We start from the raw sequence: 56874 nt of genomic DNA, 5'->3' as shown, positions 1-56874 counted from the left end.
GGCGACCTGGCGGGTCAGCCCCACCCCGACGCCGGCGTCGATCAGCGCCTCGACCATCAGGAAGAAATACGCCGGCCCGGAACCGGACAGCGCGGTCACGGCATCCATCTGCGCCTCGGGGACGGTGAGCACGCCGCCGACGCAGTCGAACAGTGCGGCGACCTCCTTGAGCTGTTCCGGCGTGACGAAGCGGCCCTTGGCCAGCGCGCTGACTCCGGCACCGACCAGCGCGGGCGCGTTGGGCATCACCCGAACCACTGGAGTGCCGGCCGGCAGTTTCGATTCCAGATATCCGGTGGTGACCCCGGCGGCGACGGTGATGAACACCTGCTCGGGGCTGTCGCCGTCGGCCTGGGCGGCCGCATGCGCGATCTCGCTGATGACCGCCTCGACGTCGGAGGGCTTCACCGCGAGGATGACGAACGTCGCGTTCTCGGCCGCGTCGGTCATCGACGTCACCAGCACCGAATAGGTGTCGGCAAGGTAGCGGGCCCGCTCCGGCACCCGCTCGGCCACCACCAGGTCCTTGACCTGCCGCCCGGACCGCAGCAGGCCCGAAAGCAAGGCTTCGCCCATGCTGCCGCCGCCGATGATCGCGATTCTGGCCATGTGGGCAAGCATGGCAGACCCTCAACGGGCCTGTGGCACCATGGCCAGCTGGCGGCTTTGCACCACGATGCGGCCCTCGCAGTCGACGACGGTGTGGTCCTCGTCGAACCAGTCCTGCCCGATCTGCACGCAGGTGCACAGCACGCGCAGCCAGCCGTCGGCGGGCAGGCCGCGCAGGTAGGCGGTGAGCTGCACGGTGGGCGCCCAGCCCGTGCGCCCGACCGCGAAGCTCGCCGGCGCCGACACGTCACCGCACATCAGCGCGAACAGCACGTCGGGCGCCACCCCGCGCGGCCGCACCCACATCTGGATCAGCGGCGGCCGCCCATCGGTGGGCTCGAGCGTGGAGACGACCGGCCGCACGTCGCAGCCCTCCGCGAGGTGCACCAGCCCGGCCATCGGGTGGCCGGGACCGATCGGGGCGATGCCGGGCGGCGGTTCGGGGGCCATCAGCTCGGTCACCGGGTTGGCCGAAAGCAGCGGCGGCACATGGTGTTCGGGCTCGCCGAGGGTGACGACGGCGTGCACAGCGGTCCGCTGGCCCTGGTTGAGCTCCACGTCGACCACGCTGATCCGCCTGCCGCGCTTGCGGATTGACGTCGTCAGCTGCATCGGCCCGGGGTCCGGCGCCCACAGGTAGCTGCCGGACACCGCGACCGGCTCGACGCCGTCGCCGTGGGCGGTGCGGGCGGCGTTGGCGCACAACGCCAGCATCGCCCCGCCGTGCACTTTGGGTCCGATGGTCCAGTTCTTGTCGAGCTCACCCTCGAAGACACCGGTGTCGGTCTGGCGCAGTGCCATGGCTTCGGTGAATAGCGGGATGCTCACCGCAGCAGGTGCTTCCGGGCGAACTGCAGCGACTCGGCCAGCATCGCCTCGCGCTCGTGGATGGAACGCGCGCGCGAGGTCGACACCTCCAGCACGACGTGGCCGGCGAAGTCGCTGCTGGCCAGCATCTGGCACACCTCCACGACCGGCTGGGTGCCGCGGCCGGGGACGAGATGTTCGTCGGCCGGCAGCCCGCTGCCGTCGCACAGATGCAGGTGCACCAGGCCCGAACCCATCCGCTGGGCCATGTCCAGCGCGTCGCTGCCCGCCGTCGCGGTGTGCGACAGGTCCAGCGTGTAGTGCGCGTGGTTGCCGTCCAGCGGATCGTAGGACGGCGAGAACGCGGAGATCGCCGGGCCGGGCCCGCCGCCCCGCCTGCGCATCCGCTCCATCGACTGCCGGAAGAATCGGTCCGCCCGGAACGGGAACATGTTCTCCACCGCCACCAGCACGTCGCTCGACTCCTCCAGGGCGGCAACCTGTTCGCCGAACCCCTCGGCGTAACGCCGCTGCCAGCGGAACGGCGGATGTACGACGACGGTTTGGGCGCCGAGCTTTTCGGCGGCGCGCACGCTGCGTTCCAGCTTGGGTATCGGGTTGGACCCCCACACCCGCTGCGAGATCAGCAGGCACGGCGCGTGCACCGACAGCACCGGCACCCGGTAGCGCCGGGAAAGCTTTTCGACGGCGGCGATGTCCTGGCTGACCGACTCGCCCCACACCATCAGCTCGACGCCGTCGTAGCCGAGTTTGGCCGCATATTCGAAGGCGGCCTCGGTCCTCATCGGGTAGACCGAGGCCGTCGACAGGCCGACCTTGATGGCTGGGCGCACTGAGCAGCTAGCCGGACTGCAGCAATGCCAACGGCCCCAGCGTGACCAGCGCCCCCACCGCGACCGCGATCAACGTGCTGCCGATGTCCTCGGTCTTGCGGACCACCCGAACCCCGACGACCAGACCGAGGATGACGAGCACCGAAAGCACCAGCGCCACAATGTTGTTCCACCGCCACAGCTGGTCGAAGGCGATGAACAGCCCGGCGCCGAACGCGACCGCCAGAATCGACTGCAGCACAACCAACCCGCCGTGCAGCAGCGTTTCGGTGCGGTCCGGCCAGGCGTAGGCGTCCTCGGCATCGTCGGCGGCCAGGTCGTCGGCGACATCATCGATGTCGGAGTCGAGGTCCGCATCGTCGGCGTAGTCGTCGGCCTCGTCGAGGTCGGTGTCGTCCGGGTAATCCTCGTCGGCCTCGAGGTCATCGGCGGTCTTGTCGCGCAGGAACCGGCCGAGATACGAGCGCACGTACGCGGAGTCCTCGGTCGGCGGTTCGGCCTCGCGCACGTCGGTGTCCATCACGTCGACGGGCATGCCGGCGTAATCCTCCAGCGGGTCGGGGTTCATCCCCTCGGCGCCGGATTGCGCGACGGGCCGGACGGCATGCTCGTCGTCGTCGACGCGGGACTTGCGCGTCGGCAAGGGGTAGGGACTGCGCTCGGGGCGAGCTTCGCGCGGGGGCCGCTGCGGCGGGGACTCCGGCCAGCGCGGCGACGGCTCGGACCAGTACGGGGCTTCGGCCTCGTCGAGTTCCGGCTCCTCGACCCGGGTGGCGCCGTTGGGGCGGCGGGCGTGTGAGTGCGGGCCGGGACGCTCGGCCTCGTCGTGCTCGGCGTCCGCACCCACGACGGGGATCTCACCGGTCAACTCGGCGACGGTCACCGCATCGTCATTGCCACGACGGCGGCGACGGCGTCCGGCCGGCGGCGGCGCGCCGATGGTGCCGTTCTTGGCGAGCAACTCGGCCACCGAGATCGGCCGGGTGCCCGGGCTGTCGTTGGGTCCAGTCATGGTGTGTTGCCTCTCGATCGGCTAACCGCAGTCCGATCAGCTTGCTGGCTTCCAGCATCGCCCACGGAAGTCTCGACGAGGGCGGTTCCGTCAGCTTCACTGTCAAGTTTGCGCAAGATGAGACCTTCCCGCAGCGCCCACGGGCAGATGTCCACCGTTTCTATCGACAGCGCACGCATAGTCGCCTCCGCCACCAGAGCTCCCGCCACGATTTGCGGCGCCCGCTCGGCACTCACTCCTTCCAGTTCGGCTCGGTCAGCCGTCGTCATCCTAGAGATGAAAGATATGAGTTGTCTGAGGCCGCTAGTGGTCAATGTCCGCTTCACCCGCGGGCCCGCCGCGGACGGCGCCGCGCCGGTCAGCCGGGCGAGCGAGCGGAACGTTTTCGACGTTGCTACGGCAAGGTCTGGGCTGCCGGCGTCTAGCAGCGTCACGCTGGCTTCGGCCAGCTCGGAGTCCAGCCAATCCCGCAGCATGCCGACCCGTCGCCGGCCGGGCGGATCGTCTTGCAGCCATTCGCGGGTCAGCCGCCCGGCGCCCAGCGGCAGCGACATCGCGACCTCGGGTTCCTCGTCGACGCCGTTGGACAGCTCCAGCGAGCCGCCGCCGATGTCGAGGTTGATGATCCGCCCGGCGCTCCAGCCGTACCAGCGGCGCACCGCCAGGAAGGTCAGCCGCGACTCGTCGACCCCGCGCAGCACCTGCAGCTCCACCCCGGTCTCGGCCTTCACCCGGGCCAGCACGTCATCGGAGTTCTCCGCGTCGCGGACCGCGGAGGTGGCGAACGCCATCAGCTCGGCGCAGCCGGAGCTCACCGCGATCTTGCTGAACTCGTCGATCGTCGAGATCAGCTTGTCGGCGCCTTTTCGGGTGATCTTGCCCGAGCTGTCGGTGGCCTCGGCCAGCCGCAGCGCGGCCTTGGTCGAACTCATCGGCGTCGGGTGCCCGCCGCGTCGCGCGTCCACCACGAGCAGATGGACCGTGTTGCTGCCCACGTCGAGCACACCCAATCGCACGGAGACAACCTACTGCCTGGCGACGATGCAGACCGCGCAGCGGTCTGAGAAGGAGCCGGGCAATCGGGCCTGCGTGGCTCGTAGCTGGTTACCGGCGCAGCCACTACCGTGGACATACGTGACGTCCTCGCAACCCGACCACCCCGGCGAAGTCGAATTGGACTTCGCGCGTGAATGGGTGGAGTTCTACGACCCGGACAATCCCGAGCATCTGATCGCCGCGGACCTGACCTGGTTGCTGTCGCGCTGGACGTGCGTGTTCGGCACCCCCGCCTGCCAGGGCACCGTGGCCGGTCGCCCGGACGACGGATGTTGTTCGCACGGCGCGTTTTTGTCCGACGACGACGACCGTGCCCGCCTCGACGACGCCGTGGCCCAGCTGAACGACGACGACTGGCAGTTCCGCGAGAAAGGCTTGGGCCCCAAGGGTTATCTGGAGCGCGACGAGCATGACGGTGAGAAGGCCTGGCGGACCCGTAAGCACAAGGGCGCCTGCATCTTCCTGAACCGGCCCGGGTTCAAGGCCGGCGCCGGTTGCGCACTGCACACCGCCGCGCTGCGGCTGGGCGTGCACCCGCTGACCATGAAGCCCGACGTCTGCTGGCAGCTGCCGATCCGGCGCAGCCAGGAATGGGTGACCCGTCCCGACGGCAGCGAAATCCTCAAGACCACCGTCACCGAATACGACCGTCGCGGCTGGGGCGCCGGCGGCGCCGACCTGCACTGGTACTGCACCGGCGATCCGGCCGCCCATGTCGGCCGCGAGCCGGTGTGGCAGAGCCTGGCCGCCGAGCTCACCGAGCTGCTCGGCGAGAAGGCCTACGCCGAGCTGGCCGCAATGTGCAAGCGGCGCAGCGCTTTAGGGCTCATCGCGGTCCACCCGGCCACTCGGCTCGCCGAATAGCTTGTAGGACTCGACCATCCGCAGCGCGCTGGCCTGCAGGTAGGCCTCGACCGTCGCGGCGGCCGTCGACGCGTCGCGGGCCAGCACCGCCTCGGTGATCGTTTGCAGCTCGGCCGCCACGGTGTCGGCGTCGTCGTAGGCGGCGGTGAGTTCGTGTTCGCGACCGCCGAAGGCCTGCTCGACCCAGCGGTAGAGCAGCCCCAGCGCCCGGTTGCGGGTGGCGTGCACGAGCACGTGGAAGAACGCCAGATCGGCCTCTTGGCGGCCCTCGGAAGTCTCGGCGGTCCGCACCGCCGTCAGCGCTGCCCGCAGCGCCCGCGCATCGTCGGGTGTGCTGCGCTCGGCGGCTAACCGACCGATGAACGCGCCGAACGAGGTTCGCAGCTCCAGCAGTTCCACCAGAAAGTCCGGGCCCAGCTTTCGCACCAGTGCTTCGACCACTGCGGGATGGGTCAGCCCGCCCGGATCGCGGACCACGTTGCCGCTGCCCTGCCGGGCTTCGATCAGCCCCATGTGTTGCAGCCGGGCCAGCCCCTGCCGCAGCGACGTGCGGTTGACGCCGAACTGCTCGGCAAGTTCCCGCTCGGGCGGCAGTGTCGAACCGGGCGGGAAGGCGCCGTCGAGGATGGCGTCGGCGATCGACGCGGCGATTTGCTCGTCGAGGCGCTGGCGATCCGGCGGGCGAAACGGGCTTGACTGGTTCATTGGTCCAACCAATATAGTGGACGAACCATGGACGCCGAGCTCCGGTCCGCCGCTGTCCCGCGCTGGCGGGGCGAGCCCGGCCGCCTGGAGGTCTGGTACGCCACGCTCTCCGATCCGGTGACGCGCGCCGGGCTGTGGGTGCACTGCGAAACCGTGGCGCCGACCCCATCTGTGGGTGGGCCCGCGTACGGGCACGGGTGGGCGACGTGGTTTCCCGCCGAGGGGCCGCCGCGCACCGAGCGCTTCGGGCCGTGTCCGGTCGAGCCGGGTTCGGAACCTGCGTGGTTTCGCATCGCCGACGCGCACGTCGCCCTTCAGGAGTTGACCGGCCGCGCCGGCACGCTGGCCTGGGATCTGCACTGGAAGAACACCGGCAGACCGCTGTGGACGTTTCCGCGGGTGGCGTGGGAACGCGACCTGCTGCCCGGCGCGCAAGTGGTGCTGGCGCCCACCGCCGATTTCACCGGGTCAGTCACCGTCGGCGATGCCGCTCACCGGCTCGACGGTTGGCGCGGCGCGGTGGCGCACATCTACGGCCGCGGCAACGCCAAGCGGTGGGGCTGGATCCACGCCGACCTCGGTGACGGCGACGTGCTCGAAGTGGTCACCGCGGTGTCGCACACACCGGGCCTGCGCAGGCTGCCTCCGATCGCGTTCGTCCGGTTCCGGCTCGACGGAAAGGATTGGCCGCCAATGGGTTTGCCGTCACTGTGGATGAGGACCACGTTGGCGCGATCGCCAGCGCGGCAGAGCCGGCCGCAACGGGCCGAGCCGCCAGCCTTGGGTGTGCGGCATTGGCAGCTGGAGGGGCGTATCGGCGGTCGCAACGCCCTGATCCGCGTGGACCAGCCCGTGGACCGATGCGTGAGCCTGGGCTACACCGATCCCGACGGCGCCACCGCGGTGTGCACGAACACCGAGCAGGCCGACGTCCACGTCGAGCTGGGCGAGCGGCGCTGGTCGGTGCTGGGTCATGCAGAAGTCGGTCTGCGCGGCGCGGCGGCTCCTCCTGTCAGAGAAGGGATTTCGTCATGAGTTTTCTGCTCGACCCGCCCATGCTGGTGGCTTCCGGTGTGGTCATCGAACGCGGACTACCGCCCGAGCAGCGCGACGCCGCCGAGGCCGCCACGCTCGGTGTGTTCTTCGGCGGCTCGTTCGGGCTCTACAACAACGTGCCGGGACTCGGGGTACTCTGGCGTCCGTTCCGGGCCCGTAATGGACGCGACTTCATGTGGAACAGCGGGGTTTTCGGAGTGAAGACCGATGAGCTCCGTTGGCCGATGCACGCGCTGGCAGCCGGAATTTTCGCGACGTATCCGTTCTTCCTCAAGCTGGGCCGTGGGCTCGGGCGGCGCTTCGGGTGACCGCCCCGTTCGGCCAGGCGTTGCTGCCCGAGGAGTGCGGCGGCCCGTCGGCTGCGCAGCTGGTCGAACGCGTCGACCGGTATCTCGCCCGGCTGCCCACAGCGTCGCGGCTGGCGGTGCGAGCCGGATCGTTGACCGTCGCGGCCGCTAGCTATCTGAGCACCGGCCGGTCCTTATCACGGTTGACCCCGCAGGCCCGCGCCGCAGTGCTGCGCCGCATTGCCGGGCTCAGCCCAGACGTCGGTGCGGCTGTCGAGGGCTTGAAAGCAGTTGTGCTGCTTGCCAATGGCGCAGACACTTATGCCGCAGAGTTGCTCGACCGCGCACAGAAGCACGACGTTGCCCGCCCCGATGCGGCGCTGAACCTCACGTCGTCTGTCGACGTCGCCTCTGTACTGCGCGCCGATGCGGTGGTCGTCGGCTCCGGCGCAGGCGGAGCGATGGCGGCCCGCACGCTGGCCCGCGCCGGGATGGCGGTGGTCATCGTCGAGGAGGGGCGGCGCTGGACGGTCGACGAGTTCCGCAGCATGCATCCGATCGACCGCTACGCCGGGCTGTACCGCGGCGCAGGAGCCACCGTAGCGTTAGGACGCCCGGCGGTGGTGTTGCCGATCGGCCGTGCGGTCGGCGGCACCACCGTCGTTAACTCCGGCACCTGCTATCGCCCCCCGCTGCCGGTGCAGCAGCGCTGGCGCGACGAATTCGGTTGGGAATTGGCCGATCCGGACCGGCTGACCCGCTATCTCGACGACGTCGAGCAGACGCTGCAGGTGGCCCCGGTGCCGGTGGAGATCATGGGCCGCAACGGGCGGCTAATGCTCGACGGCGCGGCCGCGTTGGACTGGCGGGCGGCCCCGATCCCCCGCAACGCGCCGGGCTGCGACGCCTGCTGCCAGTGCGCAATCGGGTGCCCGCACAACGCCAAGTTCGGTGTACATCTCAACGCGTTGCCGCAGGCGTGTGCGGCCGGCGCGCGAATCGTGTCGGACGCTCGCGTCGAGCGGGTCTTGCATTCGGGCGGTCGCGCAGAAGGGGTTCGGGCGCGTCGGCCCGACGGCACCGCGGTCGATGTGCTCGCTGGCACCGTCGTGGTCGCGGCGGGCGCAACGGAAACGCCGGGGCTGTTGCGGCGCAGTGGCATTGGTGGGCATCCGCGCCTCGGCCGCAACCTGGCACTGCACCCGGCGGCGATGCTGGCCGGTCGCTTCGACCACGACATCACCGCGTGGCGAGGAGTGCTGCAGAGCGCGGCGGTCGACGAGCTGCACGAGTCGCACGGTGTGCTGATCGAGGCGACCTCGACGCCGCCGGGAATGGGATCGATGGTGTATCCCGGCTACGGCGCCGAGCTGCTCGACTGGCTCGACCGCGCCAGCCACATCGCGACCTTCGGCGCTATGGTGGCCGACCGGGGCGTCGGCCGGGTCTATTCGGTACGCGGGGAAACGCTGCTGCGCTACAGCATCACCCCTACCGACACGGGCAAGGTGATGACCGCCTTGCAGGCGATGGGCCGGCTACTGTTCGCCGCTGGTGCCGTCGAGGTGCTGACCGGGCTGCCCGCCGGCCCGACCGTAACGAGCATGCCAGAGCTGCAGGATGTGCTGGCAGGCACGAACCCGAAAAGCTTGCACCTGGCGGCTTTTCACCCGACCGGCACGGCGGCGGCCGGCGACGACGAGCTGCGCTGCCCGGTCGACCCGGGCGGCCGACTGCGCGGAATTGAGGGGGTGTGGGTGGCCGACGCGTCGATCCTGCCCAGCTGCCCTGAGGTCAATCCGCAGGTGTCGATCATGGCGCTGGCGTTGGCGGTGGCCGACGAGATCGTCGAAGAGACCGCCGCGGCATGAATTTACGAGAAGAACTCCTGCAGATGATCGCCGAGGACGATTCGGTTTGGGCTCGGCTTGCCGCCGATGGTTCGGTGTTCGACGGCTATCACCCGGCGATGGAGGAGGTCCATAACCGCAACGCCGATCGGCTCGAGCAATTGCTCGAAGGTGGTTGGCCCGCCGTTTCCCGCGTTGGCGATGACGGCGCCGACGCGGCCTTCCGGATCGCGCAACATGCCATCAGCCGACCCGATTTCCAGCGACGCTGCCGCGAATTGCTGCAGGCTGCGGTCATCGCCGGTGAAGCCGACCCCAAGCAGCTCGCGATGCTCACCGATCGGATCAGGTGTTTGGAGGGTCGTGGACAGCTCTACGGAACCCAATTCGAGTGGGACGACGACGGATATCTGTCGCCACGACCCATCAGCGATCCCGCGGACGTCGACCTTCGGCGCGCGAGCGTCGGGCTCGGACCGTTGGCCGAAGCGATTGCGCACCAACGTCAGCGAGCCGTCACTTGCGGCGCACGACCGCCGGGAAATCCCGCCGAGCATCGCGCGGAATACGACAAGTGGCGTCGTCGCGTGGGTTGGGCATGAACCTGCGACAGCTCAGGTGACCGCCGCTACGCGTTCGCGGCGTCTGGTCGGTTTCCGTGGAGCTGCAGCACCCTCGGCCAGCCGCTCGATGGCGCCGCGACTCAGCTTGGATTCGGCGGCAATCTTGTCTGGGTCGAAGCGAATCGGTTGCAGCGGCACACCGGTCACTCGCGCTTGCGCTTGCCGAAATTCGGGCAGCGGGCCGGGCAGCAGGTGCGCGCTGTTGAGCATCACCTTCAGCGTTTGCCGAACCGACCACACCGTCAGCGGGTCGGGCCGGGTGTGCATGTACAGGTTGCGCGCCCATCGTGGTTCACAGCCAAAGCCCGGGCGAGGGGCCGACATAAGCCTCCGAAGGCTGACGCGGTACGCGGATTCACCCGGCGACGCCCGCGATGCTTCGCTCCGAATTACGGGATTTGGCAACCAGATTGAGCAGATGGGCGGTGACCGCCTCGCGGCGCTCATACGGCAGGAAGTGGCCGGCGCCGCGGAAGACGACAAGCTGGCTGCCTGGCAACTGCTCCGCGATCCGGTGGGCATGGGCAGGCGAGGTCAACGGGTCCCGAGTACCGGCCATGACGACGGCGTGGGCATGGCGGAATGCCGGCAAGGCGTCGTAGCGGTTGTGCCGCAGGATCGATCGGCCCAGCGCCGCAACAGCACGCGGATCGCTTTGTGCCGCCTGCAATACGGTCCGATTCATATCGTGGCGTCGCGGCTGCTTGCCGTACGCTGCGCGACCACCTTGCCGAACGAGCAACAGCGGCCTGCTGGGTAGCTTGATCCGGGCCGCCGGCACAAGTACCGCTCTCATCGCGGGCTCGGTGCCCGGAACCCGCCTGATCGTGCCCAGCAGATTCCCGGCGCTGGTCGCCACGAACGCCACCCCGGCGACGCGTTCGGCGACAATGGCGGGGTGCCGCTGCGCCAACGCCATCAGCGTCATTCCGCCCAGCGAATGACCACCGAAAACGATGGGCCCTGCCGGGACCGTCCGGGCCACCACAGCGGCCAGGTCGTCGGCGAGTTGCTCGATCGAAGCGGTCGGCACCGACGCCGAATTGCCATGGCCCCGATGGTCGTAGGCGATGACCCGCACCGACGGCTCCGCCCTGGCGATCGAGGTGGCGACGTCCTCCCAGAGCCGACCGGACAGGGTCCAGCCATGGGTGAGCACGACTGTGATATCAGGCTCGGTCGCGCCCCATTCCCTGACATTGAGCCAGGCGTCAGGAAGCGTCAGGCCGTACTGTCGGCACAGCACCTCCGATCGGTCGCTGGTCATCGTCGGTCTAGCCACGCGAACTGGGCACTGGCGCAGCTTGCACGTCAGGGCGACCACCGGGCGGATCGAGCGGTTTGGCATCGAAACGCTCCAGCAGTCGCTCGCCGAGCTTCTCCAGCGTGTCCACCGAAAATGGCTGGGTCATACGGCGGTTGACGCCTGGCGCAATGCGCAGCATGAAATAACCCAGCCAGGCCTCGGTACGCACAGGCACGACCGCGAGGTCGAACCGCACCGCGCGTACAGCCGCACGCGCGACGAGATTGGGGCTCATCGGAGCAAACGGAAGCCTCTCGGCGAGTTCTTGGAGCTGCCGGTTGACCCGCTTTCCCCGATCCATCAGTTCTTGGTCGACGCCGACGGTGATCGCGTGTTCGGCAATATTGGTGTTGATCACTCCCGGGCAGATCGCGCTGACCCCAACACCTTTGGGCCCAAGCTCCAGCCGTAGGCATTCGGTCAACATCTTCACCCCAGCCTTGGACACCGAGTACGGGGCCATCACCGGTGTCGGTGTGAATGCCGCGGCCGAGGCGATGTTGACAATGTGCCCGCTGCCCCGTTCCACCATCTGCGCGCCGAACGCCCGGCATCCGTACACAACGCCCATCAGGTTCACGCTGAGCTGCCGCTCCCAGTCGGCCGGGCTGAGCTCCAAAAACGGTCCACCGACCAGCATTCCGGCGTTGTTGACCAACACGTCGGTATACCCGCGCTCGGCGAGCACGTCACGCGCGAACGCCTCCCACGCTTCCGGATCGGTGACGTCAAGCTGCGCCGCCGAGGCGCTTCGCCCGTTGCCGCGAATCATCGCCGTGGTAGCGGATGCTGCGTCCAGGTCGATGTCGGAGACCACCACGTGGGCGCCCAGCTTGGCGAATTTGATCGCAGTGGCCCGGCCGATGCCGCTCCCCGCACCAGTGACGACGACGAGACGGGGATGCAACCTGTTGATCTTCACGCGTTCTCCTTCGACTTGGCCGCGACGTGCTCGTGCACCGCAGGACCGAGGCTGTAGCGATAGACATCCAAGTTGTAATGACGGTTCTGCCAATACATCTCACCGTGCGTCGACGGCCGGAACGGCGAGTCGCCCTTGTTGTCGATGTAATAGGTGTTCGAGCCCGCGCAGGTTGGGGTGAACAGGAAGTTGCGCTCCTGACGCTTCAGGCACTTGCGGAAGTATTCGTCGTGCGCTTCCTGGCGGATCTCGCAGATGGTTGCGCCGAGGCGTTTGGCCTCTGCGATCGCGCGGCTCAGATGAGCCGAGGTTGCCTCGATCATCCATAGGTAGGACCCGAGGACGAACCCGTACGGCCCGGTGATCGTGAACATGTTGGGGAACCCGGGCACCGAAACCCCTTGGTAGGCCTGGTACCGGTACTCGTCCCAAAATTGTCCGAGGTTGACACCGTCGCGACCGATGACCGGGAAAGGCGGAACCGCGCGGTTGTCCCACAGCCGGAAGCCGGTCGCGCAAATCAATACGTCGACCGAATGCTCCATGCCGTCGATGGTGCGGACACCGGTTTCGGTGATGCGGTCGATGGTTTCGGTGACCAGACTGACGTCGCTGCGGTTGAACGTCTTCAAATAGTCGTTGGACATCGACGGTCGCTTGCATCCCAGCCCGTAGCGCGGGATCAGCTTCTCCCGGATCACCGGGTCGTCGACTTGGCTGCGCATCCAGCGCCGCACCGGGATTTCCGCCATTCGCCGGCTGGCGTCGGTCAGCCAGCGCGGACCGACCAGCTGGCCGCTCATCGCGATCTCCGTCGCCACGGTGCCCACCAGGCGGATCGCCGACCGAAGCCGCCTGCGTCCCATGACCCAACGCCCGACGGACTTCATTTCCATGTCGATTTTGGGGAACACCCAGATGGGAGTGCGTTGGAAGACGGTCAAGTGATCGACCTCGTCGACAATGGCCGGCACTACCTGCAACGCGGTCGCACCGGTGCCGATGATCGCGACCCGCTTGCCTTCCAGCGCGACGTCGTGATCCCACAACGCGGTGTGCATCAGCGTGCCGCCGAAACTGTCAAGGCCCGGGATATCCGGCATTTTCGGGCTTTCCAGCCCGCCGACCGCCATCACCGCGTATCGGCCCGTGATCTGCTCGCCGCCGTCGGTGGTCAACCGCCACAGGCAGTTGAGCTCATCGAAGACTGCCGAGGTAATCGTGGTGTTCAGTCGCAGCTTCTCCCGCAGACCGTACTTGTCCACCATGTCGTTGGCGTAGTCGCGCAGCTCCTCCCCTGGCGCGAACAGGCGTGACCAGTCACCGCGCTGCTCGTAGGAAAAGCTATAGACGAACGACGGAATATCCACCGCCACACCGGGATAGGTGTTGGCATGCCAAGTCCCGCCGACCTGATCCCACTTGTCTACGAGCACAAAGTTGTGAATTCCTTGCCGCTGTAACGCGATACCTGCGCCAATGCCGCCGAATCCCGCTCCGACGACGACGACCTCGTAGTCGGGAGTCACACGCTCGTCGGTCGGCGCCGGCTCGATGTCGACAGTTGTACTCACGCAGATCCTCCCCTACCTCAGGTGCTCGACGAGAGTGCCCTCAGCGCCGAACAGCTCCTGCCGCCACCGTTCCACCAGGTGGTCGGTCTCGATGTCGTCCGGATGGAATCCTGGTCTCATGTAGGTGCGCAGGTCGGCCATCAAGCCCTTCACCAACGGTCCTCGGAAGAGCCCGATGGTCTGCCGCAGCACTGTGATCGGGTGCCATCCCCTGGGGTCCGTCGCAATGGACAGCAGCACTCCCACCGTCACCACCGGGATGGTGAGGTAGTACATCACCGCCATCACCGAGATGCGAAGCCACTCCGGCCCGCCGACCGCCCGATAGACATCGAAAGCAACGGACTTGTGTTCCAATTCCTCGACAGCATGCCAGTTGAACAGGTTGCGGACCTCGGGATCCTCAGCGATCGCCTGGATTTCGTCGCTGGAGAGCACACGCTCGGCAAGCGTCGCGGTGTAGTGCTCGGCGGCCGCCGTCATCGCCAGATGCGCCAGCGCGGGGGCGCGGTTCTCGATACGCAGAATCAGCCGCTGGCGGCGGCTGTCATGGGGAAATGTGAACAGCCGAACGAACGGATAGCCCATCTCGATGAGTTTTTCGTTGAGCCGGCGGTGTTCCTGGCCATGCACCGACTCCTGACCGATGAACGCGGCAACCCGCTTCTTCAACACCGGATCGGTTACCCGATCGGCAAAGCGGCGCACCGACCGAATGAACGACTCCTCTCCCGGCGGAAAAGCGGCCGACAGCACCGCAACCAGGTGGCTGAACGGAATATCGCCCTCCACGAAATGATGGTTCATCGGCTGGGGATCTCCGAACCGGAACCGGATCCGCCGCACCTTCGGATACTGGTTCGCTGGCGCCTCTGCCCTTATCGGATCAGCAGCCATCGCAATTCACTCCTTCAAACGTGCTTGGTAGTTATTTCAAGTGGCCGACGAGAGTGCCTTCAGTACCGAACAGGTTCTGGCGCCACTGCTCCAGCAGCGCACCGGTGTCGATGTCGTCGGGATGGAAACCTGGTCGCATGTACTTGCGCAGGTCTGCCATCAACCCGTTCAGGATCGGCCCTCGGAAGACGTAATGGGTTTGGCGCAGTAGCCGGATCGGGCGCCAGCCCCGAGGATCAGTCAGGATGGACAAGACCACCCCGACCGTGACGACCGGGATAGTGAAGACGTACATCACCGCCATTACCCCAATCCGGATCCACTCCGGCCCGCCGACCGCGCGGTAGACGTCAAACGCCACCGATTTGTGTTCCAACTCCTCCATGGCATGCCAGTTCAGCAAGTGCCATCCCTCCGGATCCGCTGGGATGGCTTGGATCTCGTCGCTGGATAGCACGCGCTCGGCAAGCGTCGCAGTGTAGTGCTCGGCCGCTGCCGTCATCGCCAGGTGCACATACGCGGGCACCACTTTCTCGACCCGTTCCATCACCCGCTGGCGCAGGCTGTCGCGGCCAAAAGTGAACAGTCGCACCATCGGGTAGCCCATCTCGATGAGCTTCTCGTTCATATGACGGTGTTCTTGACCGTGCACCGATTCCTGGCCAATGAACGCGGCAACCCGCTTCTTCAGCACCGGATCGGTTACCCGATCGGCAAAACGGCGCACCGACCGGATGAACGACTCCTCACCCGGCGGAAAACCGGCCGACAGCAGTGCCAGCAGGTGGCTCAGCACGATGTTGCCCTCGACGAAATGATGTTTCATCGGTTCGGGATCACCGAAGCGGAACCTGATCCGGCGAACCTTCGGGTAAGAGGCCGTCGGCACCGTCGTGTTAGTGGACGTCATCGCCTTGGACGTAACCATGTCTCTCCTATGTTCGCCGGATCACTTCAGGTGGTCGACGAGTGCGCCGTTTGCACCGAAAAGCTCTGTCTGCCAACGCCTCAGCAAGGCCGTCGTATCGATGTCGTCGGGATGAAAGCCCGGCCGCAGGTACTTGGCAAGGTCACGGAACAGCCCTTTGAACAGCGGGCCGCGCAGCTGTTCGTAGGTCTCCCGAACCAATCGGACGGGCTGTCGCCGCGCGACAGGGTCGCGCGCCAGCGAGACGGCCAGTGACGTGGCGGTCAGCGGAATCGTGAGAGCAATCAGCGCCACCATCACCGCGATGCGCGCACGCTCGGAACCGCCCACCGCCCGGTAGACGTCAAACGCCACCGATTTGTGCTCGAGTTCTTCCAGCGCGTGCCAATTCAGCAGATTCCATACCTCCGAATCGCCTGGGATCGCCTGGATTTCGTCGCTGGACAACACTCGCTCGGCCAACACAGCGGTGTAATGCTCTGCAGCCGCGGTCATCGCCAGATGCACTCGGCTCGGAATCCGCTGCTCGAAGCGAATCTGCCTTTCCTTCCACGGCTTCGAGTCCCACCACTCGATCCGGTAGCCCTTTTCGACGAGCTTCTGGTTGAGCCGGCGATGCTCTTGGCCGTGCATGGATTCCTGGCCGATGAACCCGGCGACCCGCTTCTTCAGCGTCGGGTCGGTGATGTGGTCGGCGAAACTGCGCACCGACCGGATGAACGACTCCTCGCCGGGCGGAAAAGCAGCCGATAGGCCCGCCACGAAGTGGCTGAACACGATGTCGTCGTTGACGAAGTACTTGCCGTAGGTGCGGTCCTCACCGAAGCGGAAGCGAATCCGCCTGGTCTTCGGGTAGCCGACCGTTTTCCCGGCCGCGTCGACGACGGCGACGGCTCCTCGTCCTGCATGCCCGCTGGCCATAGCCCAGCCCCTTCCTGAACGTCTAGTACCTAGTACTAGTAGTACTAGTTACAGACGGTACTGCGCGACACCACGCCGCGCAAGACCTGTCTTCGATAGCGGCCGTCGGAAGCGACACGCCTGTGCGTGCACCGAGATTTATTGCAGGACAAGGCAAACCGCGAGACCGGTGCCAAACTCGACAACTGGCACGTGCACATATCGCCCGCCGGGCGCCGACGGTCATGACGACCTTGCGGTTGGTGCCGGGGCTGGCCGCATCGTCATCCTCCACCGTCCTGCGGATCAACAAATAATGTGACTGATACGTCACTCTGTCAAGTATGGGTGTCTGGCAGCACGGTTATCCGCGGAGGTCCGGGGGCGCTCAGCCGGCGCTGTCGAGCGGTAGCACTCTTTCGTCGGGGTCGATGACGACACCGCGCGCCGCCGCCGTGGTGGCAAGCGCGCCCCAGACAAAGCAGGTGAGCTGCTCGACCAGAGCGCACTTGTTGATCGTCGGAGAATTGAGCCAGCGCAGCACGCCGAGCGTCACCGACCCAAGCGCAGCATCAACGACATACTCGAGATCGCCGCTGCATCCACCGCGCGCCCGGAGCACGGCGGCCCAAACCTCGACCATGGCATCCGACAGCGGCCTGCCGCTGTCGATCAACTCCGCGGCCGAACGCCCGCCCCTGAAATGCGAGCCAACCAGGAAGCGAAAGAGGGCGGGCCGCTCGTCGACCAAGTCGACATATCCGGTGAGCGCCGAGCGGACCAACTCCCGCGCCGTTGCAGTGACGTCGAAATGCGGCACCACTCGCTCGATGATCATCTCCTGCACGCGTTCGGCGACCGCGGCGAACAACGTCGCCTTGTCCTCGAAGAAGCGGTACAGCTTCGGGCGCGGCACAGCGGCCGTCTTGAGGACGTCGTCGATGGACAACTGCGGACCGTGCTCTTCGATCGCACGAAGTGTGGCATCTACCAACTGGGCGCGCACGGCAGCCCGGTGCTCACGCCACCGGTCGGCCCGGGCATCTCCAGTCAGATTCGGGAGGCGCCCTCGACCAGCGGCAACGCGCGTCGACACGGGGGCAATCGTAATCGACAAGCCGGCGGGACCCGCATGTGGCTTGACAGAGTGACATATCAGTCCGATTATTTCCGAAGCGACAACAGCCGGTGACTGATGGAAGGACGCAATGCAGCCAGATGAAACGCCCGACCATGAAGTTGCCATCATCGGTGCCGGCCTGGGCGGGATCTGCGCCGCGATCAAACTGCGCGAAATCGGCATCGACGATTTCGTGATCATCGACCGGGATGCAGGTTTCGGCGGCACATGGCTGCGTAACACCTATCCCGGGGTGGGCGCCGACATCCCGGCGATCGCCTACCAGTTCTCGTTTGCCCCAAAAGGCAACTGGCGACGGTTTTTTGCCGACGGCGACGAGATTCGGCAGTACATCCTCGATTTGGCTATGACCCACCGCCTTTACCCGCACGCGCGGTTCAACACCCGAGTGGAGCGAGAGGTTTTCGACGACGAAACCCACCAGTGGCAGTTGCACACTGCCGACGGGGACGTCATCACCGCACGCTTTGTCATCAGCGCCATCGGTGCCTACATCAACCCGAAAACCCAGCCAGACATCCCCGGGCTGAACAGCTTCGCCGGACCCGTACTGATTCCCTCGCGCTGGCAGCATGATCTGGATTTGCGCGGGAAGAAAGTCGGCATCATCGGCGTCGGCAGCTCCACGGTGCAGATCGCGCCGGCGATCGCCCGTGACGTTGCCAGACTCGACATTTACCAGCGCACTCCGCAGTGGTACTTCCCGAAGCCGGACTTCCCGATTCCCATTGTGCTTCAGCGGATGCTGGCGAAACGCCGGTTCGCCAACGCGGTGCACTCGGTGGCGTTGGCGTTTATCGAGGCGGGGCTTCGGGTTCTGATCTACACACCCCGACCGCTCTTTCGGTTGGGCGCAGCAGTTTTCGACCGCGTGGCGCTATTGGCCTACATGCTGTGGCTGCGCTACAAAGTCCGCGACCGCCAGGTCCGATCCCAGCTTCGTCCCCGCTTCGGGGCAGGGTGCACGCGAGGCACCCTCGGCGGCGACTATCTTCCGGTGTTCAACCGCCGCAACGTAGAGCTGATCAGCATCGGAATCGACCGGATCACGCCACACGGAATTGTCGACACCGCGGGAGTGGAACGGCCAATCGACATCCTCGTGCTGGCCACCGGCTACGAGATGTTCTCCGACCCGGAAACGTATCGGATCGGGACGGTCCTGGGCAGCAACGGATTTGACCTCGCGGAGTTCTATCACCGCCACGGCTTGCAGGCCTACCAGAGTGTGACGGTCCCGAGTCTGCCGAACCGGTTCATGATGGTCGGACCATATTCATGGACGGGCACCAGTTTCCACTACATCCTCGAAAACTCGATGCGGCACATCAGCGCCGTGATCGAGCTGGCTCGTGCCCAGAACGCCACCCGGGTCGAAGTCACCAGGGATGCACTGGCCCGGTTCCAGGCGGGCTTGCGACGCAGCGGCGCCAACCTTCAGCGATACTTCAGCTTCAACTGCGCAGGTTCGAACAGCTACTTCATCAACTCCCACGGGGACACGCCGTATGTGCGGCCGTGGACCATCCTGCAGTCACGCCGCCGCAGCGTGCGGTTCCCGGCGTCAGACTACGAGTTCACCCGCCTGAGTAGTCATGCACGAGAGGTCAGACATGCGGTTTGACGCCATACCGATTACCGCGGAGCGCGCCGACGAATTCTTCGAGACGGCACCGTTCGTCACATACGTCCAACGCAGCTTCGCTGCCCCGCCGGAACACGTTTGGGGGGTCATCGCGGGCAGCCGAATGTGGTCCTGGCTGCCGACGGTGTGGGGATGCCGCTACCCGGTGGGTACTGAGCCGGCCGCGGGCGTGGTCCGCGATTTCCAGATGCACGTCCACAAGTGGCTGGTGTTCGCCCAGCACGAGCAGCTCATCGAATTCGATGCGACGCGAATGACGATGCGCTACACCGCGATTGATGCCACACTGCCGGTGTTCGGGTCCTGGTGCGAGGAATACCGGGTGGAGCCGGCCGACAATCCCGGGCATGCCACGGTGAAGTGGACGCTAGCCTGCGCACCGCGATACCTGCGTCGGATACCAGGTGTGCGCTTTGCGCTGCGCCCGGTCGCAGCCGTCCTGCAACCGATCTTCTGGATCGGGTTGGGCGGCCTGGAACGCGAACTGCCGTCGCACGCGCCGCCGCAACTCACATCGGGAATCCCGCTAGGGCTAAACAGCAAGGACCACACATGAATCCGCAGTGCAACGTGGCCGTCATCGGCGCCGGACCGGGCGGCATCGCAGCCGGGGTCCGGCTCCTCGAGGCCGGCATCGACGACTTCGTGGTCCTGGAACGCGCAGCCGCACCCGGCGGAAGTTGGCGCGACAACGACTATCCCGGCATCGGCGTCGACGTCCCGAGCTTCACCTACCAGTATTCGTTCGCCAAGAACACCACGTGGTCACGAATGTTTCCCGCCGGCGCGGAGGTCTGGGCTTACCACGATGCGGTCGCCCACGAACACGGCGTGTATCCGCACATCCGATTCGGAGTGAATGTCGTCAAAGAGCAGTGGGACGACACGGCCATGGCCTGGCGGCTGCACACAGCCACAGGCGACGTGATCACCGCGCGATTCGTGATCAGCGCCGTCGGCGCCTTCATCAATCCCAAAGACGATCCCGGCATACCCGGCTACGACAGCTTCGCCGGAAAGATCCTGCGGCCCACCGACTGGGATCACAACTATGACCTGACCGGCAAGCGGATCGGCGTGATCGGCACCGGGGCCAGTTCGGTACAGATAACCCCGGCTATCGCCCCGCTCGTCGAGACCTTGACGGTGTTCCAGCGCACGCCCGTATGGTGCTGGCCGAAACCAGATTTCACCATCGGCCCGTGGCTGCGGGCGATTCTCGGCCGCCGGACAACCCAGGCGGTTCTTTCCGGGGTGGCGCTGCTGCTGGTGGAGACCCTGACCCGGCTGCTGGTTTACACGCCGCCGCCCATTGCGAACCCTGTGGCGGCGCTGATGGATTCGGGGGCACGCGCCGTCTACCGCGGTTATCTGCGGGCGGTCGTGCGTGATCGGCGCACCCGGCGTGCTCTGACTCCGCGGTACGGCCTGCTCGGCAAGCGCCCTACGTTGTCGAACGCGTTTCTGCAAGCGTTCAACCGCGACAACGTCGAGTTGGTGGATTTGCCGATCAGTGAGATCACACCTTCCGGAGTGCGAACCGCCGACGGCCGCGAACACCAGCTGGATGCTTTGGTCGTCGCGGTCGGCTACGAACTGTTCTCCGACCCCGAGACGTACAAACCCGGAATGGTCGTGGGTGTCAACGGCTTCGATCTCGGCGACTTCTTCGCGCAGAACCGGCTGCAGGCCTACGAGAGTGTCGCCGTGCACGGCTTGCCGAACCGGTGGATGCTGGTGGGCCCCTATTCGTGGACCGGCACCGGCTGGCATTTCATGGTGGAGTCGTCCGCTCAACACGCTGTCCGGGCGATTGTCGAGGCTGTTCGTCGTGGCGCCGCTTACGTCGAAGTCACCGCCGAAGCGCAGCGGGCCTACCACGAGAAGATCCAGCATCAGGGCCGAAACATTCAGCATTACTTCCAGGTTCGCAACAAGGGTCTGCGCACCTACTACGTCAACTCCCACGGCGACATGCCCTACATCCGGCCGACCACTGCGTTGCAGTCGCGGCGCGCGGCGGCCAGCTATCCGTTCGACGACTATCTGTGGCGAAAGCCGGTCGCACAGACCGAAACCGCCCGGGTTGAACTGGTCTCCGGAGAGATTCCATGATCGGGACATATCCCAGAATCCGGCTGGACGGCGCAGTGGTCGTCGTCACCGGCGCCGCCCGGGGCATCGGCCTGGCCACCGCGAAACGCTTCGCCCAGCGCGGCGCCCGAGTGGCCATCGGCGACCTCGACGGCGAGGCGGCCTCGGCGGCGGCAGACTTTCTGGGACGCGGCATCCGCGCCTATCCCGTCAACGTGGCCCAACTCGACAGTTACAAGATGTTTCTCGACGAGATCGAAGACGACCTGGGAGAGATCGACATCCTGGTCAACAACGCCGGGATCATGCCGATCGGGCCATTTCTCGCCGAGTCAGCCGAAGTCACCCGAGCAGTATTCGATGTCAACGTGGCGGCGCACATGCACGCCGCACGCCTGGTCGCCCCGCGCATGATCGCGCGCGGCTGCGGACACATAGTCAACGTCACTTCGGCTGCGGGAAAGCTGCACTCGGCCGGGCTGGCCAGTTACACGGCGTCCAAACACGCCGCGACCGCCTTCAGCCGCAGTCTGCGCGAGGAGCTGCGCCCACACGGCGTATCGGTCACGGCGGTCCTGCCCTCGGCAATCAAAACCCAACTGGTCGACGGCATTCCGTTGGGCGTGTTGAGTATCGGCGTGCTCTCCCCGAATGTTGTGGCGAGGCGGATCGTTTCGACAGTGCGTACCAGACCGCCCCTGGCAAGCGCACCGATGGGTCTCACGCCGTTGTTCACCGCGGCGAGCCTCATCCCGGAGCGCTTGTGGCTGTCGGGCCGGCGGCTGGTGAACGCGGATCGAACGATGGGCCCGATCGACCGGACGGCGCGAGCCGAATATGACGCACGCATTGCGGCCAATATCACGCCGGAGGTGACTACGTGACAATCAGCGAATTGGGGTCCACCGAGGCAGACTCGACTCCGGGCCGTCGCCGGCCGGACATGCTGGTGGCAATCATCGGGGCCGGCATCGGCGGCCTCGGCGTCGCGATTCATCTGCAACGGGCCGGCCACGGCGATTTCACCATCTTCGAGCGCGCCGACGACATCGGCGGGACGTGGCACTCCAACCGTTACCCCGATGTCGCGGTGGACATCCCCGGCATCGTCTACCAGTTCTCGTTCGAGAAATCGCCGTTCTGGTCGCGCACGTTTCCCAAGGGGGCCGAGGTCCGCGACTATATCAATCACCTCGCCGACAAATACGGGCTGAGAAGCCACCTCAGGTTGCGAACCGAGGTGATGCGCCGCGACTGGGACGAGGACAATCACTTCTGGATCCTGATTTTGAACGACGGATCCAGCGTCACAGCACGTTTCGTGATCACCGCCACCGGAGCCTTCGTCGAACCACGCGTTCCCGACATCGCGGGGCTCGAAGATTTCACCGGCAAAGTGATCCAGACCCAGGCCTGGGACGACGATTTCGATCCCGCCGGCAAACGGATCGCGGTCATCGGAACGGGCGCCACCGCCATCCAGGTGGTGCCCGAACTCGCGAAAACCGCTGCGAGGCTCGACGTCTACCAACGGAGGGCGATCTGGGTATTCGCCAAGCCGGATTTCCCGATCCCGAAGATCGTCCAGGCGGCATTCCGAGCCGTGCCGTTTCTGCAGACGCTGGTGCGCGGAATCGCCGCCGCTTTCGTCGAGGTTGGTCTGGTTGCAATAACCGTCTACGGCAAGCAGATCGCGCCATTGGCGCGAATCCCGGCGCTGGCGTGCCGAGCGTACTTGTTCACCCAGGTCCGCGACCGTGAGCTGCGACAAAAACTCACTCCGCGTTACGGATTCGGGTGTAAGCGGCCCAGCGTGTCGAACGTGTACTACAAGACCTTCACCAAGGATCACGTCACGCTGGTAACCGACCCGATCGAGCGGATCACTGCCACCGGTATCCGAACCCGTGACGGCGTCGAACGCGACGTCGACGTGCTGGTGTTGGCAACCGGCTTCGAAATGTCGAACAGTCCGCTGGTGTATCGGATGCGGCCGGTCAAGGGCCGCAACGGGTTCGACCTCGCGTCGTTCTATGACACGCAGCGCGCCACCGCGTACGAAGGGGTGTCGATGCCCGGCTTGCCCAACACCTTTATGGTGTTCGGTCCGTACGCGTGGTCCGGTAGTTCTTGGCACGTCATGGTCGAGAACTCGGCACGGCACGCCCTGCGGGTGATCGACGAGGCTCTTCGCCGCGGCGCGACCGCGGTCGAGATCTCTGGCGAAGCCAACGATCGGTTCCACCGGTTCGTCGACCGCCGCGGCTCGGCGACTCTGATGCACGGCCGCGCCTGCATCGATTCCAACAGCTACTACATCGACAAGAACGGCGACTTCTCGTTCTTGCGGCCGACCACTGCCTACCAATCGACGCGTGCGTCAAAGACATTCGACCTCGACGACTACGTCTACGAGTCCTGACCGTCGTGGCTTTGCGCCGTTCGCTGCCGCCACTGCGCTTCGGCCCGGCCGAGCTCGGTGACCGGCTCGGCGCCGTAGATCCACTCCGCCGCGATGCGGAACCAGTTTGCGCCGGCGCCGATTTGACTCAGGGTCCCGAACAGCAGGAAATCCAGTCGACGGGAAAACAAATGCTCCGGTGGCAGCCGCTCGTTGCGCATCGTCTGGAAGGACTCGGCGGCCGGGTTGACCACGCCCAGCAGGGCCGCGCTGACGTCGATCGGCCGCACCACCACGTACTCGTCGACGAAATTCCATCCCGCGGCATCCAGCGTGTATTCCAGGCAATCCTGCGCCGACACTGTCGATCCCGGCCTCAGCACGCCGTACTCTTCCATGCTCGCCCGCAGACCCTCGCCGTCGCCGGCGATGCACAGCTGCGCCGCAAGCCGTTCGAACTCGACGGCAGTGGGGTCCATGTGCTTGTAGAGCCCGAAGTCCAGGAACGCGACCCGACCGTCGGGCAGATACAGAAAATTGCCCGGGTGCGCATCGCCGTTGAACTCGCAGTCGTGAAACAACGAGCCGAGGTAGAACCGGTAGATGATCTCCCCGATGCGGTCCCGCTCGGCCTCAGGCAGCTGCGCGACGTCGGCGGCCGGCAGTCCCGCCACGTACTCGGTGGTCAGCACCGACTCCGAGCTCAACTCCGCGATCGGGCGAGGCACATGAATGAACGGATGATCGGCGCACCGGGCGGCGACTCGAGCCTGGCTGGCCAACTCCTGGCGGTAGTCGACTTCGCGCGACAACTCGTGAGTGATCTCGTCGAGAAACTCACGGGCCGCCACGGTGGGTATGGCCGCCTTCCACATGCGCAGGAACAACGCCAGGTTTTTCAGGTCGGCCCGCACCGCGGTGCGAACACCGGGATACTGCACTTTCACCGCCACGTCGAGACCGTCGTGCGTCACCGCGCGGTAGACCTGTCCGATGGACGCGGCCGCGAACGCGTCGGTGTCGAACGACGCGAACAACCGCTCGACCGGGGCGCCGAGCTCGGCTTCGATCACCGGGCGCATGGTCTCGAACGGCATGGCGTTGATCGAGCCCTGCAGTTTGGAAAGCTGTTGGCGGAAGTAGTCCCGCGAACGTGCGTCGACGATTCCGAGGTCGATCACCGACAGCAACTGCCCGATTTTCATTGCCGCGCCGCGCATATTGCCGAGCACGGCTACGAAGTCGCGCGCGATGCGCTCGTTGGCCCGATCCAGCATCGCCTCACGCCGGCTTTCGGTGACAACGATCGATCCGGCTTTGATCGTCACCCGCCGCAACGTCTGCTTGGCAACGAGTCCCCCCAGCCGCGCGCCCCGGCCCAACCGCGACGTCGCCAGCGCGTCCGCATCCTTCGACGGTGCCGGGCCGTTCGACATGGGCTCACCTTAACCAGGTGCTAGATTGGTTCTGACACCGCAGTCCGGGAAATCTTTCGATCGGTCAAGTCAGCACAATCAATCCATCAGCGGGAGGCGCGCAATGCCATCGGATCGGCGCTGTGGTCGCTGAGGCCGCAAACCCGCCCCGCCGCAAACGGGGCCGGCCGCCGATCGAGAATCTCGAGGAGCAACGCCGCGCGCAGATCATTGCCTCGGCGGTTGCGGTGTTCGCCGAGCGCGGCTTCGAGGCGACCACGATGTCCGACATCGCCCGCCATGCCGGTGTCGGGCAGGGCACCCTCTACCGCTACGTGGCAAGCAAACGGGACCTGCTGGACCTGGTGTTCGACTACTCGGTCGAGGAAGTGATCCGGGTGGTCCGGCCCCTGCTGCACATCGACGAACCGCTGCGCGGGCCGACCGATTTGCTTGAACGTCTTGACGCTGCACTGTCGGCAATCACCGAAACCTTCGACCGCCAGCCGGAGTTGCTGTCGCTGGTGGTTGTCGAAGTCGGAGCGATGGACGAGGAGCTCAAGTTGCGCATGCTCGGGGTGGAAACCACCGTGGTGCGGATGACGGCCAGCCTGTTCGAGGAGGCACAGGATGCCGGGTTCATTCGGGCCGGTCTCGACCCCGAAGTGCTGGGCCTGCTGGCCACAAAGCTGCTGCTGCCCGCCGGCCTTCGCGAGGTGATGGGTCAGCGAGACGCCGCCACTCGCGACCGCTACCGCGCGGCGCTGGCGGATTTCGCGCGCCACGCGCTGTTCACCGAGGAGACCGATCGGTGACGAGCGCGCAGCCAGACCGTCGGGTCCAGCTGACCCGCGCCGCATTCGAAGTCTTCACCGACCGCGGCTACCGCAACACCTCGGTCGCCGACATTGTCGCCGCGGCCGGGCTGGGGCACGGCTCGTTCTACAACTACTTCGCCAATCGGCGTGAAATCCTCGATGCTGTCATCGATCTGGGGTTGGAAGAGCGAGCGTCGGAACTGTCTCCACCGGAGGAGCTCGCCGAAAACCTCGACGAGTTCCTCGACGCGGTGACCGCACCGTGGCGAGCGTTGCATTCGCTGTCGGATGCCGACAACAAAGTGGTCTCACTGATCGTCTTTGACGCCGGTGCCATCGACGAGCAGCTCACCCAACGGGTTGTAGACATCTTTCGGTCGTTCGCCCACTCGGTGCAGCGGCAGATCGACCACGGCATCGCCAAGGGGTATCTACGTCGCGGGCTCGACAGCGAAGTGCTGGGCGAGATGCTGGTCTGCATGAGCCTCGCCATGCTGCTCCCCGCGCAGGGCGGGGCTCCCCTTCCGGGCGGTCTCGATCATGTCATGGGCCAAGCTCGCGAACTTCTGCGAGCCGGCCTCGGCCAACCAGAGAGCCCGTGACGAACAGTCCCCACGATAGGGGGTGACAGAGGCCACACCGTGTGGTTAACTCTCCCCGAGTGACGCATCAGTCTGCTAATTAGCCGCCTGGTAGAGCTTCGGTTGGAGGTCCAATGTCGCTTGTCGCGGGAACCGCGGTCGACCACACCGGCCGAAACCGGCCCGAGTTGGTCCGCTTCCCCGGACCGGGCCTGGTTTCGCGCGTCCTGGCGGCCCTGCTGGTGACGTTCGTCCGGCCGGTGATCTCGCTCTTCGCGCGCTTCCCCGACGCTCGTTGGCCCTTTGCGCTGGTCGACGGGGCAGCCATCGTGTTGCCGCGTCCGCGCAAAGTACACCGGCGCACGGTTGCGCTGCCGAGCTGCCGGGCCGAGCTCATCACGCCCCGGTCGGTCGCCGATTCCGGCACCGCGATCCTCTATCTGCACGGCGGCGGCTTCATCACCTGCGGGCTGCACACTCACCGACGGCTGGCGGCCGACATCGCCCACGCCGCGGAGCGCCCGGCGCTTGCCGTGTGCTACCGGCAGCTGCCGCGGCACGGTCTCGGTGAAGCGCTCGAGGACGCGGTCGACGGGTTCCGTGCGCTGATCGGGCTGGGCTATTCAGCGGAGAACATCAGCGTGGTCGGCGACTCGGCGGGCGGCTACCTTGCCGTCGCCACTGCGCTCGCCGTTGCGCGGGCAGGATTGGGCCGGCCCCACGCGTTGGCCCTGATGTCTCCCATGACGTGGGTCGACCCTGACTTTCCCGTCGACGACGACGCCGACGACCCCCTGCTGACCGGGTCGACGATCCGGGCGATCAGCCGCAAGCTCGCCGCGGTGGCGGCGCAGCCTGCTGCTGAGCTGCCGCCCGTGCGGCTGGCATCGGCCGACCTGAGGCAATTGCCGCCGACGTTGATTCAGGTCGGCACCCGCGAGGTGCTCTACGACGGCGCCGAAGAATTGGCCGACCGCATCGCCGCCGCAGGGGTGCCATGCCAACTGCAGGTCTGGGACGGACAGTTCCACGTGTTCCAGGCCGCCGCGCTGCTGATGGCGCCTGCGCGGGCGGCAGTGGCGGAAATCGGCGCGTTTCTGCGCAGTGTCGGGGTGAAGCGGGGAGTTTGCCGTTGACTCCAGCCCCGCGCGCGGCGGCCGAGGCCCAGGAAGAGGCCTCAGAGGCTGTGCGCGGGACCACCGGCAGTGCCGACGTCGACGCCAACGGTCAGAGGCCCGCTGCGCCGGAAGAGCCTGCGCCGCTGTCGGATTCGTCGATCGGCGGCCAGGTGCTGCTGATGCTGGCCCGGCCGCTGCGCTACGGCCTAAACCAGGCCGACGCGTCGTTGATGACCCTGGGCCGCTTCTTGGAGTTGGCCGCCCAGTCGGGGATCTACCTGGCGGCGGACCTCATTCGGTTGCGCCATCCGTGGCGAGACACCGTCAACCAGGCCTGGTTCATCGTCAGCGTCACCGCGATACCGGCGTTGCTGGTGTCCATCCCGTTCGGGGTCATTGTCGCCGTGCAGGTGGGCAGCGTGATCCAGCAGGTCGGCGCGACGTCGATTTCGGGTGCGGCCGGTGGCCTGGGCGTGATCCGTCAGGGGGCGCCGATTGTGGCCGCGCTGTTGCTCGGTGGGGCGGCAGGTTCAGCGGTGACCACCGACCTGGGCGCGCGCACCATCCGCGAAGAGGTGGATGCGTTGCGCGTCATGGGTATCGACCCGGTGCAGCGGCTGGTCACACCCCGACTGGCCGCGATTCTGTTTGTAGCGCCGTTGTTGTGCGTCTTCATCATCTTCATGGGGCTAGGCGCGGGTTACCTGATCAATGTGGGCTTCCAATCGGGCACTCCGGGCAGCTATATCGCCTCGTTCGCCTCGTTCGCGAGTGTCGCCGATGTCGTTGTCGCACTGGTCAAGACGTGGCTGTTCGGCGTAGTGGTGATCCTCATCGCCTGTCAGCGCGGCCTGGAGACCAAGGGCGGCGCGCGCGGCGTCGCGGACGCCGTCAATGCGGCGGTGGTCATCGGTGTGGTCGCGGTGTTCGTGCTCAACTTGGTGATCACCCAGTTGGTCACCATGTTCATGCCGACGAGGGTCGGCTGATGGCGACCCCGTCACGGCATCTGCCTCACGGCTTGGGTTGGGCGGCGCGTGGCCCGTGGTGGGTCGTCGGCACAGGTGCCGGAATGGCCGAAACCCTTGGCCACCAAGCCACTTTCCTGTTCCAGGTGCTCGGCGCGATTCCCCGGACGCTGCGCCGGTACCGGCGGCAGACCGGCGCGCTGCTGGTCGACATGGTCTGGGGCAACGGGTCGCTGATCGTCGGGGGCGGCACCATCGGAGTCCTGGTGTTTCTCGGCGCCGCCGTCGGCGGCTCGGTGGGCGTGGAAGGGTATGCGGCGCTGGACATGGTCGGGATGGGCCCGCTGACCGGGTTCGTCTCCGCTTATGCGAACACTCGCGAGATGGCGCCGATGATCGCCGCGATCGGTTTTGCCGCCCAGGCCGGCACCCGGATGACCGCCGAAATCGGCGCGATGCGGATTTCCGAGGAAATCGACGCGCTGGAAGCTCAAGGCATTCAATCGATTCCCTTCGTGGTGACCACTCGAGTCATCGCCGGAATGATGACGATCGTTCCGCTCTACGTGTTGACGCTGGTGCTGAGCTACGTGTCCTGCGCAGTGGTGGTCAACGTGATCCACGGCCAGTCGTCAGGCACCTACCACCATTACTTCGACTCGTTCATTCAACCGTCCGACGTGGCGTTCTCACTGATCAAAGCGGTCATCTTCGTCACCGTGATCATCGCCATCCACGGCTACCAGGGCTACTACGCCGGCGGCGGTCCCGAAGGTGTCGGACGGGCCTCCGGGCGGGCGATCCGCGCCAGCATCATCACCGTGGTTGTTGCCGACATGGTGCTGACATTGCTGTTCTGGGGCAACAACTCTGGCGTGCGGATATCGGGGTAGGGCATGCCGAGGTATTCAGATCAAGCCGGGCGCGGTCCCAGTTCCCTCAAGTTGCGCATCCGCGGCGTGATCGTCGCCGCGCTGCTGGGCGTCGTCGTTCTGGTGCTGCAGCAACTGGCCACAGGCAAGTACGACGACACATTTGCGCTGACGGTGGTGGCCGACACCATCGGCGAGGGCCTGGCGCCGGGCGCGGAGGTGAAGTTCCACGGCCTGGCCATCGGATCGGTAAAGACACTGCAATCCATCGGATACAACAAACAGAAAATGACGGTGCTGCTGGACCCGCGCCAAGCGAAAGCCCTTACTGCCGACACCAAAGCCAAGTTCTCGTCGTCGAACGTCTTCGGCAGCGCCGTGGTCGAACTCGTCAGCGACGGCAAAGGCGGCCCGCTGCGCGCGAACCAGACGCTGGTGATGCCCGCCGGCACGGAAGCTGTCTCCATCACCGGGATGCTGCGCCAGACCCAGAAACTCAGCGAGATCCTGGACGCGCCCCAGTTCAATCACATTGTCAAGATTCTGGGCCAACGCACCGACCTGGTCGAGCCGGTGGTCAGATCGGCGTTCGACCTCGCCAAGATCCTGGCCGACGCCCAGACCGTGCCGTTCTCGCAGTCGCTGTCGATGGTGGCTTCAATTGCCAACGGCGCCAACGAGTTCATTCCGCTTTTCGGGCTGATGAACAACCTGCTCGACGGGTTGGCGTTTTTGGCGCAGCCCGCCGGAGTCGACCGGACGAATCGCGTCTTGAACGAGACCGGTGGGCTGCTCATCGATGCCGGCCAGCTGATCGTGGACAACAACTACTGGCTCATCCCCGCCGTTGCCGCGACGCTGAACTTGGCAATCCCTCTCACGTTTTTCGTCGGCAGCTGGTTCCCGGCGTATGACCGGCTCCCGGGTCTATTCGACCGCATCAGCACCGCGTTCCCGGTGATAGACGGCCAGGTTCAGATGCGAACCGAGGTCATCATGAACACGATGCCGGGGTTGGCCGCTGCGCTGCCGTCCGAGCCGGCCGCGGCGCCCCCGGGGGGTGGGCAGTGAGGGGTGTGTCCAAAGCGGTGCTGTGGTTGACGGTCTTCACGCTGATCGCCGCGGTATGCGCGACGATCGTGGTGACCGCATTACGCAGCCCGGTGCGCGGGGCGGTCTCGCGCTACACCGCAGCCTTCTCCGATGTGTCAGGGCTGTTCACCGGCGACGACGTTCGCATCTCCGGTGTGCAAGTCGGCAAGGTCGAGGAGGTCCGGCTCGACGGCCGCATTGCCAAGGTCGACTTCACCGCGCTCGACGACCATCCTGTGTACCAGAACACCGTGGCCGCGGTGCGCTATCAGAACCTGCTCGGCCAGCGCTACGTGGAACTCGTTCAACCGGCCCAGCCCGGCGCACGGCTGGCCGCGGGAGCGACGATCCCGCTCGAGCAGACCATCCCGTCGTTCGATGTGGCCAAGCTGTTCAACGGGTTTCGGCCGGTCTTCCAGACCCTGGACCCTGCCCAGTTCAACCAGTTCGGGGAAAACCTGCTGCGGGTGATTCAAGGCGACGAAACCGGGATCGGGGCGGTTCTGCATGACCTCGACGTCATCTCCGGGGTCGCCGTGAACCGTCAGGCGGCCGTGACCCTGTTGATCCGCAATCTGTCCGAGATCTCCCGCGACCTGGGCGGTAAGTCGGCGCAATTGTTCCACTTCATCGACACACTTGGCGGCGTGCTGGGCAAGTTCAACTCCCGCGCCGAGGCCTTCCGGGCCTCGATCGACGTGGAGCTGCCCGCTTTTCGAAGCCTCGTGCACATCCTGCAATATGCCGAACGCATCTTCGATGGAACGACGACCCCGTTCTACGACTTTTCGACGCGGACCTCGCCGCAGCTCGCGTGGGCCATCGCGGGCCTGTCCGTGGTGCCGACTCTGCTTCAAGGACTGCGGGATTCGCTCGTCGAAACCGATCCCGCGACGGGCCAACCGTATTTGCCGCACACGCCCGATCACGCGGATATCCAAGACAGGTACCCGGCAAGGGATTTGACCTGTTCGGCCGGCGAAGTCGAGCTACCGGGCGTCGGGCAGGTGTCGTTCGAGAATCAGAATCTGGTGGTGTGCAAATAATGGTGTTCGCCAAGCGGCGGCGCGGTGTGCTCGACGAGCGCACCGCGGCGGCCCGCAGTCGCCGGCGCGGAATCATCGGCGTCATCGTCATCGTCAGCGCACTGGCGGCCAGTGCCTTCGCCTACCTGAATCCGACCGGGCAGGCCAGTTACAGCGCCCATCTCGCGACTGCGGCCGGCGTCCGAGCCGGCGACGAGGTGCGGATCGCCGGCGTCAAGGTCGGGAAAGTTACCAGCGTCCGGCTGGACGGGACCGTCGTCGAAATGAAATTCGACGTCAAGCGGTCGGTGGCGGTCGGTTCCGAATCCACGCTGGAAGTCAAGCTGCTGACCCCGCTGGGCGGCCACTACATGGCTCTTGATCCGAAGGGTGCGCTTCCGTTGGGACGCAAGGTGATTCCGCCGGAGCGCACCACAACGCCGTACGAGATCAACGACATACTGCAGGCGGCGACCCCGCTCGTCGAGGAGGTCAACGGCCAGGTCATCCACGACACCTTCACCGAGGTCGCCAACGCAGCCAACAAGTATCCCGACGCGTTGCGCGACGTCATCGAGTCCGCCCATGCGCTGACCCGATCGCTCAGCCAGGTCACCGACGACTTCTATCGCGGGCTGGATTTCACCAACAATTCCCTGCGAGTGCTGGTCACCCGGCGCAAGGAGTTCCTTTCGGTGGTCGAGCAGCTCGCGCATATCGGGCAGCTGTATACCTCGAAGGCTGTCGACATCGTCGAGTACTTCACCGTGCTCGACGAACTGGCCCGCATCGTCGATCGCGCGATCACGTTCTACGGCCGCGAGATTGCGCCGTGGGTAAACGCCATCGACGACATCTTGGACACCTTGTTCGCAGACCCCGCGCCCGAGCGCCTGGCCAAGGCGGCCGCGGGCTACGACCAGTTGATGCATGTCCTGGTGCCGATGCTGAGCGGCAACGGTGTCGCTATCGACCAGCAGGACCGGCTCATGCCCGGACAGGACCTGTGTCTGCCCAGCATCATGAGGCACTGCTGACATGACCAGAATCTCCGCGATCCGCCGCCGGCTGAGCTCCCGGGTGGCGATGGTCTTGGCCCTGGCCGTGGTGGTCGCGATCGCAGCGGCCGCTGTCGCCGGCGCAAAAATCGTGCTGCCCAAACTTGCCAAGACCCGGGCGATGTGCGCCGAATTCACCGATGCGGTCGGGCTTTATCCGGGCAACAAGGTGGCGCTGTTGGGTATCGAGGTCGGCAAGGTGACCGCGGTGACCAACATGGCCGATCATGTCCAGGTTGACTTCAGCGTGCCCAAGGATCTCGATCTACCGGCCGATGTCGGCGCCGTCACCTACTCGCAGTCGATCGTCACCGACCGCAACATCGAACTCACCAAACCCTATGCGGGCGGACCGAAGTTCACCGGCCCCCAGTGCATCAACCTGCGATCCACCAAGACCCCTATCGGCGTCGGTGAAACCTTCTCTGCGCTAGGCAAACTCGCGGATGCGATCTTGGGACCCGAACAAGGCCAGGACCCGTCTGCGGCGCCGGGTGTGCAAGCCCTCAACGACAGCCTCAAGGCGGCGAGCCGCTCGCTGGCCGGCACTGGCCCCGAACTCAACCAAACGCTGCGGGATTTGGCCACCATGGTGGGCGACCCTGCCAGGTCCGACGCCGCGTTCCGGCAGCTGTTCGCCAACAGCGAGGCCGTCACGTCGCTCTTCTTGGAGCAGAAGAATTGGGACAGCTTCGCCATCCTGATCCAAACGCTGCCCGACACTGCGAAGCTGATCGAGGGGCTGTCGGACAACTTCGCCTCGGCTCTGGAGCATGTCGTGCACTTGCTGCCGATCTTGGTGGACGCGCTGAATCGCTTCGCTCCGCGGGTCTATCTCAACCTCACCGACAAGATCATCCCCTGGGTTGGAGCCAATCTGGCCGCCTACTCGCAAAACATCGCGGGCGTCATCAACGGCGTGCAGCCCTACACCGATTGGCTGGGAAGCGTCTACCATCCGGCCTGGGCCAACCAGAACGTCACGTATGCCCCTGGGCAGGTGGAGGTTTCACCGCAGCAGGCCAACGACATCTGCGCCGTGCTGCGGCAGCGAAACACCCCGGGCAGCGCAGCCGCCTGCGCACCCGGGACCGCCTCCAACCCGGCCAGCCTCGGTTTGGCCGACCTCATCCTGGGGGCCGGGCTGCCATGACAGGACGATGGCTACGCAGCCTCACCGCGCTGCTGAGCGCTCTGACCATCAGCATGGCCGCCGCATGTTCGCTCGACCCCACCCGGCTGCCGGTGCCCGGGTCCTATGTGCCCGGCAGCAAATACACGATCAAGATCGAGTTCTCCAGCGTGTTGAATGTGCCCGCCAGAACCAAAGTCGACTCCGGCGGAGTGCAGGTCGGTGTCCTGGACCGGGTTCAGCTCGCCGGCAACACGGCGGTGGCCTACGTCGACATCTCCGGTGATGTGCAGCTGCCGCAGAACACCCGCGCGGAGCTCCGGCAAGCCACCGTGCTGGGCGACATCTACATCGCGCTGCTGCCTCCGGAGCGCCCGGCGCCGGCAAGCCTGCGGAACGGCGACACTATTCCGCTGAGCAACACCGTCCCGGTTTCCAACGTCGAAGATGTGTTGCGGTCGGTGTCGAACCTGTTGGGCGGCGGCACAATCAGCACGCTGCAACAGGCCGTGGTCAACTTCAACAACGCGTTCCCCAAGGACGCCGCCGAGGTGAACCAGATCAAGACCAAGCTGGGCGGCGTGCTGAACGACCTGGCCGCCAACCAGGCGATCCTCGACGAACTCGTCACCGACGCAGAGAACGTCAGCAACAGCCTGGTGGCCAACACGGGCACCTTCGACCGGCTGGTCAACGAGGGGCCGCCCAAGCTCGCCGGCCTGGAAAGCGTGACCCTGAACATTCTCGCGCTGATCGACGACGCCCAAGACCTCGGCCGGTCCGCGGACCGATTGGTCACCCCGTACACGCCCGACATCATCGAACTGCTCTCCTACATCACACCGATGACCGAGTCTTTCTTCAACATGGACATGACCGGGCCGGTGATGGGCGACAAGCTGGTCAGACTCATCCGCGACAAGCTCAACCCGTACTTCGACAAGTTCAACCCATGGACCCCGCACGTACCCGGTGACGAGCCGAAATACATTGTCTCCGAGGTGCATCCACCGACAGCCACCACGGGCGTGCCGGTCCCCGAAACCGGTTCGGGGGTCGGGGCCTTCCAAGCGATCGACGTCCTGCGGTCGATGGGACTGCTGCCATGATCAAGGTCAATGCACCCGTGACCATCGCCATCCTGGCGATCATGACGGTTCTCGGCGCCGGCTATATGTCGTTCGGCGTGCTCCATGCGGGACCGACCAAACACTTCACCCATGTCACGCTCATGCTGCACGACTCGGGCGGGCTGCTGCCGACATCACAGGTGACGATGCGCGGGATCCGAGTAGGACGGGTCACAGGTATTCAAGCCACCCACACCGGGCTGGCCGCCTCCCTCGACCTCGACGGCGCCTATCCGGTCCCCGCCGACGCCACGATCACTGTGGAACCCCTCTCGGTCGCCGGCGAGCAGTACGTCGACTTCAAGCCGAAAGTCATTGCGCCGCCCTACCTCACCGACGGCTCAGTGATCCCTGCCGACCGGGTCGCACCGACGGTCACGGTCAGCGAGTTGCTCGCCCGGTTCAACGCGCTGCTCTCGGTCGTCAACCCGGCCGACGTGCACACCATCGTCACCAACGTCGCCCAGGCGTTGACCGGCGACGACGCTGCCCTGGATGTGCTAGGGGCCACCGCCAACTCGATCGCCACATATGTCAGTGAAAACAAGCAATTGCTGGCAGCGCTCGTGGGCAACATCTCGAGGCTGACGTCCGGGTGGGGCGAAATAGGGCTCGGCGAGGCATTGAGTGCAACCGGCAAGGTGCTGCCGGACGCCGTGCCGGCATTCACCCGGCTGATCCAGTCGTTCGACCACTTCTCGCATGACGGTGAGAACGTTTTCGGCCCAGGTGATACGGCCAACGTGCTCGTCGCGAAGCTCGCCCAGTACTTCGACATGCTCGCCCCTTCGTTCAGCGTGATCTTCGAGTCGCTGCAACGAGTTTCGGAGCCGGTGCACGACTACAAATTCCACGCTGGCTACTGGGTGGATCTTTGGGAGTCGACATTTAACGACACCGGCAGTGTCCGCGTGCAAGTAAACGTGCCGCAGCAGCAGCCCAATGATGGAGGATGAACATGACCGAAGACACGATCAATAGGGTGACCGACATGGTCACGGACGGCGAGGCTTCGGACGAGGCCCCCGCTAAGCCAGCGGCAAACGGCGACGACACCGACAAGTCCGCCGACGACACCGCACGGACCGAAAAGCGATCGCGCGCTCTGTCTAAAGTGCGCCGGCGGCGGCCACGCACCCCGTGGCTCTGGGTATCGGCCGTGTTGGCGGCGGCGATGATCGGCGGCGGGGTGTTCGGGTTCTTCAAGTACCAAGGCGTCGCCGACGATCTGGCGGCGATGCGTCGGGCCGAAGCCGACCGGAACGCCGCCGCACAGGTCGCGAAGGACTACGCGAAGAAGTCGCTGACGTACACCTTCGAAGATCCCGACGCATTTTTCCGCTCGGTCCAGGGCGGCGTATCGCAGCCGCTGAAGGACAAGTACACCAACGCTGCGGACCTGCTCAAGGGCGTCATGCTGCAGGCGCAGGTCACTTCGAGCGGTGAGGTGCTGGCCGCCGAATCCGTCGCCCAGCCAGGCGGCATCTACCAGGTGGTCGTGACGGCTGCGCAGACCACCCGCAACCTGCAGCACCCGGAGCCCAAGGTGTCGCTGATCGCACTGCAGATCACCGTAAACAAAGTCGGCGACACCTGGCAGGTCTCCGACATCGGCCCCAAGACCGGCAGCCACCCGGCGAATACCGATCAAATTCCCCAGCCGGCGCCGGCCCCTGCGCCCGGCCAGCCCGCGCCACCGGGGAGGTGACATGCGCTGCGCGATAGCCGTCGCCGCCCTGGCTGTGATCGGCGCCGCGACGGTGCTGTGCCCGCCCGCGGCGGCGGACAAACCCTTGCCCGCATGCGCGCAGACGGCTACCGTGATCAACCCCAAAACCCAATTGGCACACCAGGATTGTCGCCTCCATTCAGGTGACAGCAAAGGCCTGGACTTCGACGTCCGGTACTTCAACCTGCCCGAGGCACCCGGGCCTCTGGCGGTGAAGGTCATCGCGACGGCCCCGTCGGGTGAGGTCGTCCAAACCATCAACGAGTTGATCGAACCGTCGAGTCCCAGCCCCGTCGGCTTGCAGGACCTCGACGGGGACGGCCGTGACGAACTGATCATCCCGATGGCTCAACATCCCTACAACGGCAGCCCGAACACCCGATTCTCCGTGTGGCGGGCAGATGGCGAGCGCCTGCATTTCGAACGCACTCAGATGGAGGGACAGGCGGTATATCCCAGCGGCGACGGCTATCTCGTGGTCAACGGCGGTGCACTCATCAGCCGCGATCTGTGGTTCTACCTGCCAACCCCCGCCGGGTACTCGCTGGTGACGGTGGTGACGATCGAAGCCGAGCAGCTTGAGCCCGGCACGAACCGGGTGTTGACGGCGAGTTGCCGAATGCACAAGGAACAGGGGCTTGGGATGGTCGACATGCTCGCCGGCCCCAACTACCTCGGTTCCGGTCAGCTGCCGGTTCCCGAGGCCGAGGCCACGTTCTGCGATTCTCCCGCGGCGAAGGCGATCTGGCCTCATGCCGAGCGCGTAGCGATCTGTTCACCGCCCGAAGGCGGCAACCCTCCCGTTTGCAGCCCTGGCCGTGTACAGTAATCGCGCTACAGGTTGAAGGTGACGCCGGTCATTTTCTCGGACTCTTCCCACAACCGGCGCCACAGCGTCTGATCCCGCGACAGCCTGCTCGACGGCGACGGCCGCACGGGGCCGCGGGTCTGCATCAACCGCGTTGGACCCCAGTAGATCTGCGGATCGGCGTCCGGCATCGTCGCCGCGAACAGTGTCGAATGCGCGGCCTGCGCGGGGGGATGACCGACCAGCCGCGCTCCCTGCTTGGCGACCAGGTCCAGCACTGTCTCGGTCTTGGTGAACAAATCGGTGCCCGACACCCCGGGATGCACCGCGTACGACTTCTTGGGCGATCCGGCCTCGGTCAGTCGGCGCTGCAGCTCGCGCGCGAACATCAGATTCGCCAGCTTCGACTGCGCGTACGCCAGATTCCGCTGATAGCGGCGGCGTTGGTAGTTGAGATCGTCGATCCACAGCTTCGGCGTCTGCCGGTGGGCGATGCTGGACAGCGTTACCACCCGGTCGCCGATCTTGTCCTGGAGTAGACCGGTCAGTGCGAAATGACCGAGATGGTTGACCCCGAACTGCGTCTCGAAGCCGTCACGGGTCCGGCTGAACGGGATGTTCATCAGGCCTGCGTTGTTGATCAGGACGTCGAATTCGGCTTGCTGGGAGGCGAATTCGCGTACCGAGTCAAGGTCGGCCAAATCCAACGGGGCGACGCACACGTTGCCGTCGATCGTGTCGGCAACAGCCTTTGCCTTCTCGGCGTTGCGGCAGGCCATCACCATCGTGGCGCCCTTCGTCGCGAGCACGCGAGTGACAATTTCCCCGAGCCCGCCGTTGGCGCCGGTCACCACAAAGGTGCGTCCGCTTTGGTCGGGGATCTGATCTGGTTGCCATGCCATGGGAGTCAGCGCATTCTCTTCGTTGCGACGACGGTCTGCGACAGGCCGGCGATGTGCTGTTCGATGCCGGTGAATCCGATATCACCGAGAAATCCGGTGACCTCCTCGCGGCCGAACCATCGAACACCGCTGACGGCATTCAGCACGGCTGCGCGGACCGCGCTTTCGCGGCGACCAGGCACCAGGCTGGTCAGGAGCACCACGCGCCCACCGGGTTTGAGCACGCGGGCAAGTTCCCGGATCGCCTGGAACGGGTCGTTGATCAGATAGAGTGCGGCAAGACAGCTGACCGCGTCGGCTACGCCGTCACCGAATGGCAGGTGCTCGGCGTCACCGCGCACGTACGCGGCGCACGAACCGGAGTTGTCGACGACGGCACGCCGCAGCATCGCATGCGATGCGTCCAGTCCCACGGCAAGGCCCTCCGGGGCTACTTGCTCGCCGAACCACCCCGTGAAGTTGCCGGGACCGCAACCGATGTCGAGAACGACAGAGCCCGACTTGAGTCCCAGCCAGCTCGACATCCGCCGCCGATCTTCCTCACGGCCGGGCGCCTTCGGGCCGCCTGCCAACTTGAGACCGATCGGCCGCCCGATCTGGTACCCGGCGGAATAGACCCTCGTGCGCATGAGGCGCTGCGGGATGCTGCGTACCGGCGGGTCGCTATCGCCGAGTAGGTCGTAATAGCCGTCGCGCGCGGACCGGATCCGCGTTAACTGCGTCGGTTCCAACAACTCCAGCGCGCGGGCCGTGGCCCCCTGTTGTGCGGTGAACGTCATCGCTTCTTGGCTTTCTGCGCTACCGCGATGATGTAGTCCGACTGCAGTGTGGCCACCCGAAAACCCCGTGGGGTAAAGGAATACCGGATAACCGGATTCACATGCCGCATGTCGGGATCGGCAAGGCGCTTGCGCAGGAATCTCGCTAGCGGTAGGTAGACGTCGTCGGTGATCGACCGCGTTACTGCCTCGGCAAACCCGACGTCGAGCAGCAAGTCTCGGTACCCGGCGAGGTCTACCGCGGCCCGCACCGCACGTCGCGACGCCTTTCGCCAGCCGCGCCGGGCGACCTCGCTGCGGGCCCATGCATTGAGAACGGTGCGTTTCGGGACGATGTCGGCGGTGACCAGTCGACCGCCGGGCTTGAGCACCCGCAAGGCTTCGGTGAAGAAGTCAACCCGCGACGGAAAATGAAAGGCGGATTCGAGCGCCACCACCTTGGTGCACGATTTGTCGTCCATCGGCAGATCGGTGGCTGACGCGTTGACGTAGTCAATCCGCTGCGACAACCCGGCTTCGGCAACCCGACGGGTGGCGATGCTGATCTGCTCGGCGGCCAGATTTACCCCGGTGATGCGCTTGGGTCCAAACTCGTTGACCCACAAGATGTCCTGGTCGCCATAGCCTGGCCCACAGTCAACTATGACGTCCGACGACTTCAACTCGGCGCTCTGCGCGACGAGCCGCGCCAGGTCTCGGCTTGCCTCGTCCAATGTCGTGGGCTTGTTTCGCCAGTACCCGAAGTTGATGAACAGCGATTCCTCGCCGAACAAGTTCTGGGTGCCGACGATGTCGTAGATCTGGCCGGTCTTGGGACCCTCCGAGCGCGACAGCGCCACGCCCGCCATCTGCTTCCACTCGTCGGCCCAGCGACGTAACCGATCACTGGTTGATTCGTCCTGGATGTGACGCGGAACTGTGACCACGACGGCTCTCCTATCCCCGGCTATTATTCGTCATCGAGCGAGCGCAACCGATTTGGCGTTCAGGCGCCCGACGGCCGGGACCAGCCTGCTGAGGTGATAGGCGAGGCGTGCTTCCGGCGTCACCGGGACGACCTGCTTGTTCGTCTTGACGGCCTTGACGATCTGTTTGGCAACCTTGTCGGCGCTGTAATGGCGCAGCCGGTAGGCGCGGTCGACCATCGCGACCTTTCTTGCGGCTTCCTCGTCGGACAGGCCGGTCACGACCGAGTTACGAATGATGTTGGTGTGCACCACACCGGGGCAGATGGTGCTGACACCGATACCGGCCGACGCGAGCTCGGCACGCAGGCAGTCGGAGAACATGAACACCCCAGACTTGCTTGTCGCATAGGCGCTTAGGCCTTGTTGCGGCGAGTACGCAGCCATGCTCGACACGTTGACGATGTGTCCACCCAGGCCGCGGCGTGCCATGCTCGGCCCGAACGCGCGACATCCGTTGACCACTCCATACAGATTGACCTCAAGCACCCGGCGAAAATCCGCAGAGGGGGTGGCCAAAAACCGGCCGGCCTGACCGACGCCGGCGTTGTTGACCAGTACATCCGGCACGCCGTGCGCGGAAAGGACCTCGTCGGCGTGTGCCGTGACAGCGTCCTCGTCGGAGACATCGAGACGGTAGGCGTGCGCGGTGCCGCCCTTCTCGGCGACCAGTGCGGCTGTCTCTTTCGCCGACGACAGATTGATATCGGAGAGCACGATCTCGGCACCTTCTCGCGCAAACGCCAGCGCGGTCGCTTGGCCGATCCCGCTGCCCGCCCCGGTGATCACCACAAGCTGGTCTTCGAATGGCAGCCGCTGCCTTCCCATCTCGGCGCGACGCAAACCCCTTGCCGGAGGCAAGCCCGAGGTCGCATCGATCAGTTCGACCGTCGCGGTGGCGAGCAACTCCGGATGGGAGAACGCCAGCCAGTGCCCACCCGTGACCACGCGCTGCCACACCGTCGGCGCCCAATTCGGTTCGTCGGCAAAGCTTCCCCGGCGAACCGCCGGATCACGGCTTCCAACGATCACTTGTACCGGGACCTGGGTGAAGCGCTCCCGAAGCTTCCACTGGGAGAACAAATTGGCGCGATAGATCCGGAGCCCGTTGCCGATGTCCTTCTCGAACGTCGGCCCAAGGTGAATCTGGTCCGTACTGGCGCCCTCGGCTCGATGCAGCCAGGCGCGCCACCGATCCCGCTTCGCCACCAGGCGGAGCGTGACCTTGGGAAGCCACGGCAGCATGAGGAAGAGCATGTAGCTGAGCGACCCCGCCTGTGCCAGCACCAATCCCAAATTCTTCGGCGTCGGCCGCTTCAACCGGTTGCGCGCCCACATCAACAGATGCGCCACGTTGGGTCCTGCCACCGAGGTGAAGGAGGCGATCCGGTGTTGCGCGGAACTGTCGCATACCAATTCCCACATCGCGACGCTGCCCCAGTCGTGGGCGAGCACATGGACGGGTTTGTCGGGACTGACAGCGTCGATCACCGCGAGGTAGTCACTGGCCAGGGCATCCAACGTGAATTCCCGGTAGCTCCTCGGATTGGTCGAGTTGCCGTGACCGCGGTTGTCGACGGTCACCACGTGAAATCGCCCGGTCAACAGGGGCGTCACGCCGTCCCACATGTGGTGCGAGTCTGGCCAGCCGTGCAGCAGCAACAACGTCTCACCGGCGCGATTGCCCTGCTCATAGACGGCGATCTCAACGGCGCCGTTACGGACCATGCGCGGGCTCGGGGCTTCAGGTGTCGCCTCGGCCGGCCGCCCGACCGTCGTCAATGCTGAGTCCATCCCGATGCTCCGTCCGGCAGTGCTGACAATTAACTGTGTGACACGTCAGTCCGCATTACTATCGGTATCGTGTACCGTCTGTAATAGGAATGTCAAGATGTCCCGGCGGCGAACACTGTCGTCGCTTATGCGTCCGACAGATTTGTCAGTTCTGCGCGGTTACCGATGTCGATGCCGTGTCACCGGCCACGATCGATGCCGCGCTCACCAGTGTTGCGGTTCGGTCGATCAACGATTCGCGGTCCAGATGCGGCGGTCGTCCGATCGCGATCCGCAGTGCGGTGTGTAGCACGATTCCCATTCCGAGATAAAGTATTTCGTCGGTATCCCGCGCCGACAGCTGCGGAAAACGCTGCAGCAAGGCGAGTCGGGCGATGTGGTACAGCTGCTGCTCGATTGTCGGCAGAACGTTGCTTTGGATGCCCATCGGCAGGTCATTGACGATCGCGGTGATCACGCCGCGATGGCGTTCGAGCGCCTCGACGAGTGTGGTTACCACGTGTCGCCCTGCCGCCGGAGCCTCCATGGCCGATGCCGCCGCAAGCCCGTCGATGAGGCGGTGCATGATGTCGCCTTCGGCCCGCGCCCGCAGTGCCGAGATGATGTCGCTCTTGTCGTTGAAGTAGCGGTAGACCGTTCCGATGCTCACATGCGCCTGTTCGGCGATCTGGTTGGTCGACAACTGGTGATAACCGATCCCGCCGAGAAGCTGAGCCGCAGCGTCAAGGATCCGCTTGATCGTTTCCTGGGCCCTCTTCTGTGTTGGATTTTTCCTCTTTGACGTGGTCATATGGTCCCCCGCGTTGGAGCCGCTGGCCCTGACAAAACTGAATTGTAAGTGAGTTCTGTTCAGCTTTATCGTGGATTTGTGACGTGAGTCGCCGATGGCGGGAAGGACTTCGCGATGACCAAGGCAGCGACGCCGGCCACGCCCGTGACGGCGGGGCGACACCGCTACGACTACTACTACGAACCGGGGATGCCGTTGCGGCCGGCGCCCCCACGGTTACAACCCGACCCGGCCTGGAGTGCCTTGCCGGTGTTCGACGCATTCAAACCGACGTCGCTGTCGGAGCGGCAGTCCCAGCTGCTGGCGTTGTTCATCGACCATTACTGGCAAGGCGATCGCCTGATGGACGCGGTGGCCATGAAGTTTCGCGAGATCGGTGCGAAACATGGCCGCCGACTGCTCGACCAAGCGCTTGAACAGGGTATCGATGCACTGGACGATCCACCGCAGGAGCTGGTGGATCTCTTTGCCAGCCTGGACAATCCGCCGGCGTGGCACGACCCGAGAGTATGGAAACAGGGCCGGCGGCTATGGATTGACTGTTCCCTGGCCGGCAAGGTCGGAATGGTGATCCAGGACGCGATCGGCACCTTCGTCGGCGCCGAGGTGTCTTCGGCGGTCGGGGCAACCGGCCGGTTCGTCAACCGATTCGCGGTGCGCAATGTCGAAACCGTGCAATGGTTCTTCGACGCGACCAAACCGGGCTTCCTGGATCGTTTCGGCGACGAATTCAAGAACACCGTGCGGGTCCGGCTGATGCACTCCCAAGTACGGATCGGACTCCGGAACTCCTGGGGCGATGACCATTTCGACTTTCATGGCAACCCGATCTCGACCAGTCTGACGATGGGCGCGGCAGTTACGTTCGCACTGTTGCCAATGCTCACCGATCACAATCATGGCCGGAAGAAGTCGCGCGCGGAGATGGACGCGGTGATGCTGTACTGGTCCTACATCGCCTACGTGTTCGGTGTTGCACCGGAGATAATCCCGACCAACGCCGAAGATGCAATTATGTTGGCGCAGTATGCGACTTCCACTGCCGGCGGCCCGACCGATTGGACCGCCCAGATGGCGGGCGCCGCTTCCGACAACCTCGCTCGGGTTCCCGGAGTGGCCGGAACGCTTGCCCGATCGGCTGTTTCGCCGGCGATCGGCGCTGTCGCGTATTACAGCGGTGACGCGCTGGCCCGCGCATTGGTGGCCGCGACGCCATACCGCGATGTGCCGTTGCAACCGTGGAAGATGTTGACCGGGTTGGCTGTTCATACGGCCGTGAAGTCTCGGATGCTGACGGACCGGATCCCCGGTCGGCGGGTCCGGATGGCTACCCGCGCGGCGTTTGGCGATCCCTGGGAGCTGGCCGGTGTGCGGTTGACCAAAGTCCTCGCGAAGCGCGCGGGAGTCAACGGCTCGCCGTTCAAACATCACGACCAAACCCCGAACACGCCGGCGGGCTGTCCAATCCGTTAGGTCGACCTAGAAACGCCTCGGCAGTTTCCCGGTTTCGCGCAGCCACCCCTTGCGAGCGGTGTAATGCCATTTCAGCGATGCCGGCACATACGGCCACGCCGCGCGGATCGAAGCGCGCACCGCGGTGTAGGCGCGTTGATCGTATGCCGTCCAGGAGATTTGGAATCGCTCCCGCACGCTGGCCGGCAGCCCGCCGAAGATCACCAGCCGCATCGGCGGCGCCAGCAGCGCACGCACCGGCCAGGCCGGAAGCAGTCGGTTGGCGATGGGCTTGAGCGCGGGCGGCGCGGGGAAAAACGGCGACGAGCTCATGTCCGGGATCGCGGTGCGGTTGATGAACTCGATCAGGTAATCAGAAGCGGGGTTGGGCTCTAGGACCTCGTCGCAGTAGTGGACCCATTGGCTGTCGAACTCGGCGCGGTCGCCCGGCAGCACGGATTCGGTCATCCCGTACTGGCGATACCACTCGCACCCTTCCCGGTAAAGCTGGTCGCGCTCAGTCTCGGTGAGGCGGTGGGTGTCCCAGAACTCGGCGACGCGCTCCACCATCCGCTGGAAAGTGGCGTGCGCCCACCAATAGGTCTCGGGATTGAGCGCGTGGTAGCGCGTTCCGTCCGGCTGGACGCCCTTGATGTCGCGGTGGTAGTCGCGGACTTGCCGGCCGGTGGTTTCCGCCTGCGGCCCATTGTAGACCGTGCCGAGAATCCCTGGCAGAGAACGGAATACCCGATCGACAGGATCGTCGAAGAAGTTGGAGTGCTCGATCAGCGCATACCCGATCGCCGGGTGCATGGTCTGCAACAGGCCGGCGGTGCCGCCCTCGAACGCGATCCGCATGTCCCCGGCCCATCGCCAAAGCAGCGAGTCTGGACCGAGTTGCAAGCGCCCGTCGAGCCGGGAATCCCCTTGGCCATCCATGATTTACCCACAGCCGAACCTACTGTTGACAACGCGCGCTGTCAATGGTGGCCTCCGCGCGAGCGCTACCTACTAGCCCTCCAGCTTGTAGCCCAGGCCGCGCACCGTCACCAGGTGCACCGGGTTGGCCGGGTCGGCTTCGATCTTGGAGCGCAGCCGCTTGACGTGCACGTCGAGCGTCTTGGTGTCGCCAACGTAGTCGGCGCCCCACACCCGATCGATCAGCTGGCCGCGGGTCAGCACCCGGCCACTGTTGCGCATCAGGTACTCCAGCAAGTCGAATTCCTTGAGCGGCAACGTGATCTGCTCACCGTTCACCGACACCACGTGGCGTTCGACGTCCATGCGCACCGGCCCGGATTCCAGCACCCCGTCGGCGACCTCGGAGTCGTCGTCGCCGCCGCGGCGCAGCACGGCCCGGATTCGGGCGATCAACTCCCGGGCGGAATACGGCTTGGTCACGTAGTCGTCGGCGCCCAACTCCAGGCCGACCACCTTGTCGATTTCACTGTCGCGGGCCGTCACCATGATCACCGGCACGCTCGAACGCGCGCGCAACTGCTTGCACACGTCGGTGCCGGACATGCCCGGCAGCATCAGGTCGAGCAGCACGATATCCGCACCGGCACGGTCGAATTCGGCCAGCGCCGACGGCCCGTCGGTCACCACGGTGGCCTCGAAGCCCTCCTTGCGTAACAGAAACGCCAGCGGATCGGCCAGCGACTCCTCGTCCTCCACGATCAGCACACTGGTCATCAGCGCTGCTCCTCCTCATCGCTTCGCTCTGCATCGTCGTCAGCGCGGGTCATCGACGTAGTTCTTCCTCTCGTACGGGTGCAAGTGCTTTCTTGGTTCGAGTTTGGGGCTCCGGCGGCTTTTCGAGTTCGTCGTGGTAGGCCGGGATCGACAGCGTGAACGTCGAGCCGGTACCCGGTTGGCTCCACAATCCGATGCTGCCGTTGTGGTTTGCCGCGACGTGCTTGACGATCGCCAGTCCAAGCCCGGTCCCGCCGGTGGCCCGCGAGCGCGCCTTGTCGCCGCGGTAGAACCGCTCGAAGACCCGCTCCTGGTCTTTGCGCGGAATGCCGATACCCCGGTCCGTGACGGCGATCTCGACGTTGTTGTCGCGACGGCGACGGCTGATCGACACCAGCGATCCGCGCGGCGAGTAGGCGATCGCATTGGATACCAGGTTGGCCAGCGCGGTGATCAGCAGCGCCTGGTCCCCCAGCACCCGCAGGCCGCTGGGCGCGTCGGTACGGACCTCGATGTCGGCATTCTCAGCCGCTACCTTGTGGCGTGAAATCGCTTCAGAGACAACGGTATCCACGTCGACGGCACCAAGGTCGGGCAGCCGCTCGGCGCCCTGCAGCCGGGACAGCTCGATGAGCTCGCCGACCATGTCACCCAGCCGCTTGGCCTCGACGAGGACCCTTTCACCGAACCGGCGCACCGTCTCCGGGTCGTCGGCGGAGGCGAGCAGCGCCTCGGCGAGCACGGCCATCGCGCCGACGGGGGTCTTGAGCTCATGGCTGACGTTGGCGACGAAGTCGCGCCTGGCCGCCTCCATGCGGGCGTACTCGGACTGGTCGTAGACGAATACCACCGCGAAGCGGCGATCCTCCTCGCTCAACAGCCGCGCCTGCCCGTGCACCGACAAGTCGGATCGTCCCGGCCCGGTGCGCTTACCCGGCAGCAGGTCGAACTCCACGTCCTCGCCACCGGCGAGCGTCCGCCGCGCCGCATCCCACGCCTCATCGTCGAGCAGGCGGTCCCGCACCAGCCCCAGTTCCCTGGCGCGGTCGTTCAGATACACCACGTCGCGGTGGCTGTCGACCACCGCGGTGCCCACCGGGGTCAGGGCGACGATGCGCTGCAGCATCTGCGCGACGGTGATGCCGGCCCATTCAGCCGCCACCCGTTGCCGTCGCTCGACGACCCGCGGCGCCAGTCGGGTGCCGATGGCGATCCCCGTGGCCAACGCCAAGAGAATCGATACCCCGGCCAGCGACAGCGCCGAGAACACAGTCACATAAAAATCCTACAAATCCCCATGAACTTCACCCCAGCAGCGCAAGGCCAAAACCGGACATGTCACACCCTGCGGCGAAGGTGTTCGACCGCTGTTCATGTGTTGTTTGCCAAACGAGCCCGTCGACGCATCAGCGGGTGCCCTGGCTGGCGACCGCGGCCGCGCCGACGGCGGCGGCCTCGGGATCCAGATAAGTCCCGCCGGCGACCGTGGGCCGCAGGTCGGCGTCCAAGTCGTAGCGCAGCGGGATCCCGGTCGGGATGTTGAGCCCGACGACCTCCTCGTCGGACATGCCGTCGAGGTACTTGACCAGCGCCCGCAGCGAGTTGCCGTGCGCGGCGATCAGCACGGTCTTGCCGGAGCGCAGGTCCGGCACGACGACGTCGGTGAAATACGGCAGGAACCGGGCCACCACGTCGGCCAGGCATTCGGTCAACGGGCCGCCGCCGATGTTGGCGTAGCGCGGGTCGGCGTCCTGGCTGAACTGGCTGCCCTTCTCGATCGGCGGCGGCGGCGTGTCATAGCTGCGCCGCCACGCCATGAACTGCTCGTCGCCGTAGCGGGCCTTGGTTTCGGCCTTGTCCAGGCCCTGCAATGCGCCGTAGTGGCGTTCGTTGAGCCGCCAGCTGCGCCGCACCGGGATCCAGTGCCGGTCCGCGACGTCCAGCGCCACATTGGCGGTGGTGATCGCCCGCCGCAGCAGCGAGGTGTACACCACGTCGGGCAGCAGGTCGTGTTCGACCATCAGCTCGCCGCTGCGGACCGCTTCGGCGCGGCCCTTGTCGGTCAAGTCGACGTCCACCCAGCCGGTGAACAGGTTCAGCGCGTTCCATTCGCTCTCGCCGTGGCGGAGCAACACCAGCCTGGAAGTCTCTGCCATGCCGGCAAGTCTCTCACGCGCGTCCGGTGTCCGCGTCGTCGTCCTCGTCGATCAAATGCGCGAACGCCTCCAGGTTCTTCAGTGACTCGCCGCGCGACAGCCGCCACTCCCACTCTTTTTGGATCGACGACCGAAAACCCAACTCCAGCAACGTATTGAAGTCCGAATCCACCGCCTCGAGCACCTGGCCGAGCACCCGGTCGACTTCGGCCGCGCTCACCGACGCCAGCGACATCCGGCCCACCAAGTAGATGTCGCCGACGTTGTCGAGCGTGTACGCGACGCCGTAGAGGCGGCGGTTGCGACGCAGCAGAAACCGGTAGACACCCTCGTGGTTCTCGTCGGGCTTACGGCACACGAACGCCTCGACGCGCACCGAATGCTCGCCGATGCTCAGGATCGTGTTGGTCGTGAGTTTGCGTTCGCCGGGCAGCTCCACGACCACCCCGGGCGAGCCGCCGTGCGCACCCTCGTGCCGCGAGTAAGTCAGATGGCTGGCGTTCAGGGCGTCCTCGATCACCTTGTGTACGTCAGTCATGGCGCCACTCCTCGACCCCGGCTACGCCGGCGTCATCGTCGTCGGCGCGACTCATGCGCGCATCAACTCGCGGACCTCACCACGGGCAGCGAACTCGCCGATCGCACGACGGTAGCTGGCCAGCAGCGCGTCGACGGTGTTGTCCCACGAGAACGTCGCGGCATGCTCGACCGCGGAGCGGCTCATCGCGCCGTCCAGCCGCAGCAGCCCGTCGATGGCATCGGCCCACCTGTCCACGTCGTGCCCGGACACCAGGGTGCCGCTGACCCCGTCGCGCACCGCCACCGGTAGCCCGCCCACGGCGGCCGCCACCACCGGCGTCCCGCAGGCCTGCGCCTCCACTGCGACCAGCCCGAACGACTCCGAATAGCTGGGCACCCCCACCAGATCGGCGGCCTGAAACAGCCGGGCCAGCTCGGAGCGCGACTGCGGCGGCAGGAACGTCACGCGGTCGCTGATACCCAATTGGTCGGCCAGCCGAACCAGGCCGTCCGGGGCGGCCAGCCCGCTGCCCGACGGCCCGCCGGCCACCACGATGTGCACGCGCGGCAGTTTCGCGGCCGCGCGCAGCAGAATGTCGGGCGCCTTGAGCGGCTGGATGCGGCCAACGAAAGCCACCACGTGCTCATCCAGGGGCAACCCCAGTGCGGCGCGGGCGGCGCGGCGGTCCCCCGGGCGGAACACGTCCAAGTCCACCCCGGGATGCGCCACGTCGATCCGCGCGGGATCGGCGTTGTGCAGCGAAACCAGTTGTGCCGCTTCATCTTCGGTGTTGACGATCAGTCGGTCCGCCTCGTCGACGACCTGCTGCTCACCGACCGTGCGCAGCGGCGGCTCAGGAGCGTCCCCGTCGGCCAGCGCCGCGTTCTTGACCGCCGCCAGGGTGTGCGCGGTGTGCACCAGCGGCACCGCCCAGCGGTCCCGGGCCAGCCAGCCGACCTGTCCGGACAGCCAGTAGTGCGAGTGCACGATGTCGTAGTAGCCGGGCTCGTGGGCGGCTTCGGCGCGCAGCACCCCGGCGGCGAAGGCACACAGCTGGGTGGGCAGGTCGTATTTGTCCAGGCCCTCGAACGGCCCGGCCACCACGTTGCGCACGAGCACGCCGGGCGCCACCTGCACGACCGGCGGATCGGTGGACGCGGTGGCCCGGGTGAAGATCTCCACCTGAACGCCGCGGCGAGCCAGATGGAGCGCGCTTTGCAGCACGTAGACGTTCATTCCGCCGGCGTCCCCGGTGCCCGGCTGGGCCAGCGGCGAGGTGTGCACCGATAGCACCGCCACCCGGCGGGGATCGGTCAACTCGGAGACGTCCAGCCGGGGCAGCGCGTTATGTGGCACACCGCCATCTTTGCAGCACCGCCCGACGGGCCACCTCAGGCGGACGATTCGGCGGCTGCGACCCGCAACGCCGGGCCCTGAGCGCGCCGCATGGCGCCCAGCGGGTCGGCGTACAACCCGCCCAGCGACACGATGCCGGCCCCGGCCTCCTGCACCCGGTTGCCGAACGCAGTGACCCGGATGTCCCGGCGGGGCAGCACCGAGCGCGCGGCGAATGCCGTTTCGACGTGCGCCATTCCCTCGGGGTATTCGGTGAACGCCTGCCCGCCGACCACCAGGTCGTCGGGGTTGAGCAGGTCACGCAGCAGCGCGACCGCTTCGCCGAGCACCCGGGCCCGCTCGGCCAACAGGTCTTTGGCCTGCTGGTTGCCGGCCCGCGCGGTCTTGATCAGCTCCGTGATGCCCGAGCCGCTACGCGTCGCCGTTCGCACCCCCGGCAGCAGACCGAGCCGTCGGGCCGCGGTCAGCACGGCCTCGTCGCTGACCGTGGACTCCAGTTGCCCGGACCCGCCGAGCAGCTCGGAAGTGGCGGGCAAGTTCGCGATGGTTCCCGGGCCGCTGGCCGGGCTGTGCACCCGCCCGTCGATCATCAGCGCATACCCCACGGTCTCGCGGGCGTAGACGTACAGGCTGGTCGACGAGTTCGACGTGAAGCGGCGCATGCCCAGCAGCAGCTCGGCCCCGGCCATCGCGTCGACGTGCGAGGCCACCGACACCGGCAGTCCCAGCGCCTCGGCCAGCACCGGGCCCACCGGGGCGTCGCGCCAGCCCAGCCGCGGGTGGTCGACGTGCCCGCTGACGCCGTCGACCGCCCCGCCGATCGCCACCCCGACCCACACCGGCCGGCGCCGGTGCCAGCGCCGCAGGTAGCGGCGGGCGCCGTCGGCCAGCGACGCCAGCGCAGACGCGTGCCCGCTGAGCGGCGTCGCAGTCTCGACAGCGTCCAGCGTGCGGCCGAACAGATCGGTGGCCACGATGCTGGTGGTTCGCGCGCCGATGTGGATGCCCAGGGTCAAAAACGGCTCGTGGTTGACCTCGACGGGCACCCGCGGGCGCCCGATGGCGCCGGCGACCGCGAGGTCGGCGCGTTCGCGCAGCAGGCCGGCGTCAAGCAGCGCGATGACCTGGCGGTTGACCGTCGCGATGGAAAGCGAGGTGGCTTGGGCGATGACGTCGCGACCGATCGGGCCGCGCAGCCGCACGGCCCGGAACACCGACGCCGCGGCGGCGTCGGAGAGCTGCAGCGACGGCGCCACGACGTGGCGAGTCCGCAGCGGGGTCTTGCGACTGTGTGAGTGGCTGGTGACGGTACTGAGAGTGATGGTGCGCACGGGCGTGTGTCCTTATCCGAGTTCCGATGGCGGGTCCTGGCCGCACGCCGGCTTCGGTGGTTCTACAAGGCCGGTCAGGCGCGGCAAAGTGCGCAGCGACAACATGCGCAGTCCGCGAACAGACACGCGGACGTCAGACCGAACACAGCGCTCGAGTACACACCAGGAATTTAGCACGGTTATTAAAGTGGTCCCGATGACGACTTCGAAGCGCGTCGCGGTGGTCACCGGCGCCAGCGCCGGGATCGGCGAAGCGACCGCGAGAACCCTTGCAGCCCAAGGCTTTCACGTGGTGGCGGTGGCGCGCCGGGCGGACCGTATCGAGAAGCTGGCCGACGAGATCGGCGGCACCGCCGTGGTCGCGGACGTCACCGACGGCGCCGCGGTGGAGGCGCTGGCCGCCGGGCTGGACCGGGTCGACGTGCTGGTCAACAACGCCGGCGGCGCCAAGGGCCTGGAGCCGGTGGCCGACGCCGACCTGGAGCATTGGCGCTGGATGTGGGAGACCAACGTGCTCGGCACGCTGCGGATGACCCGCGCGCTGCTGCCCAAGCTGATCGCGTCCGGCGACGGCCTGATCGTCACGGTCACCTCGGTCGCCGCGTTCGAGGTTTACGACGGCGGCGCCGGCTACACCTCGGCCAAGCATGCGCAGGGTGCGCTGCACCGCACGCTGCGCGGCGAGCTGTTGGGAAAGCCGGTGCGGCTCACCGAAATTGCGCCGGGCGCCGTCGAAACGGAGTTCTCGCTGGTGCGCTTCGGCGGCGACCAGCAGCGCGCCGACGCGGTCTACGAGGGGATGACGCCGCTGGTGGCCGCCGACGTCGCCGAGGTGATCGGGTTCGTGGCGTCGCGCCCGTCGCACGTCAACCTCGACCAGATCGTGATCCGGCCGCGCGACCAGGCCACCGCTAGCCGCCGGGTCGGACGCTCGTAGTCGGGGTGCCCGAGAGCGTCGGCGCGTCCTTGGGCGTGGCCGGGGCACTGCGTGGCAGCGACGCCGGCGACGGCTTGGACCCGTTCGACGGCGGCAGCGCCGACATCGACACCCAGGTGTCCCAGTCCACGGCCCAGTCCCAGATGTCGCCGTCGGCGTAGGACAGCTCGATCCGGCTGCCGGTCACCTCGACCGGGTCACCGTAGATGGCGCTGTTGTAATACTGCTCGGCGTCGGCCGTCGACAGGTTGATGCAGCCGTTGGTGACGTTCGAATTCCCTTGTGCGCCAGCACTTGCCGGGTTGGCATGGATGAATTCGCCGTTGTTGGAGATCCGGACGGCCCAGCGCTCGTGGATGTTGCTGTATCCCGCGGCCGGATTGGACATGTAGAAGTCCGAGTACTTCTCGCTGACCACGTGGATGCCGTTGCGGGTGACGTTGCGCGCCTTGTCGCCCTCGCCGTAGCTGCACGGAAAGTCCATGATGACGCCCTCGTCGCGGACCACCTGGATGCGGTGCGACGAGATTTCGGCCTTGACCACCTGGCGCCGCCCGATCTGGAAGGCCAGGCTCATGTCCTGCTTGCCGTAGGCGCCGTCGCCGAACGCCAGCCCGTACAGCTTGGCCTCGACGTTGACCTTGGTGCCGGCGGGGTAGTACTCGCGGGTGCGGTAGTGCACCCGCGCTCCCTCGGCCTCGTCGGGCAGCCAGGCCCAGCTGCCCTCGACGGGCGGGTCGGTGGTGACCTTCAGTGCACGCTCGACGGCGGCCTTGTCGGCAATCGGCGCGTCGAACTGGATGATGATCGGCGCGGCCACCCCGACCGTCTGCCCGTCGGCCAGCTGGAATCCGCCGTCGATCACCTTGGTGGGCGTGACCGTGGTGAGCTTGCCGGCCACCGGCACGGCCTTGCCGTCGTGGCCCACCACGGAGCCGCTCCAGGTGTAGGTGGCGTCGTAGCCGAGCGGCTCGGTGATGGTGTAGAGGGTGCGGTCGCGGTTGAGCGACCCGGCCACCACCTTGCCGGCCGAATTCGTCAGCGCCACCTTCTGAAACCAGCCGTCGCGCACCTCGACACTGATCGGCGCAGTGGGCACCACGTCCTCGGCCTTGTCGGCCGGGTGGAACGTCAAACTCGGCGCCGCCGGTGGTTTGGCCTTATCGGCTTGCTTGGTCGACCCCCCGGCACAAGCAGCCAGCACGCTGGGCGCGAACATCCCCACCACCAGCGTCGACAAGGCCCGGCGCCGGTTGATCGACGGCAGGTCGCGCGCTGTGTTCACGACAGACAAAGATACCGGCGAAAACGGCCCTCCCCGCGCACGCGCGGCTACAACTCGCAGCCGACCAGCACCGGTTCGGGTACGAGTGTGATGCCAAACACATCGCGGACGCCGTCGCGCACCGTGCGCGCCAGCGCCACCACGTCGGCCGCGGTGGCGGTACCGCGATTCGTCAAAGCAAGCGCATGCTTGGTCGACAACCGGCAGGGCGCGCTGTCGGTATTCGGATAGCCCTTGCCGAAGCCGGCTTGCTCGACCAGCCACCCGGCGGCCAGCTTGACGCCGTCGGGCGCCGGATAGTGCGGCACCGGCCGGTCGGCCCGATCCGCCAGCTGCTGGTAAACCTCTTGCGGCACAACGGGATTGGTGAAAAACGAGCCCACGCTCCAGGTGTCGTGGTCGGCGGCGTCGAGCACCATGCCCTTGCGGGCCCGCAACGCCAGCACCGCCTTGCGTACCTGCGCAGGGTCGGCGCGCCGGCCGGCCTTGGCATTCAGCGCGGCGATCAGCTCGCCGTAGCGCAGCGGCGCGCTGCGGCCCGACGCGTCCAGCGCGAACTCGACTTCCAGCACGACGGCGTCTTGCGAATGCTTGAGCACGCTGGTGCGGTAGCCGAACCCCAGTTCGCCGGGCGGCGCCCAGCGCACGTCGCCGCTGCGCCGATCCAACAGCCGCACCCGGGTGATGGTGTCGGCCACCTCGGCGCCGTACGCGCCGACGTTCTGCACGGGGGTGGCGCCCGCCGAGCCGGGGATGCCGGACATGCACTCCAGCCCGCCCAGGCCGGCGGCGACGGAGGTGGCCACCACGTCGTCCCACACCGCGCCGGCTTGTGCGCGCAGCACGTTGCCCTCGATGCTGATGTCGCTGGTGGCCAAGCGCACCACGGTCAGGCCGGTCAGCGTATCGGCGATCACCACGTTGGAACCGCCGGCCAACACCAGCATCGGCCGGCAGTTCTCGGCATCCAGCTGAGCCAGCGTGGCGACCACTTGTTCGGTGCTGGTGCAGGTGATCACGCGTTGCGCGACGGGTCCGACGCGCAAGGTGGTCAGCGGCGCCAACGGCACGTTTTCGGCGACGCGCGCACCCGCGAACAACGTTCCCGCCACGGGCGGTAACGGTAGCGTGACCTGCTATGCCGCGTTCATTCGACATGTCCACGGACTACGGGGCGACCGTCGAAGATGTGCTTCGGGCATTCGGCGACGAGAAGTACTGGCGGGCCCGATTGGCCGATTCCGGCGCCGACGACGCGACGCTGGACGTACTGCGGGTCGATGACGACGGCGGCATCGACGTGGTCACCACGCAGGTGCTGCGCAGCGACCGGCTGCCGGCCGTGGTCACTCAGTTCCACCGCGGCGATCTGCGCATCCGGCGCGAGGAGACGTGGACCGGGATCAGCGACGGGATCGCCAATGCCACTGTCGCGGGGGCGATCATCGACGCGCCGGCGGCGCTGACCGGGACCGCCGTGCTGGAGCCGGTGGCCGAGACGGGCGGCGCCCGGCTGAAGTTTCGGGCGACCGTCGAGGTGCGCATACCGCTGGTCGGCGGCAAGCTGGAGAACTTCATCGGCAACCAGCTGGTCGAGCTGCTGATCGCCGAGCAGCGCTTCACCACCATGTGGATCAGCCAGACCGCCTGAGACGGTTCTAGGCTGGCCGTCATGCGGATTGCGGTGGCCCAAATCCTCAGCGGCACCGAGCCGACCGGCAACCTGAACCTGGTGCGCGACTACACGGCCCGGGCCGCCGACGCCGGCGCGGCGCTGGTGGTGTTCCCCGAGGCCACGATGTGCCGGTTCGGGGTGGCGCTGGCACCGATCGCCGAACCGGTCGACGGCCCGTGGGCCGACGGCGTACGCCGCATCGCCGCCGACGCCGGAATCGCCGTGATCGCCGGCATGTTCGCCCCGGCCGGCGACGGACGAGTCACCAACACCCTGCTGGCCGCGGGCCCCGGCATCGACGCGCATTACGACAAGATTCACCTCTACGACGCGTTCGGGTTCACCGAGTCGCGCACGGTCGCGCCGGGTCGCGAGCCGGTGGTGATCACGGTCGACGGGGTGGGGGTCGGGTTGAGCACCTGCTACGACATCCGCTTCCCCGCGCTCTACACCACGCTGGCGCGCCGGGGCGCGCAACTGATCGCGATCGCCGCGTCGTGGGGCGCCGGGCGCGGCAAGCTCGAGCAGTGGACGTTGCTGGCGCGCGCCCGCGCGCTGGACTCCACCAGCTACATCGCGGCGGCCGGGCAGGCCGACCCGGGCCAGCCGTTGAGCGGCTCGGGCGCACCGACCGGGGTCGGCGGGAGCCTGGTGGTGTCGCCGTTCGGCGAGGTGGTGTCCTCGGCCGGCGCCGACCCGCAGCTGTTGGTCGCCGACATCGACCTCGACCAGGTCGCGACGGCGCGGGACACCATCGCGGTCCTGCGCAACCAAGCCGACTTCCCGCACGTCGATAAGGCAGAATCGCCCGGGTGACGAACCCGCAGGGACCTCCGCACGACGACCCGTCGATTTGGGCTCGGCCGGGCAGCGAGGACGCGGCCGCGCCGCCGCACGGACCGTCCGACTCACCGCAGACCACGCCGGAGCAGCAGCCGGCAGACGCGGCCTGGGCCCCGCCGCCGGGTGTCCAGGAGTACCCAGCCGAGGACGCCGCAACCGTGAAAATGCCGGGAAAATCCAAGCGCCGCCTGTTCCGCGACCCGCTGTCGATCGTCCTGGTCGCCGTCATCGTGCTGTTGCTGGGCGCAGCCGGCCTGGTCGGCGGCGAACTGTATGCCCGCCACCGCGCCGACAGCGTGGTGGCCGCGGCCACCGAATGCGTGGTGCAGGACAAGGCCAGCGTCTCGTTCGGCCCGTACCCGTTCCTGCTACAGCACCTGGCCGGCGACTACCGAGACATCTCGATCAAAACCGCCGGCAACCAGATCCGCAGCGCCAAGGGCATGCGGGCCGACATCGCGATCAGCGAGGTCAACCTGCACGGCGACGCCAACTCCAAGGGCACCATCGGCGCGCTGGACGCCGCCATCACCTGGACGTCCGAAGGCATCAAGGAAACGGTGGCCGACGCGGTTCCGTTCGTCGGCGGCCTGGTCAACAGCGTGACCACCAATCCGAGCGCCGGAACCATCGAGCTCAAGGGCGCACTGGGCCTGGGCAGCGTCACGGTCAAGCCCGCCGTCGCGAACAACGGCCTGTCGCTGAAGGTCGTCTCGGTCACGGCGATGGGCGCCCCGGTGCCGGCCGAGACCGCGCAGGATGCGCTGGACGTCTTCACCTCGCGGCTGATCAACGACTACCCGCTCGGTATTCACGCCGATGCCGTGAAGGTCACCGATGACGGTGTGACAGCCCACTTTTCGACGCGTAACGCGTCGATACCGCCCGGCCAGTCGGACCCGTGCTTCGCCAAGCTGTGACCAACCTTCGACTTCGTTCAGTTCGATAGGGCAAAATCGCGCTAGTGACGACTCCGCAAGGGCCCTCTCGCGGCGACGGGTCGGAATGGGCTCGCCCCCCAGGACGCCCGCAGCCGACTCCCGGCCCGTCCCAATCACCCACCCAGCGAATCCCGCAGAGCGGCCGACCGCAGGAACCCCGCCGCCCCGCTCCGCCC

At 66.3% G+C, this 56874-nt stretch carries 57 protein-coding genes (1 of these 57 only partly in view); 28 read left to right on the top strand and 29 right to left on the bottom strand.

Going from position 1 to position 56874, the window contains the following annotated elements:
- The 5 genes in view from proC to AWC14_RS23685 are tightly spaced (at most 23 nt apart) and all read right to left on the bottom strand, a layout consistent with a single transcriptional unit that may run on beyond the window.
- Positions 1-609, bottom strand: partial view of a pyrroline-5-carboxylate reductase gene (gene proC / locus AWC14_RS23705; protein WP_193393786.1) — the 5' portion only. The gene continues 267 nt to the left of window position 1, outside the view; only the first 609 of its 876 coding nucleotides appear in the window; the start codon lies at positions 607-609; the stop codon falls past the left edge of the window.
- Positions 610-630: 21 nt separating this feature from the next.
- Positions 631-1410 carry a thioesterase family protein gene (locus tag AWC14_RS23700; RefSeq protein ID WP_045383886.1) on the bottom strand — a complete coding sequence of 260 codons (780 nt, stop codon included), beginning with the start codon at positions 1408-1410 and terminating at the stop codon, positions 631-633.
- Between the two features lie 23 nt (positions 1411-1433).
- Positions 1434-2270, bottom strand: coding sequence for a sugar phosphate isomerase/epimerase family protein (locus AWC14_RS23695; RefSeq protein ID WP_045383787.1), 837 nt, complete (start codon positions 2268-2270; stop codon positions 1434-1436).
- A gap of 7 nt (positions 2271-2277) precedes the next feature.
- Positions 2278-3282 (bottom strand): dihydrolipoyllysine-residue succinyltransferase component of 2-oxoglutarate dehydrogenase complex, encoded by a 1005-nt coding sequence (locus tag AWC14_RS23690; protein ID WP_045383783.1) that lies wholly within the window; start codon positions 3280-3282, stop codon positions 2278-2280.
- Entirely contained in the window at positions 3279-4298 is a 1020-nt protein-coding gene (locus AWC14_RS23685) for a Ppx/GppA family phosphatase (RefSeq protein WP_045383780.1), read from the bottom strand. The genes AWC14_RS23690 and AWC14_RS23685 overlap by 4 nt, the downstream gene beginning before the upstream one ends.
- Positions 4299-4416: 118 nt before the next feature.
- Between AWC14_RS23685 and AWC14_RS23680 the strand changes: the two genes are divergently transcribed.
- The gene (locus AWC14_RS23680; RefSeq protein WP_142281812.1) at positions 4417-5202 is read left to right on the top strand and encodes a DUF3109 family protein; all 786 of its coding nucleotides are present in this window, start codon (positions 4417-4419) and stop codon (positions 5200-5202) included.
- On the opposite strand, the gene AWC14_RS23675 is transcribed toward AWC14_RS23680, so the two are convergent.
- Entirely contained in the window at positions 5158-5907 is a 750-nt protein-coding gene (locus AWC14_RS23675; RefSeq protein WP_045383778.1) for a FadR/GntR family transcriptional regulator, read from the bottom strand. The genes AWC14_RS23680 and AWC14_RS23675 overlap by 45 nt on opposite strands.
- A 27-nt stretch (positions 5908-5934) precedes the next feature.
- Here AWC14_RS23675 and AWC14_RS23670 point away from each other — a divergent pair, with 27 nt between their 5' ends.
- From AWC14_RS23670 to AWC14_RS23655, 4 genes are read left to right on the top strand one after another with little or no spacing between them, the layout of a single operon-like run.
- Positions 5935-6942 carry a tocopherol cyclase family protein gene (locus tag AWC14_RS23670; RefSeq protein WP_045383775.1) on the top strand — a complete coding sequence of 336 codons (1008 nt, stop codon included), beginning with the start codon at positions 5935-5937 and terminating at the stop codon, positions 6940-6942.
- Positions 6939-7271, top strand: coding sequence for a hypothetical protein (locus AWC14_RS23665; protein ID WP_045383772.1), 333 nt, complete (start codon positions 6939-6941; stop codon positions 7269-7271). Before AWC14_RS23670 ends, AWC14_RS23665 begins: the two co-directional genes overlap by 4 nt.
- Positions 7268-9121: a GMC family oxidoreductase N-terminal domain-containing protein gene (locus AWC14_RS23660; RefSeq protein WP_045383769.1), complete on the top strand. Its 1854-nt coding sequence runs from the start codon at positions 7268-7270 to the stop codon at positions 9119-9121. Before AWC14_RS23665 ends, AWC14_RS23660 begins: the two co-directional genes overlap by 4 nt.
- The gene (locus AWC14_RS23655; RefSeq protein ID WP_052425678.1) at positions 9118-9702 is read left to right on the top strand and encodes a DUF6624 domain-containing protein; all 585 of its coding nucleotides are present in this window, start codon (positions 9118-9120) and stop codon (positions 9700-9702) included. Before AWC14_RS23660 ends, AWC14_RS23655 begins: the two co-directional genes overlap by 4 nt.
- A 12-nt stretch (positions 9703-9714) precedes the next feature.
- On the opposite strand, the gene AWC14_RS23650 is transcribed toward AWC14_RS23655, so the two are convergent.
- The 8 genes from AWC14_RS23650 to AWC14_RS23615 form a co-directional block, all read right to left on the bottom strand.
- On the bottom strand, positions 9715-9990 hold the full coding sequence (locus AWC14_RS23650) for a hypothetical protein (protein ID WP_045383766.1): 276 nt from the start codon (positions 9988-9990) through the stop codon (positions 9715-9717).
- Between the two features lie 88 nt (positions 9991-10078).
- Positions 10079-10990 (bottom strand): alpha/beta fold hydrolase, encoded by a 912-nt coding sequence (locus AWC14_RS23645; protein ID WP_052425677.1) that lies wholly within the window; start codon positions 10988-10990, stop codon positions 10079-10081.
- Positions 10991-10997: 7 nt separating this feature from the next.
- A complete protein-coding gene (locus tag AWC14_RS23640; protein WP_081968302.1) occupies positions 10998-11951 on the bottom strand; it encodes an SDR family NAD(P)-dependent oxidoreductase in 954 nt (317 codons plus the stop codon).
- Positions 11948-13525: a flavin-containing monooxygenase gene (locus AWC14_RS23635; RefSeq protein ID WP_057003073.1), complete on the bottom strand. Its 1578-nt coding sequence runs from the start codon at positions 13523-13525 to the stop codon at positions 11948-11950. Before AWC14_RS23635 ends, AWC14_RS23640 begins: the two co-directional genes overlap by 4 nt.
- 12 nt (positions 13526-13537) lie before the next feature.
- On the bottom strand, positions 13538-14422 hold the full coding sequence (locus AWC14_RS23630; RefSeq protein WP_045378982.1) for a metal-dependent hydrolase: 885 nt from the start codon (positions 14420-14422) through the stop codon (positions 13538-13540).
- Positions 14423-14453: 31 nt separating this feature from the next.
- On the bottom strand, positions 14454-15350 hold the full coding sequence (locus tag AWC14_RS23625; protein WP_428839001.1) for a metal-dependent hydrolase: 897 nt from the start codon (positions 15348-15350) through the stop codon (positions 14454-14456).
- Positions 15351-15371: 21 nt separating this feature from the next.
- The gene (locus tag AWC14_RS23620; RefSeq protein ID WP_045378985.1) at positions 15372-16271 is read right to left on the bottom strand and encodes a metal-dependent hydrolase; all 900 of its coding nucleotides are present in this window, start codon (positions 16269-16271) and stop codon (positions 15372-15374) included.
- 367 nt (positions 16272-16638) lie between these two features.
- On the bottom strand, positions 16639-17346 hold the full coding sequence (locus AWC14_RS23615; protein ID WP_045378988.1) for a TetR/AcrR family transcriptional regulator: 708 nt from the start codon (positions 17344-17346) through the stop codon (positions 16639-16641).
- 112 nt (positions 17347-17458) lie between these two features.
- Here AWC14_RS23615 and AWC14_RS23610 point away from each other — a divergent pair, with 112 nt between their 5' ends.
- The 5 genes from AWC14_RS23610 to AWC14_RS23590 are packed head-to-tail and all read left to right on the top strand — an operon-like array spanning position 17459 to position 23552.
- Complete coding sequence (locus tag AWC14_RS23610; RefSeq protein ID WP_045378991.1) at positions 17459-19015, top strand: flavin-containing monooxygenase; 1557 nt, start codon at positions 17459-17461, stop codon at positions 19013-19015.
- Positions 19005-19592: an SRPBCC family protein gene (locus AWC14_RS23605; RefSeq protein ID WP_045378994.1), complete on the top strand. Its 588-nt coding sequence runs from the start codon at positions 19005-19007 to the stop codon at positions 19590-19592. The genes AWC14_RS23610 and AWC14_RS23605 overlap by 11 nt, the downstream gene beginning before the upstream one ends.
- A complete protein-coding gene (locus AWC14_RS23600; RefSeq protein WP_045378997.1) occupies positions 19589-21151 on the top strand; it encodes a flavin-containing monooxygenase in 1563 nt (520 codons plus the stop codon). The genes AWC14_RS23605 and AWC14_RS23600 overlap by 4 nt, the downstream gene beginning before the upstream one ends.
- On the top strand, positions 21148-22014 hold the full coding sequence (locus tag AWC14_RS23595) for an SDR family NAD(P)-dependent oxidoreductase (protein WP_045379000.1): 867 nt from the start codon (positions 21148-21150) through the stop codon (positions 22012-22014). The genes AWC14_RS23600 and AWC14_RS23595 overlap by 4 nt, the downstream gene beginning before the upstream one ends.
- 59 nt (positions 22015-22073) lie before the next feature.
- Entirely contained in the window at positions 22074-23552 is a 1479-nt protein-coding gene (locus AWC14_RS23590; protein WP_057003088.1) for a flavin-containing monooxygenase, read from the top strand.
- Here the strand turns inward: AWC14_RS23590 and AWC14_RS23585 are convergent.
- Complete coding sequence (locus AWC14_RS23585) at positions 23540-24967, bottom strand: ABC1 kinase family protein (RefSeq protein WP_057003072.1); 1428 nt, start codon at positions 24965-24967, stop codon at positions 23540-23542. The two genes, AWC14_RS23590 and AWC14_RS23585, sit on opposite strands and share 13 nt — an antisense overlap.
- Positions 24968-25089: 122 nt before the next feature.
- Between AWC14_RS23585 and AWC14_RS23580 the strand changes: the two genes are divergently transcribed.
- From AWC14_RS23580 to AWC14_RS23520, 13 genes are all read left to right on the top strand, one after another.
- Complete coding sequence (locus tag AWC14_RS23580; RefSeq protein ID WP_045379003.1) at positions 25090-25761, top strand: TetR/AcrR family transcriptional regulator; 672 nt, start codon at positions 25090-25092, stop codon at positions 25759-25761.
- Positions 25758-26366: a TetR/AcrR family transcriptional regulator gene (locus AWC14_RS23575; RefSeq protein WP_045379006.1), complete on the top strand. Its 609-nt coding sequence runs from the start codon at positions 25758-25760 to the stop codon at positions 26364-26366. The genes AWC14_RS23580 and AWC14_RS23575 overlap by 4 nt, the downstream gene beginning before the upstream one ends.
- A 113-nt stretch (positions 26367-26479) precedes the next feature.
- A complete protein-coding gene (locus tag AWC14_RS23570) occupies positions 26480-27481 on the top strand; it encodes an alpha/beta hydrolase (protein WP_057003071.1) in 1002 nt (333 codons plus the stop codon).
- A gap of 161 nt (positions 27482-27642) precedes the next feature.
- Positions 27643-28452 carry an ABC transporter permease gene (locus AWC14_RS23565; protein ID WP_045379027.1) on the top strand — a complete coding sequence of 270 codons (810 nt, stop codon included), beginning with the start codon at positions 27643-27645 and terminating at the stop codon, positions 28450-28452.
- A complete protein-coding gene (locus AWC14_RS23560) occupies positions 28452-29324 on the top strand; it encodes an MlaE family ABC transporter permease (RefSeq protein ID WP_045379009.1) in 873 nt (290 codons plus the stop codon). The genes AWC14_RS23565 and AWC14_RS23560 overlap by 1 nt, the downstream gene beginning before the upstream one ends.
- Before the next feature lie 3 nt (positions 29325-29327).
- The gene (locus AWC14_RS23555; RefSeq protein ID WP_045379012.1) at positions 29328-30374 is read left to right on the top strand and encodes an MlaD family protein; all 1047 of its coding nucleotides are present in this window, start codon (positions 29328-29330) and stop codon (positions 30372-30374) included.
- Complete coding sequence (locus AWC14_RS23550; RefSeq protein WP_045379015.1) at positions 30371-31441, top strand: MlaD family protein; 1071 nt, start codon at positions 30371-30373, stop codon at positions 31439-31441. Before AWC14_RS23555 ends, AWC14_RS23550 begins: the two co-directional genes overlap by 4 nt.
- The gene (locus tag AWC14_RS23545; RefSeq protein ID WP_045379017.1) at positions 31441-32457 is read left to right on the top strand and encodes an MlaD family protein; all 1017 of its coding nucleotides are present in this window, start codon (positions 31441-31443) and stop codon (positions 32455-32457) included. The genes AWC14_RS23550 and AWC14_RS23545 overlap by 1 nt, the downstream gene beginning before the upstream one ends.
- A 1-nt stretch (position 32458) precedes the next feature.
- The gene (locus AWC14_RS23540; RefSeq protein ID WP_045379020.1) at positions 32459-33631 is read left to right on the top strand and encodes an MCE family protein; all 1173 of its coding nucleotides are present in this window, start codon (positions 32459-32461) and stop codon (positions 33629-33631) included.
- A complete protein-coding gene (locus AWC14_RS23535) occupies positions 33628-34719 on the top strand; it encodes an MlaD family protein (RefSeq protein WP_045379023.1) in 1092 nt (363 codons plus the stop codon). Before AWC14_RS23540 ends, AWC14_RS23535 begins: the two co-directional genes overlap by 4 nt.
- A complete protein-coding gene (locus AWC14_RS23530) occupies positions 34716-35696 on the top strand; it encodes an MlaD family protein (protein ID WP_249026342.1) in 981 nt (326 codons plus the stop codon). The genes AWC14_RS23535 and AWC14_RS23530 overlap by 4 nt, the downstream gene beginning before the upstream one ends.
- 2 nt (positions 35697-35698) lie before the next feature.
- On the top strand, positions 35699-36448 hold the full coding sequence (locus AWC14_RS23525) for a hypothetical protein (protein WP_081968374.1): 750 nt from the start codon (positions 35699-35701) through the stop codon (positions 36446-36448).
- A gap of 1 nt (position 36449) precedes the next feature.
- A complete protein-coding gene (locus tag AWC14_RS23520; RefSeq protein WP_045385228.1) occupies positions 36450-37298 on the top strand; it encodes a hypothetical protein in 849 nt (282 codons plus the stop codon).
- Between the two features lie 5 nt (positions 37299-37303).
- On the opposite strand, the gene AWC14_RS23515 is transcribed toward AWC14_RS23520, so the two are convergent.
- From AWC14_RS23515 to AWC14_RS23495, 5 genes are all read right to left on the bottom strand, one after another.
- A complete protein-coding gene (locus AWC14_RS23515; RefSeq protein ID WP_045385231.1) occupies positions 37304-38179 on the bottom strand; it encodes an oxidoreductase in 876 nt (291 codons plus the stop codon).
- A 5-nt stretch (positions 38180-38184) separates the two neighbouring features.
- Complete coding sequence (locus AWC14_RS23510; RefSeq protein ID WP_045385234.1) at positions 38185-38958, bottom strand: class I SAM-dependent methyltransferase; 774 nt, start codon at positions 38956-38958, stop codon at positions 38185-38187.
- Positions 38955-39884, bottom strand: a complete 930-nt coding sequence (locus AWC14_RS23505) for an SAM-dependent methyltransferase (protein ID WP_235216064.1) — start codon at positions 39882-39884, stop codon at positions 38955-38957. The genes AWC14_RS23510 and AWC14_RS23505 overlap by 4 nt, the downstream gene beginning before the upstream one ends.
- A 30-nt stretch (positions 39885-39914) precedes the next feature.
- Positions 39915-41651 (bottom strand): SDR family oxidoreductase, encoded by a 1737-nt coding sequence (locus tag AWC14_RS23500; RefSeq protein ID WP_045385236.1) that lies wholly within the window; start codon positions 41649-41651, stop codon positions 39915-39917.
- A gap of 211 nt (positions 41652-41862) precedes the next feature.
- Positions 41863-42669, bottom strand: coding sequence for a TetR/AcrR family transcriptional regulator (locus tag AWC14_RS23495; RefSeq protein ID WP_142281810.1), 807 nt, complete (start codon positions 42667-42669; stop codon positions 41863-41865).
- Between AWC14_RS23495 and AWC14_RS23490 the strand changes: the two genes are divergently transcribed.
- On the top strand, positions 42622-43980 hold the full coding sequence (locus AWC14_RS23490) for an oxygenase MpaB family protein (RefSeq protein WP_045385241.1): 1359 nt from the start codon (positions 42622-42624) through the stop codon (positions 43978-43980). The genes AWC14_RS23495 and AWC14_RS23490 overlap by 48 nt on opposite strands.
- A gap of 6 nt (positions 43981-43986) precedes the next feature.
- On the opposite strand, the gene AWC14_RS23485 is transcribed toward AWC14_RS23490, so the two are convergent.
- The 7 genes from AWC14_RS23485 to AWC14_RS23455 form a co-directional block, all read right to left on the bottom strand.
- Entirely contained in the window at positions 43987-44898 is a 912-nt protein-coding gene (locus tag AWC14_RS23485) for an oxygenase MpaB family protein (RefSeq protein WP_045385243.1), read from the bottom strand.
- A 72-nt stretch (positions 44899-44970) separates the two neighbouring features.
- Positions 44971-45654: a two-component sensory transduction protein RegX gene (regX, locus tag AWC14_RS23480; protein WP_045385245.1), complete on the bottom strand. Its 684-nt coding sequence runs from the start codon at positions 45652-45654 to the stop codon at positions 44971-44973.
- 49 nt (positions 45655-45703) lie between these two features.
- Positions 45704-46930 carry a sensor histidine kinase gene (locus AWC14_RS23475; RefSeq protein ID WP_081968375.1) on the bottom strand — a complete coding sequence of 409 codons (1227 nt, stop codon included), beginning with the start codon at positions 46928-46930 and terminating at the stop codon, positions 45704-45706.
- A gap of 130 nt (positions 46931-47060) precedes the next feature.
- Entirely contained in the window at positions 47061-47810 is a 750-nt protein-coding gene (locus tag AWC14_RS23470; protein WP_045385250.1) for a phosphoglyceromutase, read from the bottom strand.
- A gap of 13 nt (positions 47811-47823) precedes the next feature.
- On the bottom strand, positions 47824-48348 hold the full coding sequence (locus AWC14_RS23465; protein ID WP_045385253.1) for a type III secretion system chaperone family protein: 525 nt from the start codon (positions 48346-48348) through the stop codon (positions 47824-47826).
- A 51-nt stretch (positions 48349-48399) separates the two neighbouring features.
- The gene (mshA, locus tag AWC14_RS23460) at positions 48400-49686 is read right to left on the bottom strand and encodes a D-inositol-3-phosphate glycosyltransferase (RefSeq protein ID WP_045385256.1); all 1287 of its coding nucleotides are present in this window, start codon (positions 49684-49686) and stop codon (positions 48400-48402) included.
- A 35-nt stretch (positions 49687-49721) separates the two neighbouring features.
- On the bottom strand, positions 49722-51008 hold the full coding sequence (locus AWC14_RS23455) for an ROK family transcriptional regulator (protein WP_057003086.1): 1287 nt from the start codon (positions 51006-51008) through the stop codon (positions 49722-49724).
- Positions 51009-51213: 205 nt separating this feature from the next.
- Here AWC14_RS23455 and AWC14_RS23450 point away from each other — a divergent pair, with 205 nt between their 5' ends.
- A complete protein-coding gene (locus AWC14_RS23450) occupies positions 51214-51954 on the top strand; it encodes an SDR family NAD(P)-dependent oxidoreductase (RefSeq protein WP_057003070.1) in 741 nt (246 codons plus the stop codon).
- On the opposite strand, the gene AWC14_RS23445 is transcribed toward AWC14_RS23450, so the two are convergent.
- Positions 51929-53173 (bottom strand): L,D-transpeptidase, encoded by a 1245-nt coding sequence (locus AWC14_RS23445; RefSeq protein ID WP_081968376.1) that lies wholly within the window; start codon positions 53171-53173, stop codon positions 51929-51931. The genes AWC14_RS23450 and AWC14_RS23445 overlap by 26 nt on opposite strands.
- 113 nt (positions 53174-53286) lie before the next feature.
- Positions 53287-54351: a UDP-N-acetylmuramate dehydrogenase gene (locus AWC14_RS23440; protein WP_045385261.1), complete on the bottom strand. Its 1065-nt coding sequence runs from the start codon at positions 54349-54351 to the stop codon at positions 53287-53289.
- A gap of 26 nt (positions 54352-54377) precedes the next feature.
- Here AWC14_RS23440 and AWC14_RS23435 point away from each other — a divergent pair, with 26 nt between their 5' ends.
- The 3 genes from AWC14_RS23435 to AWC14_RS23425 are packed head-to-tail and all read left to right on the top strand — an operon-like array spanning position 54378 to position 56677.
- Complete coding sequence (locus AWC14_RS23435) at positions 54378-54890, top strand: DUF2505 domain-containing protein (RefSeq protein ID WP_045385264.1); 513 nt, start codon at positions 54378-54380, stop codon at positions 54888-54890.
- Between the two features lie 21 nt (positions 54891-54911).
- A complete protein-coding gene (locus AWC14_RS23430; RefSeq protein ID WP_045385266.1) occupies positions 54912-55730 on the top strand; it encodes a carbon-nitrogen hydrolase family protein in 819 nt (272 codons plus the stop codon).
- Positions 55727-56677: an LmeA family phospholipid-binding protein gene (locus tag AWC14_RS23425; RefSeq protein WP_045385268.1), complete on the top strand. Its 951-nt coding sequence runs from the start codon at positions 55727-55729 to the stop codon at positions 56675-56677. Before AWC14_RS23430 ends, AWC14_RS23425 begins: the two co-directional genes overlap by 4 nt.
- The last annotated feature ends 197 nt before the right edge of the window (positions 56678-56874 follow it).

The organism is Mycobacterium kyorinense (genome assembly GCF_002101735.1).
GTDB classification, from domain to species: Bacteria; Actinomycetota; Actinomycetes; order Mycobacteriales; family Mycobacteriaceae; genus Mycobacterium; species Mycobacterium kyorinense.
This window is presented reverse-complemented; position numbering and strand designations above follow the sequence as displayed.

Coding starts and splice junctions, on each gene's coding strand:
- AWC14_RS23700 (WP_045383886.1), bottom strand. CDS start 1,410: ATGGCACTGCGCCAGACCGACACCGGTGTCTTCGAGGGTGAGCTCGAC.
- AWC14_RS23690 (WP_045383783.1), bottom strand. CDS start 3,282: ATGACTGGACCCAACGACAGCCCGGGCACCCGGCCGATCTCGGTGGCC.
- AWC14_RS23675 (WP_045383778.1), bottom strand. CDS start 5,907: ATGAACCAGTCAAGCCCGTTTCGCCCGCCGGATCGCCAGCGCCTCGAC.
- AWC14_RS23670 (WP_045383775.1), top strand. CDS start 5,935: ATGGACGCCGAGCTCCGGTCCGCCGCTGTCCCGCGCTGGCGGGGCGAG.
- AWC14_RS23665 (WP_045383772.1), top strand. CDS start 6,939: ATGAGTTTTCTGCTCGACCCGCCCATGCTGGTGGCTTCCGGTGTGGTC.
- AWC14_RS23655 (WP_052425678.1), top strand. CDS start 9,118: ATGAATTTACGAGAAGAACTCCTGCAGATGATCGCCGAGGACGATTCG.
- AWC14_RS23650 (WP_045383766.1), bottom strand. CDS start 9,990: ATGCACACCCGGCCCGACCCGCTGACGGTGTGGTCGGTTCGGCAAACG.
- AWC14_RS23645 (WP_052425677.1), bottom strand. CDS start 10,990: ATGACCAGCGACCGATCGGAGGTGCTGTGCCGACAGTACGGCCTGACG.
- AWC14_RS23630 (WP_045378982.1), bottom strand. CDS start 14,422: ATGGCTGCTGATCCGATAAGGGCAGAGGCGCCAGCGAACCAGTATCCG.
- AWC14_RS23625 (WP_428839001.1), bottom strand. CDS start 15,350: ATGGTTACGTCCAAGGCGATGACGTCCACTAACACGACGGTGCCGACG.
- AWC14_RS23620 (WP_045378985.1), bottom strand. CDS start 16,271: ATGGCCAGCGGGCATGCAGGACGAGGAGCCGTCGCCGTCGTCGACGCG.
- AWC14_RS23610 (WP_045378991.1), top strand. CDS start 17,459: ATGCAGCCAGATGAAACGCCCGACCATGAAGTTGCCATCATCGGTGCC.
- AWC14_RS23605 (WP_045378994.1), top strand. CDS start 19,005: ATGCGGTTTGACGCCATACCGATTACCGCGGAGCGCGCCGACGAATTC.
- AWC14_RS23600 (WP_045378997.1), top strand. CDS start 19,589: ATGAATCCGCAGTGCAACGTGGCCGTCATCGGCGCCGGACCGGGCGGC.
- AWC14_RS23595 (WP_045379000.1), top strand. CDS start 21,148: ATGATCGGGACATATCCCAGAATCCGGCTGGACGGCGCAGTGGTCGTC.
- AWC14_RS23590 (WP_057003088.1), top strand. CDS start 22,074: ATGCTGGTGGCAATCATCGGGGCCGGCATCGGCGGCCTCGGCGTCGCG.
- AWC14_RS23585 (WP_057003072.1), bottom strand. CDS start 24,967: ATGTCGAACGGCCCGGCACCGTCGAAGGATGCGGACGCGCTGGCGACG.
- AWC14_RS23570 (WP_057003071.1), top strand. CDS start 26,480: ATGTCGCTTGTCGCGGGAACCGCGGTCGACCACACCGGCCGAAACCGG.
- AWC14_RS23565 (WP_045379027.1), top strand. CDS start 27,643: ATGCTGGCCCGGCCGCTGCGCTACGGCCTAAACCAGGCCGACGCGTCG.
- AWC14_RS23560 (WP_045379009.1), top strand. CDS start 28,452: ATGGCGACCCCGTCACGGCATCTGCCTCACGGCTTGGGTTGGGCGGCG.
- AWC14_RS23555 (WP_045379012.1), top strand. CDS start 29,328: ATGCCGAGGTATTCAGATCAAGCCGGGCGCGGTCCCAGTTCCCTCAAG.
- AWC14_RS23545 (WP_045379017.1), top strand. CDS start 31,441: ATGGTGTTCGCCAAGCGGCGGCGCGGTGTGCTCGACGAGCGCACCGCG.
- AWC14_RS23540 (WP_045379020.1), top strand. CDS start 32,459: ATGACCAGAATCTCCGCGATCCGCCGCCGGCTGAGCTCCCGGGTGGCG.
- AWC14_RS23535 (WP_045379023.1), top strand. CDS start 33,628: ATGACAGGACGATGGCTACGCAGCCTCACCGCGCTGCTGAGCGCTCTG.
- AWC14_RS23530 (WP_249026342.1), top strand. CDS start 34,716: ATGATCAAGGTCAATGCACCCGTGACCATCGCCATCCTGGCGATCATG.
- AWC14_RS23525 (WP_081968374.1), top strand. CDS start 35,699: ATGACCGAAGACACGATCAATAGGGTGACCGACATGGTCACGGACGGC.
- AWC14_RS23520 (WP_045385228.1), top strand. CDS start 36,450: ATGCGCTGCGCGATAGCCGTCGCCGCCCTGGCTGTGATCGGCGCCGCG.
- AWC14_RS23515 (WP_045385231.1), bottom strand. CDS start 38,179: ATGGCATGGCAACCAGATCAGATCCCCGACCAAAGCGGACGCACCTTT.
- AWC14_RS23510 (WP_045385234.1), bottom strand. CDS start 38,958: ATGACGTTCACCGCACAACAGGGGGCCACGGCCCGCGCGCTGGAGTTG.
- AWC14_RS23500 (WP_045385236.1), bottom strand. CDS start 41,651: ATGGTCCGTAACGGCGCCGTTGAGATCGCCGTCTATGAGCAGGGCAAT.
- AWC14_RS23490 (WP_045385241.1), top strand. CDS start 42,622: ATGACCAAGGCAGCGACGCCGGCCACGCCCGTGACGGCGGGGCGACAC.
- AWC14_RS23485 (WP_045385243.1), bottom strand. CDS start 44,898: ATGGATGGCCAAGGGGATTCCCGGCTCGACGGGCGCTTGCAACTCGGT.
- regX (WP_045385245.1), bottom strand. CDS start 45,654: ATGACCAGTGTGCTGATCGTGGAGGACGAGGAGTCGCTGGCCGATCCG.
- AWC14_RS23470 (WP_045385250.1), bottom strand. CDS start 47,810: ATGGCAGAGACTTCCAGGCTGGTGTTGCTCCGCCACGGCGAGAGCGAA.
- AWC14_RS23465 (WP_045385253.1), bottom strand. CDS start 48,348: ATGACTGACGTACACAAGGTGATCGAGGACGCCCTGAACGCCAGCCAT.
- AWC14_RS23450 (WP_057003070.1), top strand. CDS start 51,214: ATGACGACTTCGAAGCGCGTCGCGGTGGTCACCGGCGCCAGCGCCGGG.
- AWC14_RS23445 (WP_081968376.1), bottom strand. CDS start 53,173: ATGTTCGCGCCCAGCGTGCTGGCTGCTTGTGCCGGGGGGTCGACCAAG.
- AWC14_RS23435 (WP_045385264.1), top strand. CDS start 54,378: ATGCCGCGTTCATTCGACATGTCCACGGACTACGGGGCGACCGTCGAA.
- AWC14_RS23430 (WP_045385266.1), top strand. CDS start 54,912: ATGCGGATTGCGGTGGCCCAAATCCTCAGCGGCACCGAGCCGACCGGC.